The sequence below is a fragment of the Rhodanobacter sp. Root179 genome, from assembly GCF_001428465.1.
In the GTDB taxonomy this organism is placed as follows: Bacteria; Pseudomonadota; Gammaproteobacteria; order Xanthomonadales; family Rhodanobacteraceae; genus Rhodanobacter.
This window is the reverse complement of the sequence record NZ_LMHR01000081.1, coordinates 56,947-109,237: the sequence shown is the minus strand read 5'-3', so window position 1 is coordinate 109,237 and position 52,291 is coordinate 56,947. Positions and strand designations below refer to the sequence as shown.

The following is a 52,291-nucleotide window of genomic DNA, read 5'->3' as shown; positions in this document are numbered from 1 at the left end:
CCTCTCCCGCTCGCGGGAGAGGATTGAGGTGAGGGCCGCCCCGCCTCACCGCCCCGCCCGCCAACGCGGCCACGCCCCCACCCCCCGAAACAACTCCCCCCCGCGCCCGCTAACCCAACAATCCGCCACCGCCACCAGCTCATCGCCCGAAAGGATCAACGGACAACATGCTCTCCGCCATGGCGGCATCCGCGCCTGCTGGAACAGGTCGCGCAATTCCCGGGTATGCGCGTCGCGCTCCGGCTTGATGCGTTCCCCGCCGCGACGCAGCCGCACGCGCAAGGGCTGCACGAAACGGGCGGCAGGATCGTCCATGGCCAGTTCGCCGCCATCGGGAAGCAGCAGCGGTTCGCCTTGCCAGTCGGCCTGCCACTCGTCATCGATGTCGATGGTAGTCGGCAGCGCCCACAGCCGGCCCTTCCAGATATGCAGCTCGGTGTCATCCCAGCGAATGCAGGGCAACCGGCCGGCACGTGCCGCGCATTGACGCTCGATCTGCTGGCGTTGCGCCGCGGTGGGCGCGCTGCGACCACGCGCATGCAGCCAGTGATCGAGCAAGGGTTCGCGCAGCGCCGGCGCCAGCGCCAGCCAGCCAGGGGCGTCCAAACTGCCGCTGGATGCGTCGTGCAGTTCGTCGAACGCGGCCAGCCATTGCGTGCGCAGCGTGTCCGCCGCCGCGCGACTCAATGCCGCGCTGTGCAGGATCGAATCTGGCGCCTGCGGCCAGAAGCGCAGCAGGCGCGGCAGTATCTCGTGGCGCAGGCGATTGCGGGCGAGGTGGATGTCGGCATTGGACGGATCGTCGATGCAGGCCAGCCCCTGCGCCGCCACGTAGTCGTGCAGCTGCTGGCGGGGAAGTTCGAGCAGCGGGCGCCACAACTGGCCACCATCGAACCGGCGCAAGGCACGCATGCCGCCCAGTCCCTCGGGCCCGGCGCCGCGCAGCAGTTTCAGCAAGACCGTTTCGACCTGATCGTCGCGGTGATGGGCGAACAGCAGCAGCTCGCCTTCGCGCAACCGGGCGGCCAGCGCGGCGTGGCGCGCTTCGCGTGCGGCCGCTTCCAGGCCGCTGCCGCTGCCACGCTGCACGTGCACCGGCAACACCTCGCAAGGGATGTCGAGCGCGGCGCAGAACGCCCGACAATGTTCCGCCCAGAGGCGGCTGTCCCCGTGCAGGCCGTGATCGACATGCAATGCCCGCAGCCCGCGAAGGCGCGCCGGCGCCAGCTGCGCCAGCGCATGCAGCAAGGCGCTGGAATCGGGCCCGCCACTGAAGGCCACGCACAGCGGCGCGGGTGGCAAGGTCTCGAGCGCGCGGCGCAGGTGCCGGTGCAGCGTGTCGCTCACTTCGGGCCGCTCATTTTTTCGCGGCGCGCTGGCGCGCGTAGATGTGCTTGCCGTTGCCGATGTGGCGTTCCTCGGTATCGAACAGGCCGATGCCCTTGATCAGTCCACTGAGCTTGGCATAGCCGTAGTTGCGTGAATCGAAGTCGGGCGACTGCTTGTTGATGATGCTGCCGATCGGGCCCAGGCCGGCCCAGCCGGTATCGTCCGAGGCCGCCTCGATGGCGCCGCGCAGCAGGTTCATCAGGTGGGTGTCGCCACGCAGTTCCTTGGCCGAGCGCTGCTTCGGCGCCTCTTCGGCTTCGGCGGTCGCCGTGGTGCCGGCCAGCACTTCGGTGTAGATGAACTTGTCGCAGGCGGTGCGGAACGGTTCGGGTGTCTTGCGCTCGCCGAAGCCGTACACGGTCAGCCCCGATTCGCGGATGCGCGAGGCCAGCCGGGTGAAATCGCTGTCGCTGGAGACGATGCAGAAGCCGTCGAAACGCCCGGCGTAGAGCAGGTCCATCGCATCGATGATCATCGCCGAATCGGTGGCGTTCTTGCCGACGGTGTAGCGGAACTGCTGGATCGGCTGGATCGAGTGGCGCAGCAGCACTTCCTTCCAGCCGTTCAAGTCCGGCTTGGTCCAGTCGCCGTAGATGCGCTTGACGTGGGCGGTGCCGTATTTCGCGATTTCCGCCAGCAAGCCCTCGACGATCGCCGGGCGGGCGTTGTCGGCGTCGATCAGTACGGCGAGCTTGTCGTGGGCCATGGTTCTCTCCCGCAGGGGTTGGGCACGATGATGGTAGCGCGCGCCGAGCACGTCGTGCTTCGCGGGTTCCCTAATGGAGCACGCCGGCCTCGTGCAGGGATTGCTTCAGCGTCTTCATGTCATGCCATCCGCTGAACTTCTTCACCAGGCGGCCGTGGCGGAAAACGTAGAACGTGGGCATTGCCCAACTGTCCAGCATCGACCATTCGCTGTCCTGCCAGGCGAGGTGGATCGGCTGGCCGGGAAACTCCCGGTTCCACTCACTGACTGAACTGAAGTACTCGTTCTGGCTGGCGAGCCAGATGGCATCACGGGTGAAGATGGGGCGCAATTGCGCATCCGCCTCGATGGCACGCGCCGCATCCTTCGAGAAGTGGCACGAGGCAACCACCACGATGCGCAGCGGCGCGGTCAGGTCGAAAGGCTGGCGCGACATCGTGTTGTTCTGCGCGTCCACGGTCAGTGCCGTAGGCTGTCCCGGCGGCAATGAGCCTGGCATGTGGAACGCAGGCACGTTGTCGGCATCCATGTGGGGGTGGCTTCTTGCCAGCCTGCTGGCGGCATCGAAATCGCGGCTGGCGACCAGCGCCCGATGCAGGCCTGCAAAATCCCTGTCGCCCACCATGTTGCGTCGCTGCATCTCGGTCAGATCCATTCGCAACTGGGCGATGTGCGCTGAGCTGGGTACGTAGAACACGGCTTCTTCAGCGGCGCGCCTGAGCAGCCTCAGATCGGCGTAGCTCGTCGAACGCAGGCGTTCCGGCGTCTGATGACTGCCGAATAGTCGGTCGTAGTGGTTGCCGGCGAGGGCGAAGCGCCGGGTGTCGGGCAGGGAAGATTCGGCTTTTTGCAGGACGAGTTCGTCATAGCGTTCTTCCACGTCGCTTTCCGTGCAGGTGTCGACGGTGCATCCCCTGGCGGCGGCATCCTGCTCGCGCTCGCGTTTGCGGGTGGCCTGCTCGGCTGGTGTGAGCCCCTCGCTGGCGTATTGTTCAGCACCGAACAGCGCCAGCAGGCGCACGATCTGCGGATGCGTCAGTTCGTTGGCAAGATCCTCCAGCGGGATGCTGCGCAATCCGTGTTGGCCAAAGTCGAGTTGTCCGAGAAACCGTTTCCGCCCACCGGGCGACAAGTCATCCAGTGGCGAGGTGCCCGGTGGGGTGTCGTGCAGATAGCGGGCAAGTGCCGCTTTCGAGCTGATCGGCGTTTGCGCGACTGGTGCCGAGGCGATGACGAAGGCCGGGAAAAGCCAAATGGCCAGGACGGCAAGCTGCTGACGGCTCATGGACAATCCTTGTGTTGTCGGTCGCACAGACCGACCGAACCTGACACGGGACATCATCCGACACCGGTATCCGATCTGACTCGATCGGTCACGTCGGTGTCGACGCGGGCTTATCCCTGGTACGCGCCGTAGCTGCGCAGGCGCTGGTAGCGCTGTTCGAGCAGGTCGGGCACGGGCATCGCCTGGAGTTCGTCGAGCTGCTTCAGCAGCACGGCTTTCAGGCGGATCGCCATCGAGCGCGGATTGCGATGGGCGCCGCCCAGCGGCTCGCGCACGACCTTGTCGACCAGGCCCAGTTCGAACAGGCGCGGGGCGGTCATGCCGAGGGCCTCGGCGGCGTCCTTCACCTTGTCGGCGCTCTTCCACAGGATCGAGGCGCAGCCTTCGGGCGAGATCACCGAATAGGTCGAGTACTGCAGCATGTTGGTGCGGTCGCCCACGCCGATCGCCAGCGCGCCGCCGGAGCCGCCTTCGCCGATCACGGTGCAGATGATCGGCACCTTGAGCTCGGCCATTTCCAGCAGGTTGCGGGCGATCGCCTCGCTCTGGCCGCGCTCCTCGGCACCGACGCCGGGATAGGCTCCGGGGGTGTCGATCAGGGTCAGCAGCGGCAGGCCGAAACGCTCGGCCATCTTCATCAGGCGCAACGCCTTGCGATAGCCTTCCGGGCGCGGCATGCCGAAATTGCGGCGCACCTTGTCCTTGGTGTTGCGGCCCTTCTGGTGGCCGATGATCACCATCGGCCGACCGTTGACGCGGCCCAGGCCGCCCACGATGGCGGCGTCCTCGGCGTACATGCGGTCGCCGGCCAGTTCGTGGAATTCCTCGCAGATCACGCCGATATAGTCGAGCGTGTACGGACGCGCCGGGTGGCGCGACAGCTGGGTGGTCTGCCACGAGTTGAGGTTGCGGAAGATCTCGGCGGTCTTGATCTTCAGCTTTTCGCGCAGGCGGCCGACCTCGTCCTCGATATTGAACGCCTGGCCGTCGCTGGCGTGGCGAAGCTCTTCGATCTTCGCGTCCAGTTCGGCAATGGGTTGTTCGAAATCGAGGAAGTTTGGGTTCATTCGCTGCAATTCACGGTACTGAAGCGCTGCAGTATAGCGTCCCGCAACAAAACGCGAGAACGCCGCCGTATGGCTGTGACGGGGTCGACACCCGGTCTGCCACGGGCGGCGCGATTGCGCTATCGTCCGCCCCATCACGCCTGTCCCATCACGTCCGCAGTTGGATCATCTGCATGTCAAGCAAGCCCATCGACAACGCGAAACTCGACCGCATCGTGGCCGAGGCCCGGCGCGCCGCCGAGCAGCGCGAGCTGGGTTATCGCGAGCGCGCCCTGAAGATGTACCCGTGGGTGTGCGGCCGCTGCGCCCGCGAGTTCACCCGCACGAACCTGTCCGAGCTGACCGTGCACCACCGCAACCACGATCACGACTTCAACCCGCCCGACGGCAGCAATTGGGAGCTGCTGTGCGTGTATTGCCACGACAACGAGCACTCGCGGCACATCGACCACGTGCGCGGCGGGGTGATGGCGGTGGAGGAAGCGCCGCCGGCGACGGGCAATCCGTTTGCCGACCTCAAGGCGATGATGGAGCGGGGCAGGAAGTAGCGACCCCACCCCAACCCTCCCCTGCGAAGCAGGGGAGGGAGCAAGGCGCGTCAATCCTGCTGCTTGACGATGCGAAGGCGGACGGCTTGCACGCCGGGCAGGGCGCGGACGGCGCGCAGCAGGTCGGGGATGGCGTCGACCCGCCAGGCCTCGCCCAGTTCCAGGTCGGCCTGGGCGTTGCGGTTGCGGTAGCCATGCAGGGTGACGCTGGCGCGACCGCCGCGGTAGCCGGACAGGGTGCGCTGCAACTGGGCGGCAAAGTCGGGGCCGATGCCGTTCAATTTCAGCTGCAGCACGCGTGCGTGCTTGCGACAGGCGTCTTCCAGTGACAACGCGCTGCGTGCGCGCAACTGGAAACCGCCGCCGGAGAAGTCGTCGATGCGCAGGCCGCCATCGACCACCAGCATCTGGTCGCGGGTGAGCAGCGGCGCCATCTGCTGGTACAGCTCGCCGAAGAAGCTCACCTCGATGATGCCGGTGCCGTCTTCCAGCCGCACGAAGGCATCGCTGTCGCCGCGCTTGCGCACGGCGGTGACCATGCCGGCGACGGTCCATGGCGTGTCGGGGCCACGGCGGAAACGGTTGTTGTCGCCGTCGTCGTTCTTGCGCGGCTTGGGCGGCTGGTAGCGATCGACGATCTCGCCCAGCGGGCAGGTCGACAGTTGCGCCAGTTCGTCCTTCCACGGGTCGGTGGGATGGCCGGAGAGGTAATGGCCCAGCGTGTCGCGCTCGCCCTGCAGCTTCTGTTCCAGCGGCCATTCGGGCACGGTCGGCAGTTCGATTTTCACTACCGGCGTGGTGTTGCCCATCGCCGCGCCGAACATGTCGTTCTGGCCGGACTGCTTGTCGCGCAGGTGCTGTTCGGCGGCCTTGATCGCGTCGGGCAGTTGCAGCATCAGGCTGGCGCGATTGGCCGCCAGCGCATCCAGCGCGCCGGCCATGATCAGGGCTTCCAGCACGCGCCGGTTGAGTTTGTTGGGATCGACGCGACGACAGAAATCAGCGAGGTCCGTATAAGCGCCGTGGGCGCGTTCGGCCACGATCGCTTCGCACGCACCCTGGCCGACTCCCTTGATCGCGCCGAGGCCGTACTGGATCACCCTGGGCTCGATCGCCACGAACATGTACTCGGACGCGTTGACGTCCGGTGGCTGCACGGTGATGCCGATCGCGCGCGCTTCGTTGAGGAAGGTTACCGCCTTGTCGGTGTTGTCCATGTCCGCGGAGATCGTCGCGGCCATGAACTCGGCAGGGTAGTGCGCCTTCAGCCACGCGGTCTGGTACGAAACCAGCGCATAGGCGGCGGCATGCGACTTGTTGAAGCCGTAGCCGGCGAATTTCTCCATCAGGTCGAAGATGGAATCGGCCTTCTCTCCGGTGAGGCCGTCCTTCGCCGCACCCTCGCGGAACTTGGCGCGCTCCTTGGCCATTTCCTCCAGTTTCTTCTTGCCCATCGCGCGGCGCAGCAGGTCGGCGCCGCCGAGCGAGTAGCCGCCCACGATCTGCGCCATCTGCATCACCTGCTCCTGGTAGACCATGATGCCGTAGGTCTCTTTCAGGATCGGTTCGACGCGCGGGTCGGGATACTCCACGTCCTCGCGGCCGTGCTTGCGCGCCACGAAGCTCGGGATCAGGTCCATCGGGCCGGGGCGGTACAGCGCCACCAGCGCGATGATGTCCTCGAAGCGGTCGGGCTTGGCGTCCTTCAGCATGCGCTGCATGCCGGAGGATTCGAGCTGGAACACCGCGACCGTCTGCGCCTTCTTCAGCAGCTCGTACGGCGCCGGGTCATCCAGCGGTATTTGGGAAATGTCCAGCGGCCCCTCGCCCATGGAGCCTGCGGCAGCCGCAGGCTGCTCCGGATTGTCTTCCCCTGCCTGCAGGGGAAGATGCCCGGAGGGCAGATGGGGTCTGCTTTTCGCACGGCGCGCGTTGATCGCCTTCACCGCCCAGTCGATGATGGTCAGCGTGCGCAGGCCGAGGAAGTCGAACTTCACCAGGCCGACCGCTTCGACGTCGTCCTTGTCGTACTGGGTCACCACGCCGCCGCCGCCGGCTTCGCAGTACAGCGGCGCGAAGTCGGTCAGCGGGGTCGGCGCGATCACCACGCCGCCAGCGTGCTTGCCGGCGTTGCGGGTGAGGTTTTCCAGGCTCAGCGCCAGGTCGATCAGTGCACGGGCGTCCTCGTCCTGCTCATAGGTTTCGCAGAACTCCTTGACGACGCGGTCGGTCTCCTTCTTCGATTTCTCGGAGCGGCCGAGCGCGTCGGAAAGTGTCAGGTCGAGCGGTCGCGGCGGCACCATCTTGGCCAGCCGGTCGACCTGGCCGTACGGCATGCTGAGCACGCGGCCGGAGTCGCGCAGCACGGCCTTGGCCGCCATCGAGCCGTAGGTGATGATCTGGCTGACGCGGTCGCGACCGTACTTGCGCGCCACGTAGTCGATCACCTCGTCGCGGCGATCCATGCAGAAGTCGATGTCGAAGTCGGGCATCGACACGCGTTCGGGGTTGAGGAAGCGCTCGAACAGCAGGTTGAACTGCAACGGGTCGAGGTCGGTGATCTTCAGCGCCCAGGCCACCAGCGAGCCGGCGCCCGAACCGCGCCCGGGGCCGACCGGGATGCCGTTCTGTTTGCCCCAGTTGATGAAGTCCGCCACGATCAGGAAGTAGCCGGGGAAGCCCATCTTGACGATGACGTCCAGCTCGCGTTCCAGCCGGGCGTTGTAGTCGTCCAGCGTGTGGTCGGCTGCCAGCGGCGCGTTTTCCAGGCGCTCGCGCAGGCCTTGCCGCGACAGCTCGCGGATATGGCTGTCGAGGTCGTGGCCTTCGGGAACCGGGAAGTCGGGCAGGTAGTACGTGCCGAACTTCAGTTCCAGCGTGCAGCGCTTGGCCAGTTCGACGGTGTTTTCCAGCGCCTCGGGAATATCCGCGAACAGCGCGGCCATCTCGGCGGGCGTCTTCAGGTATTGCTGGTCGCTGTATTCGCGGGGGCGTTTGGGGTCGGCCAGCACGCGGCCCTGGTTGATGCATACGCGTGCTTCGTGCGCGGCGAAGTCATCCTGCTTGAGGAAGCGCACGTCGTTGCTGGCCAGCACCGGCAGCGCCAGTTCGCCGGCCAGTGCCAAGGCGGCGGTGTTCCAGTTTTCCTCGCCGTCGCGGCCGCAGCGGGTCAGCTCCAGATACAGCCGGTCGGGAAACAGCCGGGCCAGCGGACGCAACCTGACCTGCGCCGCGTCGATGCCCTGGCCGATGGCGAGGCGAGCGGTTTCGCTGTCGCGTCCGAGCAGGGCGATCAGGCCCTCGGTGGCGCCGGCGGTGAGCCACGACACGTCGACCAGGGCGCGCCCGCCGTGCTGACCTTCCTGCCACGCGCGCGAGACCAGTCGCGACAGGTTGAGATAACCGTCGCGGTTCTGGCACAGCAGGGTGAGTCGCCACGGGCGCGGGTCGTCGCTGGAGGAAATCCACAGGTCGCAACCGCCGATCGGCTTGATGCCGGCGGCGCTGCAGGCCTTGTAGAACTTCACCAGTGCGAACATGTTGCTGTCGTCGGTCAGTGCCACCGCCGGGATGCCGTCGCGCACGCAGGCGGCGACCAGCGCCTTGATGCGGATGGTCGAGTCGACCAGCGAATATTCGCTGTGCAGGTGCAGGTGGGTGTAGCTGACGGTCATGCCGGTTTACGCACTGAATTCATGCAGGCTACCCGGCGGCCGGGGCAGCGGCAAGATTGACTTCCGCGCGGTTTGCGCGAAGCGCGCTGGCGCCCCGATCGGCTCAAGGCCCGATCAACTCAAGGCCTGGTGACGGCCGCCGTCGCGGCAGGCTGTTCGAGCAGCAGGGCGTTGATCTCGCCGACCAGCGTGTCCAGCATGTCGGCACCGTAGCCGACATGGACGTGGGCGATGCTGCCGTCGCGACGCAGCATCACCATCACCGGAATGCCGCTGACGCCGTAGGGCTTGCCGATCGTGCCGTCACGGTCCCAGGTGACCAGCAGTTCGGGCAGGCTCCTGCGCAGTACGCGCGAGGTTCGCACGAAGGTGTCGCGGTCTTCCCGATGATTGACCGCCACCACCTGCAGCGGCAGGCCGCGCCGGGTCGCCAGCAACTGCCGCTTCGCCAGCACGGGAATCTCTTCCATGCAGTAGCCGCACCAGGTGGCCCAGAAACTGATCACCACGACCTTGCCGTGCAGCGAGGAGACGGTCACCTCCTGGCCTCGCTGCGTGGTGCCCAGCGCATCCGGCGGCGTGTCGCCCGGATGGAGTCCCGGCCTGTCGCCGGCAACGGCATGGCAGCAAAGCAGCAGGCCAAGCAACAGGCCAGGCAGCACGATCGCGATTCTGCGCATCTCTTCCATTCCCCCGGGGTACGCGCCAGCGTAGCAACATGCCGCGGAGCGAGGAAGTCGGGCCACGTGGCCTGATCGGAACGGCCTGCCGGCTCAGCGGACGAAGAAGCGCTCGTCCTCGCCGGCGGTGCTCATGTAATGATCGAGCGCCTGTACCCGCAGCGGTTGCAGGTTGTAGTCGGCGTGCGACAGCGGGGTTTCGTCGGTGCGATCGGTCGTGTCGAGAACCGGTTCCCATGCGGACGCCGCGGTCGATGGCGACGGGGTGGTCGGGTGGCTTTGCGGATGCATCATGGCGTGACTCCTGCGTTCCCTGGGAACGCGTGCGAGTTCGCTGGCGAGCGGGCCGGCAGGTCGGTACGGGCCGGTGCAACGGGCGCATCCGTGCTGTGCGGGTTTCCTTGAAGGTAATGATGCGCGCGCGCGGGGGAAAGTTGCATAGACCGATGGCCTATGCGGATCAATCTCATCGGAATGCGCGATCGTGGCTGGAACGGGAACAAGCGCTCCCGGCGGTCAGAACAGCCTTGCCTGATCCAGCAGCAGTCGCACCGGGGCGAAGCTGCGGCGGTGCTGGGCACAGGGGCCGAGCATCTGCAGCGCAGCCAGGTGCGCCGGCGTGGGATAACCCTTGTGCGCGGCGAAGCCGTAGCCGGGATGGAGGTTTTCCATGGCCACCATCAGGCGGTCACGGCTGACCTTGGCCAGGATCGAGGCGGCGCTGATGGCCGGTTCCAGCGCATCGCCGCCGACGATCGCCCGGCCGGGACAGGGCAGGTCCTTCGGCAACTGGTTGCCGTCGACGAGGGCTTCGTGCGCACCCGGTGCGAGGCCGGCAACCGCGCGGCTCATGCCGGTCATGGTGGCCTGGAAGATGTTCAGGCGGTCGATCTCGTCCGGTTCGATCAGCACCACGCACCAGGCCAGCGCGCGCTCGATGATCAGGGGATAAAGCGCCTCGCGTTTCGCCTCGCTGAGCTTCTTCGAATCGTCCAGACCGGGGATCGGGCGGGACGGGTCGAGGATCACCGCGGCGACGGCCAGCGGGCCGGCCAGCGGGCCACGTCCCGCTTCGTCCACGCCGGCCACGAACAGGCTCGCTCCAATCGAGTCCCGCGCGTCTTGCGTTTGCCTCATCCCGCCCGAGGGGGAGGGTTGAGGTGGGGAGCAGGTACTCGCGGAACGCTCAGCCATGGCCGGGATTCCGTGCATCGATCAGCTCGGCGATGGCCGCCGCGGCGCGATCGCCGGCCTGATCGTCCAGCCCGCCGCGCAGCGCCTGGTGCAATTGCTCGAAGGCGGCGACCACCGCGCCACGCCGCTCGCTGTCCTTGAACAGCGCCAGGGTGGCGGCAGCGAGGTTCTCCGCGGTGCAGTCGTCCTGCATCAGTTCCGGCACCAGCAGGCCGCCACCGATATCGATGCCGCTGGCGCGTGCCAGGATGTTCGGCAGCGAATAGATGTCGGTCTTCAGCATCTTCAGCGCGCGGGCGATGCGATAGCTCATCGGTGCCACGCGATAGCCCACCACCATCGGCCGCTTGGCCAGCATCGCCTCCAGCGTGGCGGTGCCCGACGCCAGCAGCACCACGTCGGCCGCCAACATCGCCTCGTGCGCGTGGCCGTCGAGCAGCAGCGGGCGGGATTCGCCCTGGGGGACGTGGGCGAGCAGCGCGTCGAGCTTCGCGCGGACCCGGGCGTTGGCCGCGGGAATGACCACGCGCAGGCCCGGGACGGCCGTGGCGACGCGACTGGCGGCCTCGATGAACGGCTGGCCCAGCCGGCTCAATTCGGAAAGCCGGCTGCCGGGCAGTACGGCGAGCACGGGCGCCTGTTGCGGCAACTGCAGCACGTCGCGCGCGCCCACGCGGTCAGACACCAGGGCGAAACGATCGGCCAGCGGATGACCGACGAAGCGCGCATCGATGCCGTGCTTCGCATAGATCGCCGGTTCCATCGGGAACAGGCAGAGCACCCGATGGGCGCTGCGGCCGATCTTCTCGGCGCGTTTCTCGCGCCACGCCCATACCGACGGGCTGACGTAGTGCACGGTCAGCAGGCCGGCCTGTTTCAGGCGCTGCTCCACACCGAGGTTGAAATCCGGCGCGTCGATGCCGACCACGACGTCGGGTTTCAGCTCGAGCAGGCGCGCGACCAGCGCCTTGCGCAGGCGCAGCAGCCGGGGCAGGTGGAGGATGACTTCACTGAAACCGAACAGCGACAACTCGTGGATGTCGTACCAGGACTCGAAGTCTTCGCGCTGCATGCGCGCGCCACCGATGCCCACGAAACGCGCCTGAGGATAGCGTCGGCGCAAGGCGACGATCAGGTCGGCGCCGAGCTGGTCACCGGAGTCTTCGCCGGCAATGATGGCGATCAGGGGCGTTTGCGTGGAGACGTCGCTGTTTTGCATTTCGTCTCCTTCGTGAGGCGAGAACCAGAGCGCGTGCTTGATTTCCCGATAAGCGCGATGCGCTTATCGGGCGAGCGCGCGCTCGCTGTGGTCGAGGAACTCCAGCATGGCGCGCACGTCGTCGCTTTCGCGCGCCTGTTCGGCCAGCTTTTCGCGGGCTTCGGGCAGCGACAGGCCGGCCATGTACAGGGTGCGGTAGGCGCGCTTGATCGCGGCGATCCGCGGCGCGTCGAAACCACGGCGCTTCAGGCCTTCGCTGTTGATGCCCCGCGGGCGCCCGTGCTGTTCGTTGGCCATCATCACGAACGGCGGCACGTCGTGGCCGACCAGGCAGCCCATGCCGATGAACGCATGCGCGCCGACCTTGCAGAACTGGTGCACGCCGGAGTAGCCGGACAGGATCGTCCAGTCGCCGATGCTGACGTGCCCGGCCAGCGCCGAGTAGTTGGAGAACACCACGTTGTTGCCGATCTGGCAGTCGTGCGCGATGTGCACGTACGCCAGCACCCAGTTGTCGTTGCCGAGCCGGGTGATCGCGCCACCGTCACCGGTGCCGCGGTTGATCGTGGTGAATTCGCGGATCAGGTTGCGGTCGCCGATCACCAGTTCGGTGCGTTCGCCCTGCCACTTCTTGTCTTGCGGATCGCCACCCAGCGAGGCGAACTGGTTGATTCGGTTGTCGCGGCCGATCCGGGTCGGTCCCTCGATCACCACATGCGGCCCGATCACGGTGCCTTCGCCGATCTCCACCTCGGCACCGATCACGCTGTACGCGCCGATGCTGACGTTGGCGCCGATGATGGCGGAGGGGTCGATCAGTGCGGTGGGATGGATCATTTGCCCGACCTCGCGGCGCACATCAATTCGCAACTGGCCACTTCCTTGCCATCGACCAGGGAGCGCGCCTCGAAGATGCCCATGCCGCGCATCAGCCGTTTCAGGCTGACTTCCATGCGCAACTGGTCGCCGGGAACCACCGGGGCGCTGAAGCGCGCGTTGTCGACCTTGACCAGGTAGAACAGCGGGCTGACCTTGTCGCCCTTCATGTGGCGGCTGACCTGGGTCAGCAGGCCGGCGGCCTGCGCCATCGCCTCGATGATCAGTACGCCAGGCATTACCGGGTGTCCGGGGAAATGGCCCTGGAAGAACGGCTCGTTGATGGTCACGTTCTTGATCGCGACCACGCTGACCTCGGGCACGATCTCGATCACGCGGTCCACCAGCAGGAACGGGTAGCGGTGGGGGAGCAATTCCCGGATCTGCTCCACATCGATCGGCAGGGTCATGAAGTCGCTGTTTTCACTCATTGTCGCTGTCCTTCTCCAGCGTCGACAGTCGACGCGCGTACTCGTCCAGATGCTTGAAGCGCGCCGCATTCTTTCGCCACTGGCGGTTGTCCTGCAGGGGCACGCCCGATGAATATTCGCCCGGTTCGCGGATCGAATGCGTGACCAGGCTCTTGGCGGTAATGGTAACCCGGTCGGCCAGTTCCAGATGGCCAAGCACGCCGGCGTTGCCGCCGATCATGCAGTAACGGCCGATCCTCGCGCTGCCGGCTACTGCGGCGCAGCCGGCCATCGCGGTGTGCGCGCCGACGTGCACGTTGTGGGCGATCTGGATCTGGTTGTCCAGCCGCACGTCCTCTTCCAGCACGGTGTCGTCCAGTGCGCCGCGGTCGATCGTGGTGTTGGCCCCGATCTCGCAATCGTCGCCGATGCGCACGCCGCCGAGCTGGGGCAGCTTGATCCAGTGGTCCCGGTCGAAGGCCAGGCCGAAGCCGTCCGAGCCGATCACCGCACCGGGGTGCACCAGCACGCGCTGGCCCAGCGTGACCCGGGTCACCAGGGTGACCCGGGCGATCAGTCGTGAATGCGCGCCGACCGTGCAGTCCTCGCCGACGATGCAGTGTGGGCCGAGCACTACTCCCTCCGCGATCACCGCACGCTCGCCGACAACGCAGCCCGGCCCGACGCTGGCGCCGGGATCGACCTGCGCGCTGTCGGCCACCACGGCGCTGGGGTGGATGCCCGCTGCGGCGGCAGGCATCCGTTCGAACAGGGCGGCAAGTTTCGCGTAGGCCACATAGGGATCGGAGGCGACCAGCGCCGCCGTCGGGCACGCGGCCAGGTCCGCTTCGCGCAACACCACCACGCCGGCGCGGGTGGCTGCCAGCTGGCCGCTGTACTTGCTGTTGGACAGGAAGCTGAGCTGGCTGGGACCGGCGCCCGCCAGAGTGCCGACGCCGTCGATCACCCGCGCGCCATCGCCGCTTGCGACCAGGCCGAACCGCTCGGCCAGCCCGGCCACCGTGTAATGGATTGTGCTCATGCTTGCTCCGGAACCTGCCGGCCATTGTAGAGGGTGGCGGCGCGGCGTGCAGTCGACCCTTCCGGCAAAAGAAAGCGCGGCCGGGCCGCGCTTTCCGATCCACTTCCGTATGGAATCAGAACTGGCTGCCGAAGGTGAACTGGATGCGTTCCTCGTAATGGCGATCGGCGTCCTTGGAGCGGAACGGCACGGCCAGGCTGATGATCAGCGGGCCGATCGGCGCCTGCCACTGCAGCGAGAGACCGGTTGATGCGCGCAGTTCGGAGGCATCGAAGCTCTTGTAGTCCTTGTACACGTTGCCGACGTCCATGAACCAGGACACGCGGGCGGTGTTGACGTCCTTCAGGAACGGCAGCGGCAGGAAGACCTGGGCCGTGCCCAGGACCTTGAACGCGCCGCCGATCGGCTGGGAGTAGTAGGCGCCGTTGTTGCACATGCCCTTGGCATCAGGCGTGCTGCCATCGATGCACACGCGCGGACCCAGGGTGTTGTCCTGGAAGCCGCGCACGTCGCGCACGCCGCCGGCGTAGTAGTTCTGCCAGAACGGCAGGTCCTGGCGCATGTCGGTGATGATGTGGCCCTGGTTGACATTGTCGGCCTTGCTGGCCGCGGCCAATGCATCGTAGGCATCGTCGCTGATGCCGTTCTTGCCATAGGTCTTGCCGTAGCCGACCTGGCCATCCAGATACAGCACGAAGCCCTTGCCGATCGGCCAGTAGTGGTTGAGTTCGGTGTTGAGCTTCCAGTACTGCACGGTCGAGCCGGGCAGGGCGACGTCGGTCGAGGCCGAGATCAGGCCACCGCGGGTCGGCGCCCAGTAGCCATTGCGGGTGTCGTGGTTCCAGCCCAGCGTGCCGGTCCAGGTGTGGATCGTCTTGTTGCCGATCTCGTTCTGGTAGTCGATCAGCACCAGCGGGCTGTAGCCCGGGTACAGGTTGACCTTGTTGCTGCTGATGCCCAGGCCCACGCGCAAGCCGTCGGTTTCGCTGATCGGAATGCCGAGATAGGAGGAGAAACTTGTCGTGCTTGTCGCGTAGTTGGCGAAGTCGGTGTTGCCGTAGTCGGTCTTCGAGTACGAGGCGCTGTAGCCGATGCCGATGCCGCTGTCGGTCAGGTAGGGGTTGTAGTAATTCAATCCCAGGCGCGTGTAGTACGTGCTGCGCTCGCCGCTGATCGAGAAGCTGTCGCCGGTGCCGAACAGGTTGTTCTGCGACACCGAGGCATTCAGGATGATGCCGGAGTACTGCGAGTAGCCGATGCCGAACTGCATGCTGCCGGCCGACTGCTCCTCCACCTTGACGGTGACGTCCACCTTGTCCTGGGTGCCCGGGACGCGCGCCTTGTCGATGTCGACTGTCTTGAAGTAGCCGAGCCGCTGCAGACGAACCTTGGAACGGTCGATGGCGGCCTGCGAATACCAGGAACCCTCCAGCTGGCGCAGCTCGCGGCGCAGCACGCCGTCCTCGGTGCGCGTATTGCCCTGGAAGATCACCCGGCGCACGTAGACGCGCTGGCCGGGCTCGACGTACATGGTCAGGTCGACCGTGCGCTTTTCCTTGTCCAGCTTGGGAATCGGCGTGACCTTGGCATAGGCATAGCCGATGTTGGCCAGTACCGCCTTGATCGCCTTGCTGCTGGCTTCGATCGCGGCACGATTGAAGGTGGCGCCCGCCTTGGTGAAGACGAGTGAGCGCATGGTCTTTTCAGGCAGGATCAGGTCGCCCAGCAGCTTCACGTCGCTGACCGTATAGACCTCGCCTTCCTTGATGCTGGCGTCGATGTACATCGACCGCTTGTCCGGTGCGATCGCTACCTGGGTGGAGTCGATACCGAAGTCGGCGTAGCCGCGGTCCATGTAGTAGGACTGCAGCTTCTCGAGATCCCCGGACAGCTTTTCGCGCGAATACTGGTCATCCTTCGAATACCAGGACATCCAGCTGCTGGTGTCCGATTCGAAACCTTCGCGGATGTCCTTGTCGCTGAACGCGTGGTTGCCGAGGATGTTCAGTTCCTTGATCTTGGCGGCCTTGCCTTCGCGGATCTCGATCTCGATGGCGACGCGGTTGCGATCCAGCCGGGTCACGTGCGGGTCGACCGAAACATTGTACTTGCCGCGGTTGTAGTACTGCCGGATCAGTTCCTGCTGCACGTTGTCCAGCGCCAGCCGGTCGAAGGTCTCGCCCTCGGTGAGGCCGATCTCCTTCAGGCCCTTCTTGAGGTCGTCGGTCTTGATGTCCTTGTTGCCGCGCAGGGTCAGCTTGGCAATCGAGGGGCGCTCGACCACCTTGATCACCAGGATGCTGCCTTCGCGATCCATCTCGACATCGCTGAAGAACTTGGTCTGGTACAGCGCGCGGATGGCGCGCTGCGCCCCGTCGTTGGTTAGCTGGTCGCCCTTGTTGATCGGCAGATAGTTGTAGACGGTACCGGCGGAAATCCGGCTGAGGCCGTCAATGCGGATGTCCGACACCACGAAGGGATCGAACGCGAACGCATTGGCGGAGAGGGAGGCAAGCAGGATCAGCGCGGCGATACGCTTCATCGTCGATTCCGTTGGGTTATTTCGATGAAGCGGCCAGCGCGGCCGCCCCGATCAAGAGCATGGGGCAGGGACGAACCCCTTCCCGAAAAAGAAACGCGCCCTGCCGAGACAGGGAGCGACCTGAAACACCGCTGCAGCTTGCCGCGGCTGGCGCAGTCAGGCCTGTCATCGTGATCCCGTTGTCGCCGTGCGTCGGCATCACGACGGCAGCATGCGATGGATGTCGTTGTAGAAAGCCAGCCCCATCAGGGTGAACAGCAAGGCGATGCCGATGTACTGGCCGACCACCATCGTCTGTTCGCTGACCGGACTGCCCTTGACCAACTCCACAAGATAATACAGCAGGTGCCCGCCATCCAGGACCGGGATCGGCAGCAGGTTGAGGATTGCCAGGCTCAGCGAGATGAGTGCCAGGAAATTCAGGAACCACGGCAGCCCCATGCTGGCGGACTGATTGGCCACCGAGGCGATGCCGATCACGCCGGACAGGTTGTTGGTCGAAGCCTGGCCGCTGATCATCTTGCCGATCAGGTTGAAGGTCTGCGCGGTATTGCGCCAGGTGGCGTCGAGCGAGGCGGAAAACGCCCTGATCGGCCCGTAACGCAAGGTCACCTGTTCGGGACCGGGGCCATTGACGCCGATGATCCAGCTGACCGGCTGGCCTTCGATGGACTCGTGCCGCGCGTCGACCGCCAGCACCAGTGGCTTGCCGCCCCGCTCGATCGCCAGTTTCAGGTGCGGCGATTTTGCGGCCTCGAGTGGCACCAGTTTCTGGAACGCGGCGTAGTCGGTCACCGGCTGGCCGTTGATCGAGACGATCCGGTCGCCGCCCTGCATGCCGCCAAGTGCCGCCGGCATGCCGGGCAGCACGCTGGCGGCGATCGCCGGGGACGAGGCCAGCTTCAGCCCCAGTTGATCCAGATAGCTGGCCACGCCTTCGCCGGCGGGCAGCTCGTCCAGCGGCAATATCAGTTCGCGCTGGCGACCATCGGTGCCCCGAACGGTCAGCGGCAGCGGCGAACGCCCGAGCAGGGCGTTGACCACGCCGTCCATTGCATCGGTATAGGTGCCTACCTCTTCGCCATCGACGCGGAGGATACGGTCACCCGGCTGGATGCCGGCCCTGGCGGCGATGCTCTGCGGCGTGGCGGTGACCAGCGGGGCGGCATCGGGTCGGCCCAGCATGAACATCAGCCAGAACGCGGCGACGGTGAAAATCAGGTTGAAGCCCGGGCCGGCGGCGACGATGGCGATGCGCTTCCATACCGACTTGCCGGTGAATTCCTGTGACTGCAGGGCAGGGTCGACCTCACCCTCGCGGGCATCCAGCATCTTGACGTAACCGCCCAGTGGAATCGCGGCGATCTGGTATTCGGTGCCGTCGCGGCCGATGCGTTTCCAGATCGCGTTGCCGAAGCCGACCGAGAAGCGCAGCACCTTGACCCCACAGCGGCGCGCGACCCAGTAATGGCCAAACTCATGGAAGGTCACCAGCACACCGAGCGTGACCAGCAACCAGAACACCGAGCCGAAGAAGGAAGTCATCAAATACCGGGGCAGAAAGTCATCGGAGCAAGAATATCAGCAAGCATTGCGCAGGACGCGCCGGGCGGCCTCCCGCGCCATGCGGTCGCGTTCACAAAGCGTTCCAACATCGACCACGGCTTGCGCCGGCAGTTCCGCAAGTACCGACTCGACCACGTCGGCGATCGACAGGAAGGGCAGTGCGCCGCCGAGGAAGGCTTCCACGGCGATCTCGTTGGCCGCGTTCAGTACGGCGGGGGCATCGCCGCCGGCACGCAAGGCCTGGAAAGCCAGCGCCAGGCAGCGGAAGGTGACCAGGTCCGGCGGCTCGAACTGCAGCGGAGCGCACCGGGCCAGGTCCAGCGAAGGCACGCCGGACTCGATCCGTTCCGGCCAGGCCAGGGCATGGGCGATCGCGGTGCGCATGTCCGGATTGCCCAGCTGGGCCAGCACCGAGCCGTCGACGTACTCGACCATCGAGTGGATCAGGCTCTGCGGGTGCACCACCACGTCGATGACCTCGGCCGGCGCGGCGAACAGGTGGTGGGCCTCGATGACTTCCAGGCCCTTGTTCATCAGGGTGGCCGAGTCGACCGAGATCTTGCGCCCCATCACCCAGTTCGGGTGCTTGCAGGCCTGGTCCGGCGTGATGCCGGCCAGTTCGGCCCGCGTGCGGCCGCGGAACGGGCCGCCCGAGGCAGTCAGGACCAGCCGGCGCACGCCGCTTCGAGCCAGCTCGGGTCGGCCGCCGGGCAGGCACTGGAAGATCGCGTTGTGTTCGGAATCGACGGGAATCAGCGCGCCCTTGCCGGTGGCGACGGCCTCCAGCAGCAGCGGGCCGGCCATCACGATGGATTCCTTGTTGGCCAGCAGCAGGCGCTTGCCCGTGCGCGCGGCGGCCAGCGTGGACTCCAGCCCCGCGGCGCCCACGATGGCGGCCACCACGGTGTCGCACAGCTGGCCGGAAGCGGCCGTGGTCAGCGCGGCATGGCCGCTGGCCACCTCGCAACGTACCCCCGCGGCGCCCAGGCGACGGGCCAGTTCGCCTTCGAGCGCAGGATCGGCGATCACCGCCAGTTCGGGTCGGTGTTTCACGCACAAGCCGACCAGGGCCTCGACCTGGCGGTGCGCCGTCAGCACTGTGGCACGAAAGCGCCCGGGGTGACGCGCGATCACGTCGAGCGTGCTGCCGCCGATCGAGCCGGTGGCGCCGAGTACGGCAATGTCCTGCATGTCAGATGTCCAGCAACAGCAGGCCGGCGGCGAACACCGGCAGCGCGGCGAATACGCTGTCCAGTCGATCCATCAGGCCGCCGTGGCCGGGAAAGATGCTGCCCGAATCCTTTACCTGGGCGTGCCGCTTCATCAGGCTTTCCAGCAGGTCGCCCACGATCGATATCGCCACCGTGGCAGCGGCCAGCACCGCCAGCGCAAGCAGCGAGCTCCCGCGCACGCCGAGCAGCCAGCCACCCACATCGGCGACCAGCACGCCGGCGACCATCGCGCCGTATGCACCGGCCCAGGTCTTGCCGGGACTGATCTGCGGCGCCAGCTTGCGCTTGCCGAAGGTGCGGCCGCTGAAATACGCGCCGATGTCCGAGGCCCACACGATCACCAGGGCCAGCAGGGTCCACCAGTGACCGTGCGGCAGGCGGCCGTGGATGCTGGTGAGTGCGACCCAGGTGGGGAAGATCACGAAGACGCCGGCGATCAGCTTCAAGGTCAGGTTCTCGCGCGTGGGCGCGGCGCCGAAGGCGAAATGGCGCAGCCACAGGCAGGCCACCACCCACCAGGCCACGCCGACGGCGAGCAGCCACGGTGTCCATGCGCTGCCCCGGGCAAGCCAGAGCAGGATGAAGACGCCGGCAGCCGCGAGCAGCAGCACGATGCGCGCCGAACGGTTCTTCAGTCCGCTCAGCTGGGCCCATTCCCACCAGGCGGCGAGGAAGGCCAGCGCGACGATCGCACCGAAGATGCCGGTGGACGGCAGCAGGATGATCAGGATCGCCAGCGGCGCGAGCACCAGGGCGGTGAGAATGCGCTGAAGCAGCATGGGAATCCTCTAGGAAACTGGGGTGACCTGCTCGCCGGTACGGCCAAAACGGCGCTCCCGGCGGGCATAGTCTTCGATGGCCCGGCGCAGGCAAGCCTGGTCGAAATCGGGCCACAAGGTATCGGTAAAGTACAGCTCGGCGTACGCGACCTGCCACAACAGGAAATTGCTGATGCGGCATTCGCCGCCGGTGCGGATGAACAGGTCCAGCGGCGGCAGTTCGGCCAGGCTCATCCACTGGCCAAGTCGGGCCTCATCGATGTCGTCCGCGCGCAATTCGCCGCGAGCCACCGCGGCGGCGGCCTGGCGGCTGGCCTGCACGATGTCCCAGCGGCCGCCGTAGCTCACCGCGATGTTCACCTGCAGCCGGTCGTTGCCGGCGGTGCGCGCCATCGCCGCCTGCATCCGCTCGCGCAGGTTCGCCTCGAAGGCGTCGAGATTGCCGATGAAGCGCAGCCGCACGCCGTGGCCGTGCAGTTCGTCCACTTCCTTGTCCAGCGCCCGCACGAACAGCCCCATCAGCGCGCCCACTTCTTCCTGTGGGCGTTGCCAGTTTTCGCTGGAGAACGCGAACAGGGTCAACGCCTGCACGCCTTCGCGCAGGCAGGCCTCGATCACTTCGCGCACGGCCTTGCGGCCGGCATTGTGGCCGAAGCTGCGGGGGCGATGCCGTGCTTTCGCCCAGCGCCCGTTGCCATCCATCACGATGGCGATGTGGCGCGGCACCTGGGCGACGTCGGCGCCGGGCATGATGGGGCGATGACGCTCAGAGCGCCATCAGCTCCTCTTCCTTGGCCTTGACCACGACATCGACGTCCTTCACCGCGCGATCGGTGAGCTTCTGGATCTCGTCGTCGACACGGCGGTCTTCGTCCTCGGTGATCAGCTTTTCCTTGAGCAGGTCCTTGACCTGCTGCAGGGCGTCGCGACGGACGTTGCGGATCGCGATCTTGGCGTTCTCGCCCTCGTGGCCGACCAGCTTGGCCAGCTCGCGGCGGCGCTCCTCGGTCAGTGCGGGCATGTTGAGGCGGATCACGGTGCCGGCGGTGGTCGGCGTGATGCCCAGGTCCGAAGCCATCAGGGCCTTCTCGATCGGCGCCACCATGTTCTTTTCCCATGGCGTGATCAGGATGGTGCGCGCATCGGACAGCGAGACCGAGGCGACCTGCGCCAGCGGCATGTCCGAGCCGTAGTAGGACACCTTGATGCCGTCCACCAGCGAGGTGCTGGCGCGGCCGGTGCGGATGCGGGTGAGGTCGTGCCTGAGCGAGTCGATGCTCTTGCCCATGCGGGTCTGCGCATCGTTCTTGATGTCATTGAGCATGTCGTGCTTCCCGGTGAATCGTGCAACGGGTGATTATAGCAGCGGCCGCCGTGGCGGCTTGTTGCGGCGCGGTCAGCCGCCGTCGACCAGGGTGCCGATCGACTCGCCGCGCATGATCCGCATCAGGTTGCCGGCCACGGTCATGTCGTAGATGCGCAGCGGCATCTGCTGGTCGCGACACAGGGCGATCGCGGCGGTGTCCATCACCGCCAGCTTGCGCTCGATCACGTCGTCGTAGCCGAGTCGGTCATAACGGGTCGCGTCGGCATGCTTGGCCGGATCGGCGGTGTACACGCCATCGACCTTGGTCGCCTTCAGCAGCAGGTCCGCGCCGATCTCTACCGCGCGCAGGGCGGCCGCGGAATCGGTGGTGAAGAACGGATTGCCGGTGCCGGCGGCGAACAGCACGATGCGGCCCTTCTCGATGTGGCGAATGGCGCGGCGGCGGATGTAATCCTCGGCCACGTCGTGGATCTGGATCGCGCTGGTGACTCGTGCGTAGCCGCCGCGCTTCTCGATCGCGTCCTGCATCGCCAGCGCGTTCATCACGGTGGCCAGCATGCCCATGTGGTCGCCGGTGACCCGGTCCATGCCGGCGGCGGCGAGGCCGGCGCCGCGGAAGATGTTGCCGCCGCCGATCACGATGCCGATCTGCACGCCGGTCTTCTGCACCTCGATGATTTCATCGGCCAGCCGGCCGATCACCTTGGGATCGATGCCGTAGTCGGCATCGCCCATCAGGGCTTCACCGGAGAGCTTGAGCAGGATGCGGCGGTACTTGGGCTGGTCGCTCATGGGGGCTCCGGATTGTGTGGGGTAAACCGGCTTATTGTAGTGGCAGCGGCCCGTGGTCGGGGCGTTCGCCGTGGCCATCCGCGAAATTTTCCGCGAATCGGGAAGCGGGGCCCTGGTTTCAGGCGCCAGGGAATGAAAAAGGCCGCGATTGCTCGCGGCCTTTCGTTGTGCAACGACTTGCCGGGGGTTCAGCCCTGCATCGCCTTGGCCACTTCGGCCAGGTAGTCTTCCTGCACCTTCTCGATGCCTTCGCCAACCGCCAGGCGAGCCACCGAGATGACGTCGGCGCCTTCCTTCTTCAGCGCGTCGGCCACGGTGACGTTGGTGTCCAGCACGTAAGGCTGGCCCAGCAGGGTCACTTCGGAGACGATCTTCTGCACTTTGCCGGAGATGATCTTCTCGAGGATGTCGGCCGGCTTGGCCTTTTCCTTGTCGGACATCAGGCTCAGCGCGATCTCCTTTTCCTTGGCCAGGAATTCGGCCGGGACGTCCTCGGCGCGGATGTGCGCCGGGTTCATCGCCGCCACGTGCATGGCGATGCCCTTGGCCAGCTCTTCGGAGCCACCCTTGAGCGCCACCAGCACGCCGATGCGGCCGCCGTGGGTGTAGCTGCCGATCACGCCGTCATTCTTGACGACCGCCATGCGACGCACGTCGATCTTTTCGCCGATGGTGGCGATCAGGCTCTTGGCGGCTTCCTCGACATTGCTGGCGCCCGGGTAGGCGGCTGCCTTCAGTGCGTCGATGTCGGCAGCACCGGAGTTCAGCGCGACGTCGGCGACGGTGTCGCTGAACTTCAGGAAGCTCGCGTCCTTGCCCACGAAATCGGTTTCGCAGTTGATCTCGACCAGCACGGCCTTGCCGGCGCTCTGGGCAGCCACGATGCGACCTTCGGCAGCGATGCGGCTGGCCTTCTTGTCAGCCTTGGCCAGGCCGGACTTGCGCAGCCATTCCATCGCGGTTTCGATGTCGGCGTTGTTCTCGACCAGGGCCTTCTTGCATTCCATCATGCCGGCGCCGGACCGCTCGCGCAGCTCCTTGACCAGTTGTGCGGAAATATTGCTCATCGTCAATCCTCTAATGCTTGGATGGCGCGGTGGCGAACGGGCGCCACCGCGCGGTGATCTCGGGCAGGGCCTGACGGCGGCCGTTGACCGCCGTCGGCGCGCTTACCTGGCGTCGTTGCGCGAACCACGACCGCCGTCACGGCCGCCTTCGCGGCGCGGGGCGGACTTGCGCGGGGCAGCCTCGCGGCGCGGACGATCGACCTTGGCGACCGGGTTGCCTTCCTCGTCCAGCTCGACGAAGTCGTTGCCGTCGCCCTGGGCGGCGGCCGGCGCGGCGGCCTTGCCTTCCAGGATCGAGTCGGCAGCGGCGCGGGCGTACAGCTGGATCGCGCGGATCGCGTCGTCGTTGCCCGGGATGGCGTAGTCGACCAGTTCCGGGTTGTAGTTGGTGTCGACCACGGCGATCACCGGGATGCCCAGCTTCTTGGCTTCCTGCACGGCGATGTCTTCGTGGCCGATGTCGATCACGAACAGCGCGTCGGGCAGGCGGTTCATGTCCTTGATGCCGCCCAGCGAGGCCTGCAGCTTGTCGCGCTCACGGCGACGGGCCAGCACTTCGTGCTTGACCAGCTTGTCGAACGAACCGTCGGTCTCGGCCGCTTCCAGTTCCTTCAGGCGCGAAACGGACTGCTTCACGGTGCGGAAGTTGGTCAGCATGCCGCCGAGCCAGCGCGAGGTGACGAACGGCATGCCGGCGCGTGCAGCCTCTTCGGCCAACGGCTCGCGGGCCGAACGCTTGGTGCCGACGAACAGGATGGTGCCGCGCTTCTGCGCCAGGCCCGACAGGAAATTCATCGCGTCGGTGAACAGCGGCAGGGTCTTTTCGAGATTGATGATGTGGATCTTGCCGCGGGCGCCGAAGATGTACGGGGCCATCTTGGGGTTCCAGTAACGGGTCTGGTGACCGAAATGGACGCCGGCTTCCAGCATCTGACGCATGGTGACTTGTGCCATGGGGGTGTCGCTCCGATTGTCGGTTCCCTCGAGAAGGAACCTGGGGGTTGGGACCTCCACGCATCCCCGGCTTCGACCGCGACTTGCCCGATTTTGTGGGTGGGCGAGGCGCGGCACCCCGAAGGCGGTGCCGATGCGTGTGTGGCGTTGGTTTGGGTGTTGTACCGCGGAGGGTTACAATTCCCGTTCGCTTTGCGTTGGCCACTCCAGATATGGAGGTGCAGGCCCTGCAAAACTCCGAAATTGTAGCCGGTACGCCGGCGGTGCGGCAAGTCGCTGGATTTGTTTGGCTTTTGCCGCCATATGAGTGGAACCGATGGCCATTACCCTGAAATCCCCCGAAGACCTCGAAGGCATGCGCGTTGCCGGCCGGCTGGCAGCCGAAGTGCTGGCCATGCTCAAGGATCACGTCAGGCCCGGGGTCACCACCGAGGAGCTCGACCGGCTCGCCTACGAGCACATCGTCAACGTGCAGAAGGCGATCCCCGCCAACGTCGGCTACCACGGATTTCCCAAGACCCTGTGCACCTCGGTCAACCACGTGATCTGCCATGGCATCCCGAACGAGGGCAAGGTGCTCAAGGACGGCGACATCGTCAACCTCGACGTCACCGTGATCAAGGATGGCTGGCACGGCGACACCAGCCGCATGTATGTCGCCGGCACGCCGTCGGTGCTGGCCAAGCGGTTGATGGACACCACCTTCGAGGCGATGATGCGCGGCATCCAGGCCGTGCGCCCCGGCGCGACGCTGGGCGACGTCGGTCATGCGATCCAGCAGCACGCCGAGGCGGCCGGCTTCTCGGTGGTGCGCGAGTATTGCGGTCACGGCATTGGCAAGGTCTATCACGACGAGCCGCAGGTTTTGCACTACGGCAAGCCCGGCACCGGGATCGAGCTGAAGAAGGGCATGACGTTCACCGTCGAGCCGATGGTCAACGCCGGCAAGCCGCAGACGCGGCAATTGCCGGACGGCTGGACCGTGGTGACCCGCGATCACTCGCTGTCGGCGCAGTGGGAACACACCATCGCGGTGACCGACGACGGCTTCGAGATCCTCACCGCCTGGCCGGATGCCTGAGAAGCCGGGATGCGGGATACGGAGCGGGCCGTCGCGGCATGGCAGACTGCCCCTCTCACTCCTTGCCATTTGCTTCCGGCTCCAATGAATCCAACGCTTCCCCCCTTGCCGCGCCTGCCCGTGGCCGTGCCGCGCTCCGGCGTTTCGGCCGAGGCGCGGCGGGCGTTGCGGCAACTGCTGGGCGACGTCGACCGGGCGTTGGCCACGGCGTTTCGCGACGGCGCCGACGCCAGTGCGCTGGCGCGCCGTCGCGGCGAATCGGTGGCGCGGGTCGTGGCGCACGTGTGGATGGCCTGCCTGGGTGAGGTCGGCGGCACCGCGTTGTTCGCGGTCGGCGGCTTCGGCCGCGGCCTGTTGTTTCCTTGCTCCGACGTGGATCTGCTGGCCCTGACCGGGGCGTCGGAGCCGGCGCGCCTGCGTGCCCTCGAACAGTGCTTCGCCACCTTGTGGGACATCGGCCTCAAGGTCGGCCATGCGGTGCGTGATCCGGCCCAGTGCCGCGCACTCGCCGCCCGGGACGCCAGCGTGTTCACCAGCCTGCTGGATGCGCGTCGGCTGGCGGGCGATCCGGAAATGGAAGGTGTGCTGCGCGCGATCGTCGACGATCCGGCGCTGTGGCCGCCACGCGAGTATCTGGCCGCGCGGCTGGCCGAACGCAATGCGCGCCACGCCCGTTACGACGACACCGCCTACAACCTCGAGCCGAATCTGAAGGATGGCCCGGGTGGCCTGCGCACGCTCGACTCGCTGCGCTGGATGGGCCTGCGGCTGGCGCACGCCAACGATCTTGCCGACATGGTCACCGAAGGCCTGCTCGACCCGGCGGAACAGTCGGTGCTGGAGGAGTCCGAGGCGACCCTGCGCCGCTATCGCTATGCGCTGCATCTGGAGGCCGGACGCGCCGAGGAGCGGCTGCTGTTCGACTACCAGCGGGCGCTGGCCGAGCGCTTGGGCTTCGAGGACGAGCACGCCAAGAACCTGGGCGTCGAGCAATTCATGCAGGGTTACTACCGCGCCGCCAGCCAGGTGGAGCGGCTGGGCGTGCAGGTGGCCGAACGGTTCGAGGAAATGCTGGAATCGCCCGGCGAGGCCTTGCCGGTGGGGGAGGCGTTCGTGCGTTACGGATCGCGCCTGGCAGCGATCGACCCGCAGCTGTTCATGCGCCGTCCGGCCGCGCTGGTGGAGATCTTCATCGCCCGGCTGGACCAGCCGGGCGTGGTCGGCTTCACCGCCGACTCCATGCGCCGCATCCACCAGGCCACCGCCGTGCATGGCGATGCACTGGCCGATGATCGCGAGGTGCTGGCCGCCTTCCTGCGACTGCTGCGTCGCGGTGCGCCGGCGGTGGAGGCGTTGTGGCGGATGAACCGGCACGGCCTGCTGGCGGCGATTCTGCCCGCGTTCGGCAAGGTGTTCGGGCGCATGCAGTACGACCTGTTCCATGTCTACACGGTCGACGAACACACCTTGCGCGTGCTGCGCAACCTGGCGCGGTTCGCCGACCCCGCGGCACAACGCGAGTTCGCGCTGGGCTGCGAGATATGGGCCAGCCTGCCCACGCCCGAGGTGCTGCTGCTGGCCGGCCTGTTCCACGACATCGCGAAGGGGCGCGGTGGCGATCACTCGCTGCTGGGCGAGGAGGATGCACGGACCTTCTGCAGCCGTCTCGGGTTGCCGCCCGCCGACGTCGAACGCGTCGCCTGGCTGGTGCGCCACCATCTGCTGATGAGCACCACGGCGCAGCGTCAGGACATCACCGACCCGGACGTGGTGCACCGTTTCGCCGAGGTGGTCGACAACCGCGAGCAACTGGGGCAGCTCTACCTGCTCACCGTGGCGGACATCATCGGCACCAGTCCGCGCCTGTGGAACGGCTGGAAGGATCGCCTGCTGGCCGATCTCTACACCGGCACCCGCTATGCGCTGCGCAGCGATGTCGAGCTGCCGCGCGACATCGGCCAGCGCGTGCGCGACTGTTCCGAATACGCACTGGCGCTGCTGCTGGACCAGGGGTTTGCCGAGGCCGACGTGATCCGCGTATGGGCCGACTTCCCCCAACTCAGTTTCCTGCGTCATCGGCCCGAGCAGATCGCGTGGCAGACCGCGGCCATCCTGCAGGCCGATGGAGCGGTGCCGCTGGTGGCGGTGCATCCGCTGTCGGTGCGCGGCAGTACCGAACTGTTCGTCTGCACGCCCGACCGGGATGGCCTTTTCGCCACGGTGACCGCCGTGCTGGATCGCCTGCGTTTCTCGGTGATGGAGGCGCGCATCCTCAGCTCGTCGACCGGCATGGCGCTGGACACCTTCCTGCTGCTCGATGCGGACAGCCAGCAGCCGGTCAGTGCAGCACGTGCCCAGGAATTGCAGCAGCGGCTGCAACGCGCACTGGCGCAGTCGGCGGGCGTGCAACCGAGCAAGCGCGGCATGTCGCGCCATCAGAAACATTTCCAGATGACCCCGCGGATCAGCTTCCACGCCGCCGGCGACCGGACCCAGCTGGCGCTGGTCGGCACCGATCGGCCAGGCCTGCTGGCCGCGGTGGCCCAGGTGATGTCGAGCACCGGGGTGCGCGTGCACGATGCCCGCATCGCCACGTTCGGCGAACGCGTCGAGGACTTCTTCCAGCTCACCGACCGGCATGACGCACCGCTCGACGCAGGCATCCAGCAACGGCTGCTGCAGGCCCTGCTGGAACGCATGGGTCCCGCATCGGCCTGAGCGGCGCCGCCGCGTTATCATCACCTTCGCTGCATGCCGCAGCGGCCATCCGTTTCCGTCATGACCTATCTGTTGATCAAGTCGCTGCACCTGTTGTTCGTGATCGCCTGGATGGCCACGGTGTTCTATCTGCCGCGGATCCTGGTGAACCTGGCCGAAAGCGCTGGCGAACCCGTGGTGCAGGCGCGATTGCAGCTGATGGGGCGGCGCCTGTACAAATTCGGCCACAACATGTTTGGCCTCGCCTTCGTGTTCGGCCTGACCCTGTGGCAGGGCTGGCGGGTGTTTCCGCAGAACTTGCCGAACGTCACCTCGGGCATGCACTGGATCGATGCCAAGCTGACCCTGGTGGCGCTGCTGCTGGCGTATTTCATCTGGGCTGGCCGCATGCTCAAGAACAACGCGAAGGGCGCGGCGCTGCCGTCATCGAAGGCCCTGCGCTGGCTCAATGAACTGCCGGTGCTGCTGCTGCTGGGCGTGATCTGGCTGGTGCTCGCCAAGCCGTTCTGAGTTTCGGCGGGCCGGATCAGCCGTGGTACTCGCGGTACCACTGCACGAATTTCGCCACGCCATCCTCGATCGAGGTGCTCGGCGCATAGCCCACGTCGCGGCGCAGCGCCGACACGTCGGCCCAGGTGTCGGGCACGTCGCCGGGCTGCATCGGCAGCAGGCGTTTTTCCACGCTGCGCCCCAGGTTCTGTTCCAGCAGCTCGATGAAGCGCAGCAGCTGCACCGGCTGGTCGTTGCCGATGTTGTAGACGCGATAAGGCGCGTTCGACGTGCCCGGATTCGGCAGCTCGGCGTCGTAGGCGGGGTCGGGCGTGGCCGGCTGATCCAGCGTGCGGATCACGCCTTCGACGATGTCGTCGACATAGGTGAAGTCGCGGCTGTGGTGGCCATGGTTGAACACGTCGATCGGCTCGCCGCGGCTGATCCGGTCGGCGAACAGGATCGGCGACATGTCCGGCCGGCCCCACGGGCCATACACGGTGAAGAAGCGCAGGCCGGTGGTCGGGATGCCGTATAGATGGCTATACGTGTGCGCCATCAGCTCGTTCGCCTTCTTGCTGGCGGCATACAGGCTGACCGGGTGGTCGACCGCATCCTCCACCGCAAACGGCAGTTTGCGATTGGCGCCGTAGACCGAACTGGAGGAGGCGTAGACCAGGTGCTCGACGCCACCGTGGCGGCAGCCTTCGAGAATGTTGACGAAGCCGGCCAGGTTGCTCTGCACGTACGCGCGCGGGTTGCGGATCGAGTAGCGCACGCCGGCCTGGGCGGCCAGGTTCACCACGCGCTGCGGCTTGAAGTCGGCAAACGCCTGATCCACCGCCTCGGCATCGGCCAGGTCGGCGCGCTGGTGGCTGTAGTTGGGGTGGTCGATGAAGCGGGCCAGGCGCGCTTCCTTCAACGCCGGGTCGTAGTAACTGTTGTGGTTGTCGAAGCCGCGGACCACGTCGCCGCGTGCCAGCAGGCGCTGGGCCAGGGCGGCGCCAATGAAGCCGGCGGTGCCGGTAACCAGGATGCGCATGGAAAGTCCTCGCAGGATCGGGCTGCATTCTATCGCGCACCTCGTGCATATCGCCCTGAAAGCGGAGGATTGACAGCCGATTTGGGCTAAACTAGCGTTTCTGCAATCCACAAGATCAAGGTGGCCCGCGTCACGCCGGCCGAGTGTGCGACATGGCAACTACCCGCTGCTCCTGCTGACCCCACCACGCCTTGTGCTTTTTGAAGAAGGGCGGATGCCCTTTTTTGCTTTTCAGAGAACGCTTCCCATGATCGAGATCACGCTACCCGACGGCAGCAAGCGGCCGTTCGACCATCCCGTCACCGTGCAGGACGTGGCCGCCTCGATTGGCGCCGGCCTGGCCAAGGCGACCCTGGCCGGCAAGGTCGACGGCAAGCTGGTCGATGCCAGCTTCCCGATCGAGCACGACGCCAGCCTGCAGATCGTCACCGAGAAAAGTCCGGAGGCGCTGGAGATCCTGCGCCACTCCACCGCGCACCTGATGGGGCAGGCGGTGCAGCGGCTGTTCCCGGGCGCGCAGGTCACCATCGGTCCGGTGATCGACAACGGCTTCTATTACGACTTCGCCTACGAGCGCCCGTTCACGCCGGACGACCTGCCGAAGATCGAGGCGGAGATGCACAAGCTCGTCGCCGAGCAGCTGCCGGTCACGCGCAGCGTGAAGTCGCGCGACGAGGCGGTGGCGTTCTTTCGCGGCCTGGGCGAGAACTACAAGGCCGAGATCATCGAAGGCATTCCGGCCGACCAGGACCTGTCGCTGTATTCGCAGGGCGAGTTCACCGACCTGTGCCGCGGTCCGCACGTGCCGAACACCGGCAAGCTGCACTCGTTCAAGCTGATGAAGGTGGCCGGCGCGTACTGGCGTGGCGATTCCAACAACGCGATGCTCAGCCGCATCTACGGCACCGCGTGGCTCAACGACAAGGACCTGAAGGCGTACCTGTTCCAGCTGGAAGAAGCCGAGAAGCGCGACCACCGCAAGATCGGCAAGCAGCTGGACCTGTTCCACCAGCAGGAAGAAAGCCCCGGCATGGTGTTCTGGCACCCGAACGGCTGGGCGATCTGGCAGCAGGTCGAGCAGTACATGCGCGGCGTGTACAAGAAGAGCGGCTACCAGGAAGTGCGTTGCCCGATGGTGCTGGACGTGTCGCTGTGGAAGCGCTCGGGCCACTGGGACAACTACGCCGAGAACATGTTCTTCACCGAGTCGGAGAAGCACACCTTCGCGCTGAAGCCGATGAACTGCCCCGGCCACGTGCAGGTGTTCAACACCGGCCTGCACAGCTATCGCGAACTGCCGATCCGTTACGGCGAGTTCGGCGGTTGCCACCGCAACGAGCCGTCCGGCGCGCTGCACGGCATCATGCGCGTGCGCGCGTTCACCCAGGACGACGGCCACATCTTCTGCACGCCCGAGCAGGTCGAGGCGGAGGTCACCGCGTTCCATCTGCAGGCCATGAAGGTGTATGCCGACTTCGGCTTCACCGACCTGGCGATCAAGCTGGCGCTGCGCCCCGAAAAACGCATCGGCTCGGACGAATTCTGGGATCGCACCGAGGAAATGCTGCGCAATGCGCTGCGTGCCGCCGGCGTGGCGTGGGAGGAACTGCCGGGCGAGGGTGCGTTCTACGCGCCGAAGATCGAGTACCACCTGAAGGACTCGATCGGTCGCGCCTGGCAGGTCGGCACCATGCAGGTCGACTTCATGATGCCCGAACGCCTGGACGCCGAATACGTCGACGAACACTCGCAGAAGCGGCATCCGGTGATGCTGCACCGGGCCATCGTGGGCTCGATGGAGCGTTTCATCGGCATCCTGATCGAGCACCATGCCGGCCTGCTGCCGGCATGGCTGGCCCCGGTGCAGGCGGTGGCGTTCAATATCACCGACGCCCAGGCCGATTATGTCCGCGAAGTGACGCAAACCCTTGTCGACAAAGGTTTCCGGGTACAATCGGATTTGCGCAACGAGAAAGTCGGCTATAAAATCCGCGAACATACGATGCAGAAAGTGCCGTACCTGCTCGTGGTCGGTGACCGCGAGAAAGAGACGGGGACGGTTTCTGTGCGTACCCGTTCCGGTGAAGACCTGGGCAGCATGAAGCTGGCCGATTTCATCGAGCGACTGGAGACCGAAACCCGGCGCTGAGCGAAAACGCTCAGCCTGGCGGTCAGTGACATTACTTCTTCTGGAGGATCGTGGTATCGCAACCACCGACAACAAGGGCAATCGTCGTAACCTGGAAATCCGTGTGCCGCGGGTGCGTGTCATTGGCGCCGATGCGGAACAGCTCGGCATCCTGACCCGTGACGAGGCGCTGGCACTGGCGCAGGAAGCCGGCATGGATCTGGTCGAGATCCAGCCCAACGGCGACCCGCCGGTCTGCCGCATCATGGATTACGGCAAGTTCAAGTTCGAAGCCCAGAAGAAGGCGCAAGCCGCCAAGAAGAAGCAGAAGCAGGTCGAGATCAAGGAAGTGAAGTTCCGTCCGGTCACGGACGTGGGCGACTACCAGATCAAGCTGCGCAACATGCTCCGCTTCCTCGAAGAGGGCGACAAGGTCAAGGTCACCATCCGCTTCCGCGGTCGCGAGATGTCGCACCAGGATCTGGGCCAGAACCTGGCCAAGAAGATCCAGGAAGACATCGGCGAGAACGGCCAGGTCGAGTCCTTCCCGCGTCTGGAAGGCCGCCAGATGGTCATGATGATCGGGCCCAAGAAGAAATAGGCTGCTTGCCTGTGGGAGTTCGCTGGCGGGCGATGCTCTTTTGCCGTATCTCCCGGAGCAGGCGCTTTTGGGGCGGGGCAAGCCCCGAACCCTCACCTCAATCCTCTCCCGGAGGGAGAGGAGGCGAAGGCGAGAAGCGTTCTTAATTGGATTGGAGCGGGGAGAGGAGGCCATGGTCAGCACTTCGTGCTGGTGTTTGGCTTCATGAACCCGTATGATCACGGGTTCGACCCGCCTGGATGGGTCGTGCACCGATCATGGCAGGACGGAAAGTGTGGCTCTCGGGGTCACCGCCAGATCAGTCAGAAACCGGGACGTCCACATCGGAGTCGTCCCACTCAAGGAGCATTCCATGCCCAAGATCAAGACCAACCGGGCGGCTGCGAAGCGTTTTCGCAAGACCGCATCGGGCAAGATCAAGTGCGGTCACGCGTTCAAGTCGCACATCCTGACCAAGAAGTCGACCAAGCAGAAGCGTGGTCTCCGTGCACCGAACCACCTGAAGGCGTGTGATGCGCCCGGCGTGGCTCGCATGCTGCCCTACTTGTAAGGAGATAGACCATGGCTCGTGTAAAGCGTGGCGTCACCGCCCGTCGTCGTCACAAGAAAATCATCGGCCGCGCGAAGGGTTACTACAATGCCCGTCGCAAGGTCTTCCGCGTAGCCAACCAGGCCGTCATCAAGGCTGGTCAGTACGCGTACATCGGCCGCAAGCAGCGCAAGCGCCAGTTCCGTGCCCTGTGGATCGTGCGTATCAACGCCGCCGCTCGCATGTTCGGCCTGTCCTACAGCCGCCTCATCAATGGCCTCTCCAAGGCCGGGATCACGGTGGACCGCAAGGTTCTCGCCGATATCGCCGTGCACGACATCAAGGCTTTTGGTGTGATCGCCGAGAAAGCAAAGGCCAGTCTGGCTGCTTGATCGTCGGGCGCTCCTGCGTCAGCACGATATGATGTAAAGCAAGCGGGGAGGAGGCCACAGCCTTCTCCCCGCTTTCGTTTGGATAAAGGCTTTTTGCGATTGCCTCCTCTCCCTTCTGGCGACCAACGGGAGTCCCCTTGCGGGTGAGAGGATTGAGGTGAGGGTACGGGACTTGCCCGGACTTCAACCGGAGCGCGCTTCGGTCAGGCAACAACGCAAGAGTGGCCCCTCAACCCACCCTCTCCCCGAAAGGGGGAGGGAAGTAGCGAGAAGTGCATCACTATGGACGATCTGGACACCCGCGCGGCACAGGCACTGGCCGATATCGACAAGGCCGACACGCTGGACGCGCTCGAGGCGCTGCGCGTGGGCCTGCTGGGCAAGAGCGGCATCGTCACCGCCGCGCTGAAGACGCTCGGTGCACTGGCGCCGGACGAGCGCAAGGCGCGCGGCGCCGAGGTGAACCGGGTCAAGGAGCAGCTGGCCGATGCGCTGGCCACGCGCAAGCAGGTGCTGGAACAGGCCGAGCTGGAACGTCGCCTCGCCTCCGAGAAGCTCGACATCAGCCTGCCCGGGCGCGACGGCGAACGCGGCGGCATCCATCCGATCACCCGCGCGCTGGAACGCATCAGCGCGATCTTCGCGCGACTGGGCTACCAGCGTGCCGACGGTCCGGAGATCGAGGACGACTGGCACAACTTCGAGGCGCTGAACTTCCCGCCGCACCATCCGGCGCGCGCCATGCACGACACCTTCTATTTCGGCGACGGCCGCCTGCTGCGCACGCACACTTCGCCGGTGCAGATCCGTTCGATGGCCGGTCGCCAGCCGCCGATCCGGATCATCGCGCCGGGCAAGGTCTATCGCAGCGATTCGGACCAGACCCATTCGCCGATGTTCCATCAGATCGAGGGGCTGCTGATCGACGAAACCTCCAGCTTCGCCGACCTGAAGGGCACGCTGGCCGAATTCATCCATGCATTCTTCGAACGCGATTTCGAGATGCGCTTCCGTCCCAGCTACTTCCCGTTCACCGAGCCGTCGGCCGAGGTGGACATCCGCTGGGACGCCGAGGATGGCTCGACGCGCTGGCTGGAAGTGCTGGGCTGCGGCATGGTCCACCCGAACGTGCTGAAGAACTGCGGCATCGATCCGGAGCGTTATACCGGCTTCGCCTTCGGCCTCGGCGTGGAGCGTTTCGCAATGCTGCGCTACGGCGTTTCCGACCTGCGCGCATTCTTCGAGAACGATCTGCGGTTCCTCAGGCAGTTTGCCTGAGAAGTGAATCGGGAATAGGGAATAGGGAATAGTAAAGGCAGCGGCCTGCGATCTTCCGATTCCCCATTCCCTACTCCCCATTCCCGGACTTCAAACATGAAATTCTCCGAAAACTGGCTGCGCGAACTGGTGGATGTGCAGGCCGACCGTGCCGAACTGGCCCATGCACTGACCATGGCCGGTCTGGAAGTGGAAGAGCTCACCCCGCTGGGCGACGACCTGGCGGGCGTGGTGGTGGCCGAAATCATCGCGGCGGAAAAGCATCCCGAAGCGGATCGGCTGCAGGTCTGCAAGGTGGACGCGGGGCTGGGCGAACCGCTGCAGATCGTCTGCGGTGCGCCGAATGCGCGGGTGGGCATCAAGGTGCCGCTGGCGATGGTCGGTGCGAAGCTGCCCGGCGACATTTCCATCAAGGCGGCCAAACTGCGTGGCGTCGAATCGTCCGGCATGCTGTGCTCGGCGAAGGAGCTGGGCATCGATGCCGATGCGTCGGGCTTGCTGGAGCTGCCGCTGGACGCACCGGTTGGCCAGCCATTGGCGGATTACCTGGGACTGCCTGACGCCAGCTTCGAGCTGAAGCTCACCCCGAACCGTCCGGACTGCCTCGGCCTGGTCGGCCTGGCCCATGACGTGGCCGCTCTTTTCGGGAGCGCCGTGAAGGTGCCGGCTCAGCTCAGCGTGCCGGTCACCAGCGAAGCGCGCCGCGGCATCCGCCTGGAAGCCGGCAAGGATGCGCCGCGCTATCTCGGCCGCATCATCGAAGGCATCGACCCGGCCGCGCGCACGCCGCTGTGGCTGGCCGAGCGCCTGCGCCGTGCCGGCCTGCGTCCGATCAGCGCGGTGGTCGACGTCACCAACTACGTGATGCTGGAGCTGGGCCAGCCGATGCACGCGTTCGACAACGACACGCTCGAAGGCGACATCGTGGTGCGCCATGCCCGCGCCGGCGAGACGCTGAAAATCCTCGACGGCAGCGAGGCGAAACTCGATCCGGGTTTCGTGCTGATCGCCGACGAGGCGAAGGGTCTGGCGGTGGCTGGCGTGATGGGCGGCCACGACTCGCGCGTCACCGACGCCACCGGCAACATTTTCCTGGAATCCGCGCACTTCGCGCCGGCCGCCATCATGGGCCGCGCGCGCAAGTTGGGCCTGCACACGGATGCCTCGCACCGCTTCGAGCGCGGCGTCGACCCGGAGTTGCCGCGGCGTGCGCTGGAACGCGCCAGCGAACTGCTGCTGGCGATCGCCGGCGGCAAGGCCGGGCCGGTGCTGGTGGCGGAGAACCTGGCCGACCTGCCGACGCCGGCGGCGGTGACCTTGCGCCGCGCGCGCCTGCAACGCGTGCTCGGTGTCGGGGTGGCCGATGCCGAGGTTGCGCGCATCTTCACCGCCCTGGGCATGCAGGTAGTGGCGGTTGCCGATGGCTGGCAGGTCACCGCACCGAGCAGCCGCTTCGACATCGAGCGCGAGGAGGATCTGATCGAGGAGGTCGCCCGCATCTTCGGCTACGACAACATCCCCACGGCCACGCCGGCCGGCGCGCTGACCCTGGCGGTCGAGCCGGAGGCGCGGATCAACGAGCTGGCCTTGCGCGAGCAACTGGCCGCGCGTGGCTATCACGAAGCGGTCAACCTGTCCTTCGTGGCGGCCGAGCTGTTGGCAAGCTGGGGTTTCCGCGAGAACCTGGTGCCGCTGGCCAACCCGCTGTCCGCCGACCTGGCGGTGATGCGGCCCTCGCTGCTGCCCGGACTGATCGAGGCCTTGCGCCACAACCGCGCACGCCAGCAGGAGCGGGTGCGCCTGTTCGAGGTGGCGCGGGTGTTTGAGTCGTGCGAGTCCCTTCGCAAAGAACCGGCCATCCCTGGCCGGACTCCTGAACAAGGCGATCCCCTGCGGGAAACGCCAAGCCTCGCGATCGTGGCCTGCGGCAGCGCCCGTGCCGAGCAGTGGGGCGAGCCGTCTCGCGTACTGGATTTCCACGACCTCAAGGGCGACCTGGATGCCCTGATCGCCTGGGGCGGCGAGCCGCAGCGCTGGTCGGTGCATGCCGACGGCCTGCCGGGCTGGCTGCATCCCGGGCGGGGCGCCCGGGTGGCCCGCGACGGCGAGACGGTGGGATATCTCGGCGCGTTGCACCCGCAACTGGCCAAGATGCTGGATCTGGGCGCCGACGTGCACGTGCTGGAACTGGCGCTGGAGCCCGTGCTGCAACGCCGCGTGCCGCAGGCGCGTGCGGTGCCACGCTTCCCGCTGGTGCGTCGCGACATCGCGATCGACGTGCCGGAAACGGCGGCCTGGTCACAGATCGGGCAGGTGGTTCGCAGCACGCTGGGCGAGCGGTTGAAGGAACTGCGGCTGTTTGACCGCTACAGCGGCAAGGGGGTCGAAGCAGGCCGAAAAAGTCTCGCTATGGGCTTGATTTTGCAGGACGCTTCACGCACCCTTACTGACGACGACGCGGACCGTTGCGTACGAGAAGCGATAGCTGCGTTGGAGCAAACATGCAAGGCGAAGTTGCGAGGATGAGATGGCGCTGACCAAGGCGGAAATGGCCGAGCGGCTATTCCTCGATGTGGGCCTCAACAAGCGTGAGGCGAAGGAATTCGTGGACGCCTACTTTGAGGTCGTTCGCGGAGCGCTGGAAAACGGCGAGCAGGTGAAGTTGTCCGGTTTCGGCAATTTCGACCTGCGCCTGAAGAACCAGCGGCCAGGGCGCAATCCCAAGACCGGCGAGGAGATTCCGATCTCTGCCCGCCGCGTGGTGACGTTCCGACCGGGACAGAAACTCAAGGTAAGAGTCGAGGGCTATGCTGGATCAAGGGAATAACACCGAACTGCCTGCCATCCCGGCCAAGCGCTACTTCACCATCGGTGAAGTCGGCGAGTTGTGCGGTGTGAAGCCCCACGTCCTGCGCTACTGGGAGCAGGAGTTTCCGGCCCTCAACCCGGTCAAGCGCCGCGGCAATCGTCGCTACTACCAGCGTCACGACGTGCTGATGATCCGCCAGATCCGCTCGCTGCTGTATGACGAGGGTTTCACCATCACCGGCGCGCGCGCGCGGCTGGAAGGCCCGCAGGCCCGGATGGAGGCGAGCATGTCGCACCAGATCGTGCGTCAGGTGCGGATGGAACTGGAAGAAGTTCTGACCCTGCTGCGTCGCTGAAGGCTTCCGGACATGCCGTGCAAGCTGCTAGACTTGCCAGCTTGCCGTTTCGTCGGGGCGTAGCGCAGCCTGGTAGCGCATCTGCCTGGGGGGCAGAGGGTCGTCGGTTCGAATCCGGCCGCCCCGACCAATTCGGCAAGACCAAGCATCGCGGTTCGATGCTAAGTTGTTGATCGGTATATGTAGCGTCGTTGGGGTGGCCATCACTCAACCGGAGCGCTACGTCTCTTTGCTACGTCGCACTGCTACGTCAGGGTTCCATCGACCGACGGAGAGAATATGCGCGTAGAACCAAATCTAATGCTGCGTGGCTCGACTTGGAGCCTGCGGATCAGTGTGCCCAAAGCTCTTCGCGAGCTTCGGGTTCAAGCCGGTAAAGAACCTGGCCAGAAAGAGATCTGGCGATCCTTGGGCACCGCGGACCAGCGAACCGCGCGTCTCAAGGCGGTTGAGGCTAAAGCCACGCTCCTACGTGAATTCGATACCGAAGCCGCTCGACTCACGGAATTCCTCCGACGCCCGCCCCGCGTTGTGCCAAATGTCGCCCAGATTGAGCAGGCGGTGTTCGCCTTCAAGGCCCAAGAGCGAGCTGACCTAACGAGTGGAGACTTGGACCTGCTTCGTAGGTTGACCTATGCGGTGCAGACAGGTCGGCTGAAGCGCAGCGAGATGCTCGGGCAAAACGGCGTCGAGCCTGCTTCGTAGGATAATTTCATCAATATCGTCGCACCGCCGACTAGAGTGCGAGGTCGTTGTGTACACGCCAAAGTCAGACGGCGAGTGGAAGTTCTAGAGCGGCGTTGAACGTGCCATATCCATGGTGCCGAAGCCAGCGTATCGCCAACGTAACCTTCTACTTCAGCTGGGTGTAGAACTCGACATTCGGTTTAGGGACTTTCACTAACTCTGACGCGGGTTGTTGGGACGACGCGCTTTATGTCATTCGAGCTCCCAGGAGGATCGATTCGGCAAAGATAACCGCGAAGGCGATCCTGAAAGCCGTCGGCGAACTGCAGCAATGCGCGCTCCGTCCTAGACAGAAAGCCACGCGTTGCGCGCGCCGATAGAGGCCTTCCCTCATGATGAAGAAATTCGATCAATGCCGGCCGCGCTATCCATTGCGGATAGGCATTGATGGAGACAGCATGCCTACGATCGCCGTCGAAACGAGCCGCCCTCGGCCAGCGCCCGTTGGAGGGTAGTGCACTGTCTCTTGCGAAGTCATAGGTTGAAGGCTCGGCTAACCGTCCACCCAACCATTTGGCAACGGGAACTGAAACTGCATTTCCGACAAGCGACCAGCGCAACGACGCACGACCGACCAGCTCAGCCGGCTTGGTCCAGTTCTCAGGGAAACCTTGGAATCGTTCGGCATCGCGTATATCGGGGGTGATGATATCCCCTGAAGGCAAAAGGATCGCTGGCGGGGAAGCGATGCCAAGGGTCGATCCCTTCTTGAGTGTCGGGATACCCTCGGGTACCCATCCAAGACCTCGAAGGCCCTCAGTCCAGTAGAAGCCATGCGCACGAGTATCGAGATCGGTGGAGGCTAATTGGGGCTCGACTTCGTCTGCCAAGATCACTGATGCGGGGTCAACATCCGTATTCGTCGCAACAAAAATGACGCGTTCGCGGCGTTGTGGCAAGAACGAAAGGGTGTTTACGACGCGGTATGCCCAGCGGTAGCCGCGCGCCTCAAACGCATCGGCCAGCACGCGTATTGCGCGTCCTTTGTCCAGTTGCAGCATGAACGAAACGTTCTCAAGCACGACACATGGCACTCGCCGCTGGTCCAGCAGCCGAAAGACTTCGCCGACCAGACCTGAGCGGGCGCCGTCGATGCCCGCCGTCAACCCAGCCTGACTGAGATCTTGACAAGGAAAACCACCAACCAAAAGCTCGACTTCCGCTGGGAGTGCCTTTAGGTCGCAAATGTCCCGTGCACATGGCACTTCGGGCATCCTTGCGGCAAGAACAGCGCGTGCGGGCTCCCAGATTTCGCATAGCAGACTTGTCTCGTGCCCGGCCGAAGCGAGCCCGCGCTCGAAACCTCCTATGCCCGCGAAGAGCCCCGCAAGCTTCACAGTTCACCCTTAGTGTTCAGATGCACCGACGAGCGGAATGACAAATTAGGGCGGCGAGCCGTTTCAATTTCATTTCGGATCATCAAAGTATCTTGCAAGCAAATAAGGTCCCACTCGGACCGTTTTCGATTTTAAATGGCGCTTGGATGGCACGAACCTGATCACTGATTGTCGCAGTCGGATCAAAAGCTACTAGAACAGCGGTGGTCCACGATCCGACACCCTGGTCGAAAAAGATCGTTCCTTCACCCTTGGACGTCCGGAAATCAAGTCGTCTCCGATGGGGAAGTGCTTGGTGGAGTACAAGTTGGGCGGTGGGCGAGACACTGGTAAGCAGCTGTCGAAGGACCACGTTGCGGTCAGCGACATCCTGCCAGTCGTCCTGCAACTTCTTACCTATGTGTCGGCGACGATTGTCGCGATGTTGTAAAAGCGTGTCGACAACTACGGTCGTATTTGCGTCGCACAAGCCCGCAACGAGTTCTTTGACGAGTCGTGCTACGAGCGGACTGAACAGGTATCGGTCAGAATAGCGAAGTTCTTTGCATGGCTCGGAAAGGATTGCTGCAAGGGTGTCATTGCGGTCGACCATTAGTGCTTTCAGCCGCTGTCCGAAACCAGTCACCGGACCATTGAGTTCGGCATTTACATCAAAGATCGTTTCCGACACTCGTTCGACTAAAAATTTGTTCGGATCGATCGCTGGCGGCGGCTCTCGCGTTCGTTCATATGTGCCGCGAACCACAGGGGCACCCGATGTGCTCGCCCAACTTGAGCCGATGCGGTAGGCGTCACGATCAAGCGAGCGCCAAGCAGTGAGGCGGCTTCCAGCAATAACCAAAGCCAGCAATTCGGCATCCACCGCCGGCAATTTACGAAGCGACGCTCGCGCTCGCTCGATCCAGAGAACGATACGCCGCCGAGTGACGGCATCGGCACTTTCCAACGTGGTCTCGTCAACTTCAATCGTTACGCTGCGACCACGAGCCCCCCATCGCTCGACCACCGATGCCACAGGCCACGCTTCGAAATCCCAATCGGTGGGATCGCCATGGAGTATGACGACCAATTCAGCTATAGGATCTGTGGTCATTCGCTCGTTCAATGCCTCGCCGAGCGCAGCGGATTCGTATGTCGTCGAAGGTCCAAAAAGGCGATGTTCGTTCGGAAGCGTGAATCGTGACAATGCAGAGGTGAGCAATGCGAACGCTGCAGCGCGATCAGTCGTTTCGACGGAATGCTGTGCGTCGGGCGCTAGGACACAGCGAGGGCAGACTCGCTCGGCAGATGGGTCGCCGCATCTGCCTGGGAGGGAGCAGTCAAGGAAGGTTCCTGCTTCGAGCAGTAAGCCGACAGGATCACGCGCGACCGTCGCAGAGAAGCCAGCGCCGCCGCTCGCTCGATCGAATATGACGGCACTCCAATTGTTGCGTCCGCGGGCGTTCGGCGCGGCAGGCGCCGCGAATCCCATTTCGTCGGTATCGATGCCTATGCGTCTTGCCACTGCTTCACGCAGGGCGAGGGCTATCGTCAATGCGACTTCGCGGGACGGGCAATCATAGAGCTGGATCTCGCAGACATCGGTCCGAATCTCATGACCAAGCATCAGATGACGAGTGACGGCATAAGGTGCAAATTCGGGCGCTCCACTACAGGTAGAACCATCAATCGCGGTTGGAGCGCCGCGCAAAGGCTTGTGCCCAGAGAGGCCAGGACCACCCAATGCTTCGACCTCAGATTCTGCGCGTCCACAATGTAAGCACAACGCATAGCCCTGACCGTGATCGCCGGGATTGAACCAAAAGACCGTGCCATCTGGGCTCGCGCGGACTCTTCCAACGGCTGGGTCGGGAAGCGATCGCCACGGGGCTTCACGCGCGGATACCCAGGGATCCACCACCTTGCTGGCTCCAACGTCCGAGGGGTCGTCATGGATCTTGAAACGGACGTCGACCGAGAAGCCCCCCGGACTCAGATAGCGAAGCGGAGTCAGGATGTTCGATCCGCACTCCGCGCATGACATTGTTTCGACGGCGGAAGGTTTGGATGACAAGGCACCACATGTCCTACACGACCACATCGTTCTCAGACTTTGGATTTCGCGCAAACCACCCTCGGACACTGGCCGCTGCCAGTTGAGCGTGACCCCCGCGGACTCCCGGACGACGCCGTCGACGACGATGCCTCTTCCAGGCGCGTATTCGTAAATCCCGACTTCGCGCGAACGCGATGGATAGCCGCGCCCGAAGCTCCTTTCTTGGGACCCACCGCGATCTGTAGACGCTCGCTGGTTTGCTACCCGCTCGCTCGCGGTCTCGGTGACGAATTGAACGACATCCGTGGGAAACCCATAGGATGGAAGAAAGCCTCTGCCCGCCAGCTCGCCGAGCAGGTAGCCACGTTCGAGCCGAATGCGCTGGATTTCACGAGCCTTGTTGATAGCGGCCAGCTCAACATCGCCTACTGTGTTCTCTCCGCTGGCGGACGCCAGCGCTTCCCATTCGGCTTGAATCTCAGCCGCGATTCGCTTCAATCGAGTGCGAAGCAACTCGATCAAATCCCAGTTAGGTGTCACCGGCGTGCCCGCAAGCAATGTCACTAGCGAGTCTTTTATTGCCTGATCCGTCAGTGCCGAGTCTAGCCATGCAAGAAATGCCGTTGCTGGAACAGCATCAAGCACCGTAGGGCTTTCCAATGTAAGTGCGAAGAAGGCGCCGTTGGTTAGTTTGTGGAGTTCCGTTCCAATGTTTGATAAGAAACGAGCAAGAAGGAATGCTGCGGCATGACGTGTCGCGATTGTCGGACTCTCAAGGCTCACCCTTGGTGTCCTCACTTGGCGTTCAAGATAGTCGAGAGGGTTCGCGATGGTCATGCGATCAAGCGGACGATCCTTGCACAGTGTCAGACCGACGGCTATGGGCTGACGTTGGCGACCCGCACGACCAACGCGCTGACGGTAGTTCGCGATCTCCGGCGGCGCGTTAGTATTGAGCACAGCTTCGATGCTGCCGATGTCAACGCCCATCTCCATGGTTGTCGAGCAACCTAAGACATTGATCTTGCCTTCCTTGAATTCTCGCTCATACCGCCGGAGGGTCGTGCTTGCTTGCTGAGCTGAATGCTCGGCCGCGCGAAGCCAAGGCGAGAATTTCGCGGCGCGATCTTGTTGATCGCCCCATTGCCCCGCACCGCGGAGCACAGCGACTGCGGAGTCTGTCGCGAGCCACGAATCCATCGTATCTTCGTCGATCGCGCGACCCTCTTGGTCACGACGCCAGGGAAATGGCAGGCGCGGAAGCGTTATTGGCGAAGCGACGGGATGGACGCCATCGACATCGTATGGACTCCTGCCTCTCAGCGTCGTGTCGAGGACGCGCCGGGTGGTGGGGCACCAGAAGGCGTTCTCGACCTTGGCCACCGCGAGATTGCTAAGCTTGAGGCGGAACCCATTGTCGGTCCGCGTCATGAACCTTTGTAGCGCGAGCCAAGCATCATTTAGGACGTCACCAATTCTGTCTTTATCGACTTGATTTCGGGGGTCGAGCTGCAGCGCCTGAAAGAGCAGCCGAACGACTCGCGTCAAGCGAGCCCCGTAGGGGTTAGGCCAGAGGCGGACGTAGCGGCTCGACCTCTCGCCGGGTGACCAAGGCTTGACCTCGATATGGCTCTGGCGGCGATCAATCCAATTCAGCCACCAGCGCGGGAAATCAAGGGCGACGTTTGTACGCAGGAAATGCGTAATCAGCAATCGGAGCAGATCGCGCCAATCTTCGCCCGTCATGCCGACGGCGCGAGCAGATGCAGGAACGCGCGGTTCCGCGCCGTCAATTCCTGGAAGTTCGAAGCGAAACAGGCCGAGTGTTTCTGCCGAGTTGGCTCGAACAGGTCGCCGCATTGCTTCGCGATAGAGAAGAAACTCCGCAAGCTCTATGGGCTCTTGAAAGCGCTCATCGCGGTTGGTAGTTGTCCAGAGTACACGTAGGAAATGATCGACGGTTGCGTGCCCCGCCAACCTTCGCACGAGGTCGCTCCAAGGTTTAGCGCCACCGCCAACAAGATTTGCGCGCTCCCGCTCTTCTTTGTCGGCCAATGCCGCAAGCATGGTGTCGAGTGGGTCTTCTCTGAGGCGTGCAATCCTTCTGTCGATCGTAGCCAACGCCTCAGCATCGACAACCGCGCCTTCTTGAACAAATTGGTAGATGAAGCCGCGGATGAACATACGTTCCGACGCGATTTGGAGATTGGCTGCATGGCGTGCGGTGCCCTGACGGGCATCAGTGAAGGTAATGAGCCGACGGCCATCGAAAGGGAGCGGCTCGTCCAAATTTGGTTCTGGTGACAGATCGGCGAGAAAGCCCGGCGTAATCTGGGCCATCAAGAATGGTGCCCCAGCAACCACAGGGCGCATGGCTCCGCGTTTCGGATCGACTCGATTGGGCGCCTTGAGACAGTTTGGGCACACGGAAATGTCTCGGCTGGCGGCAAAATCGATCTGCCGTTCGAGATTGCCATCGATGATGCCAGTGCTCATCTCAACGCTCAGGCGGTTAGAGCCTTCCCTTGCTGGCAACGTCAGATATCGGCGCGAAACGATCATCGGCGCATCGTCGCGGACTGGTTCCTCGTCTTCGTCATCGGCAGCATCATTCGGATCCTCGCGTTCAAGCGTTTGCTCGAATCCATCATCGTCATTGCCATCATTCCACGCGGCGACGCGCGCCCCGTATTCGTATTCCTCCGCTCTTAGGGCACCGTCGCCGCAAAGGGTGCAACATACCCATTCAAGTACGATAGATGAGCAGGTCGGGCAATGTTCGCGCTTATCCGAGAAGATCTGCCCGTAGGGCCAGTCCGAATCGCTCTCATGGGACGGACTTGCGGAGCAGAGTGGATTGATGCAAGTCCACAACCCTGCGACGGTCCTGTGAAACAAATGGATCCGGTTGGGGAGAATGGCATCACCCCCGCTTGCGGCCAGGGCCGGATCGGCTAGCGGATCTTTCGCGCGTGCCGCCTCGACCAACATCCTTGTCGCGTCGGCCATCCCACCTGTGATCGTCTTGACTTGTTCGGTCCATGACCTCCAAGAGTAAATCTTTCCTGCTCGTAGCTCCTCGCGCGTAGCGCGCAGCCGGGCGGACCGCGACAGAATTCCACCGCTCTCCAACGGGTCGAGACTAGAAAGTACGTTAGGTTGAACGAGGCTGTTGTCGTAGTGAGTCGGCACAGCCGGCAAAGGTGCTCGCTGCCCTTCGACCACGTGAATCGCATCAGCAGGGGCACCCGAAAGATCCTGCAAAAAACGATGAAGCTCGATTCTTGCCTTCTCACCTCCGATCGTTGCGGAGGTTGCAACGTAGCGAATCTGATCAGGTGTGCGTCCGAATGCGAGGGCTACACGACGAAGAAGTAATGAGATTTCAGCAGCCTGTGCCCCCATATAAGAATGGGCCTCGTCGAGAATAATGAAGTCAAGCTTGCCCTGCGATGAAGCCAAGATTGACGCGTCGTTCTGACGAATGAGCATGTACTCAAGCATCGTCGCGTTGGTGACTAGCACCGGCGGGGGAGAGGCACGAAGAGCCGCACGATTTCCAACGCGCCACGGCTTTTCTTCACGTGTGGCGGCACGCGCCACCTCTGGCGTCTCGCCATTGTAGAGACAGTATCTGAGCGCGCCTCCAAACGGCTGGAACCAACGCTGAAGGCGCTCTTCTTGACTGCTGATAAGCGCGTTCAGGGGATAGAGCATGAGCGCGCGGACACCCTCAAGCGTCCTCGCCCCGGCGTCGGATTGCTTTATCAGCTGATTGAGAATGGGAACAAGAAAACATTCGGTTTTGCCGGAGCCGGTGCCGCTAGAGACGATCACCGAGGATGGGCGATCGCTCGTCAGATGCTTCCAAGTCTCGGCCTGATGCACATAGGGCGGAAACGACACGGACGCGAGTACGTCGACGGTCCGCGAATCAAGGATTCCCGGCTCAAGCGCGTGCCAACCTCCTTCCAACAGCAGCCACGGAAAAGCACCTTCAACAAAAGGCTCTGCGATGAGCGAGCCGGGCATACCCGCAGGCGCACCCCAAGTCGATCGCAGGTGCTTGACGAGCGTGCGGGAAGTCGGACGCATCATGCCAAGAATTGCGTCGGCAGCCTGCTCTGGCAGACGCGACATCATTCGGTCGAAATCAATCATGTCTTTCCTTCTCCACTGGACACAAAACTGCGAAGAATTACGTCGATGCCGATCGGCACGAGAGCTTCAAAGTACTCGGGGTCGTAAAGCCATACGTCACGGCAGCGACGTAACTCTTCGTCGGTAAGTTTTATGCGCCCGCTCGCGTGGTTGGCCAAAGCAAACGGCACTGCGATCACGTCCGCGTAACTCGGATCGTATGCAGCATAAAGTGTCTGCTGAGTTGCTCGGGTTTTGGGGGTCAGCAGCCCATGCGGTGGCGGATCGATGTCGTCGTGGCGCCCAATTAGACGATCGATCTCACGACGTATATGGTCACTTCGTCCAATATCCAAGAAGTGAACTGCGGCACCGTCGACCGAACCATTCTCCGGCACTGCCTCTGCAGCGATGTGCCTCATAAAGACCACCGCTTTTGCATGCCCCGCCAATTCCGGGCGCAAGCTGACAACCTCTCCAAGGTCGGCCAATAGGGCTCGGTAAGCGAGCACCGTATCAACGCCGACTTCCAACAGGCGCGCGCGAACATACTCAATCCGCGCAGAGAATGCGCTCAACCAGTCATCGATTGCTGTTGAGCACCAGAGGAACGGCAGGTCGCGCTGAAGATCGAGCATCGCTGCGCGCTCGTCCAACGATTCGCAGAATGCAAGTAGCAATACTGCAAGCCTCGGTGAACGATCGAGCGCCTTCAGCGCATCAATGAATGAGATGGGCAGTCCTTCGCGTCGCGCGATTGCGAGAAGATCGATGATCGTCCGGCGGTCTCGTGGCGATAGCTGATCGGGTTTCGCGTAAGCTTCTATGAAAGCGGCTGCCCGTGCTGGGGATGAGTCGATACCGAATGCCAATTCGAATGCGGTCTCGTTTCCGGCAGCAGGTTCTAACACTGCAGCCAGGATTCTAGGGCGAATTTTTGTTCCACGTCGGCGCCGACCGTAGATCAGCCAAGGGCCACGCGGAAGCGAACGACTCAGCTCACTACGCATCTCCGATGGGCTTGCGGGTGTCGCTATGGGTATCGAACCAGCAGCTGGGGAGGGGAGCGCTATCCCTCGGAGGTCCAGTCCATGCGTCGTCTCAAGCACGAGAAAGGTATTCGTTCGAGGGGCGACGAAAGGATCGACATCCTCTGCGTACCAGCGCACGTCGGCAAGTTGTTCGGACGCGCCGTGCACGCTCAGACCAACGCGGGCATCAAGGCTCTCCGAGCTGCCGAGCAGTTGTGTGATCGCTTCGGCGAAGGCGGAAAGTGGAGCTTCGCCTGAGATCGGTCGGGTAATCGTCAACCTCGGCGCATCGTTTGCACGCAGTTCCATGCAAAGGTTCACTTCACGCGTAGTTAGGATTCGCAGGCCCTTCAGGCGATCCACGGAGAATGTTGAGCGCGGTGGTATCAGGGTGTCGTCGCCATCGATCATCCGTAAGTCATAACTAGGATCGGCGAATGTGAGGGACAGCTCGGCAGTCCAACGCGGTCGTAGGACGATTGTAGGCGTCCTCGATGGAGGTCCGAGTTGAACGATGACTTCGTCGTCCTCGAACCGAACGACTAGATTTGTCGCTCCGCACGCAGCGCAAACGCGCGTGTCGAGGCCAGTGATCCGAACCTCCCTATTGCTCCGGTCCATGACAAGGTTGATGGTTGGTGGAACGATCGAAGTAGCAATCGTGAAGCACAGCGTTCCATTTTCGATGACCGCAAGATCGACGCGTCCCCAAGGTTTGCTGCCTTCGATTGGTCGCCATGTTCCTCTTCCTCGAGGGCGCCAGTGCAGCTTATGGCGCCTAGTCTCGACTAGGCGTCCTTCGTGTTCGACTAACAAACGTGGCAAGCCGCGGAACACAGACTCGCGTACATTGCGAAGCAAATTGCCGACAAGGACAGGACGCGCATCAGCGTTGCGCTCAGCAGAAGTCGTCCAAGACCAGTTCGCTCCATCTAAAGCGAAAGTGGCTGAACCACTGAAGCGGACCATTCGACGCTCTGATACGACGCAGCGTCCAAGCTCAACAAAGCCATCCGAAAATGAGACGGCAGGAAAATGGTCTTCTTTTATGGCAAGCGCTAGAGTCGTCTTGCTCGTTTGAACCGGTGACGAACCTAAGACTCGAAGCCTCGTTGGGAACTCTTTCTCATCGACCTGCTCGATCTGCATTGCAATGACGGGGCTGTCAAGCTCCTCGCCACCCATCGCTAAGAAGTCTCCAACAATGCTGCCTCCCGACTGCACAATGAGCCGAGCCGGATCCTCCAATCCAAGAGGTGTGTCGAACTTGGCGACGAACGCGCGCAGCTCATGTTCAGTTGTTCCGTCCTTTTCAAAGGTTTCTACGGCGGCCACAGCGATGAGTTCGTCGCCGAATGGCGGGCGCGGGAAAATTCTGACACGGCGACCGCTCCGCACGACCCCTACGATCGACGGCGGCAAACGCTCCAAGTCGATCCGGCCAGACAGGCCAAGGGACGCGCGCGATTGCCATGTGTCGCCGGCAAAAACGAAGTATCGAACGACGTCGAGTGCCGCGGCGCCTCCGTCACGAAGCCGGACGATCTGTTCAATCATCGCCCGAATGTCCTCACACTCGACATCGAACGGGAGCTCGTCCCGCCAATAGGGCCGCATCTTATCGAGAAGGTCGACGGGGTCGCTGTGATTTTCGAGAGGTGGAAGCGACGCACGAAGTTCGACAATCTTGTCGCAGAGTTCTATTGCAGGCTCTAGCAGTGCCTGCGTAAGACGATCTGACACGCGCCAAGCTTCAGCGCCGACGGCATCACGAGTCGTGAACCCTCTCTCGACGCAGAGAACAGAATTCCTTAGCCAAGAGGAAATGCGCGGATCTTCGCGGACCGATGCAACTGGAAAGCCGGCTTCGCGCACGATGGCAAGGAGTCTTTCACCGCCTTGAGGCTTCGGTCGGCGCCAAACGCCCAATCCAAGACTGACCAAAGACTCGATGTCGCGATAGCGTATTCGAGCGTTGGGTCCGTAGTCTAAGCCAATGGTTTGAAGCGGGCGAATCCAATCCCAGTGGCCGCCAGTTCGCTCACGCCTGAACCACTCTGCGACGTGCGAAATTATCAACGCCGCGCCATAACGATCTTGAAGCGCGGCTGGGCCATGCCGCAGCAACATCGCACCTATCCGATCGAATTCGCGGCGGGCAAATCGATACGCATAGAGCGGCCGGCCATCGGGACATGCAAAGCCCCTGGAATCCAACAGCGAATGCAATCCGTCCTTCAGTTCCGTGAGCGCTTCCAAGCTCATCCCCCCGCAACACGGGCCCGCTCCGCCCTTGGGCCAGTCCGGCTCGTTTGGTTGACAATAGCATTCAGAATGCGCTTGGTATACGAGAGGCCGTCATGGTTCGGTTCTAGAGGTTGTCAGCGTGCTGAGCGAGTAAAATGGCGTTTTAAGTGTCCACTCGGATGAACCTGCAGCCACCGTTTTTCAATCCGATAGACGTGCGCGACGCATCTAGATTCGAGTGAGCAATCATTCACGCACGCGAGGTGCCCATAGGGGGACGCCGATCTAAGACGCCTCAGAGCTTGCGCCGGCGGCGCGCTGTGACACTCGTAGACACAGGGTGTCACCGAAAACGAACCGTGCATGCAGGGTTGGTGAGTGTGTGCAGGCGCTTATTACTGCGGTTCATCAGTCCGGATGGTGCTATCAATCGTGTTCATGATCGCCTGATACTTAGTGGCGGATACTGCAACAACCGCGCGTTTTCCATCAAAATCACCGCGTCGTGTGATGATCGTCGGCTCGCAATCGTCGACGACCTGATCGAGAACCTTGCCGAGGTGATCCCTGGCGTGGGTGAGATTGATCGCGCGTATTCTGTCTTCCTTGAAGTGGGTGGGTAGGGGAGACATTCGGCATGGGGATGCAACAGGGAGACAATGTTGGCGGTGAGAGCTCAGCCGTGTTGTATCCAGCCGGTCGAGATCGGGAGTGATCCAACGTAGGAGCTGATCGCTGCCTGGAAGTGTGGAGTTAGCCCTGTCACTTCCCTGTATCAGGCTGGAGCAACTCCCAGGACTGGCCATACTGCGTCCAGTCGCTACGCATCTCGTAGCGTTTACGCCACCGCTGTCCATTCAACTCAACGATCCGCCTGGGCTGCGAGTTTGGGTAGGCTTTATCCAGTGCGAGCTGGACTCCTTCCCTAAAGTTAACAGGTTCGATCGTTCCATTCCTGAGCAGCTCTTCCCTAATCTCCAGGACTTTGCGGGCCGCGGCATTGCGCTGTGATTGCCACTTGTTCGGGTTGTTGCCTGTGTAGTTCTCCCATCGAGCGATCTCACGCGCGTTGACAACTTCTGCAGCCTGGAGGTCTTCGAGTGTGTATCCGGGCATGGGGGCCCCTGTGTGGGGTGGAGTTTGATCTTGAGGGTGGGTGGCCTTGGTGAAGCATGGAGTTATCTCCGGAACATGGCACTGCGGAGGCATCCATAAGGCGCAATTGGCATCGTCTCTAGGACTTTCGATCTCCGTCCCGATCTCATTTTGGTATGCCCACTTCACATGCTGCAACGTGACCGCGCTACTGGCACCAGTCGCGGTGCAACTGACAATGGTCTGACGGACGTGGAGAATCGTTCGTGGCGATGTATCGCCAACCTGTTTTGGAGCCCGACATTCCTTGCACGGCGTGCTACGCTTTTCAGCACGAGCAGTTGCTACGCCTAGCAGTTCTGGTCGAGTGCTAAGTATTTGATCCGTCGTTGCATTTGCTGCTGCTACGTTTGATCAAACATGTGTCTCGGCTAAGCTGTTGATTGTAAAGAGAGGGGTCGTCGGTTCGAATCCGGCCGCCCCGACCAATGGGCAAGAAATTAAAAAAGCGCCCTTGGGCGCTTTTTTGTTGGGAACGGGGAACGGGGAACGGCAGAGCATCGCCGCCTCGCATCTGTTCCCCGTTCCCCGCCTCACTCAATACAGCACCCGGCTGCGCAACGTGCCCGGAATCGCGGCCAATTGCGACTTCAGCTCGTTGGCTTGCGCCTCGTCGGCGCTGACGTCGATCACCACGTAGCCCACTTCGCTGTCGGTCTGCAGGAACTGGGCGTCGATGTTGATGTTGCCGGCCGAGAACAGTTCGTTGATCCGCGACAGCGTGCCCGGCACGTTGCGGTGGATGTGCAGCAGGCGGCGGCTGTGCGGGTGTTCGGGCAGGGTGACTTCGGGGAAGTTCACCGCCGACAGGGTCGAGCCGTTGTCGCTGTAGCGGACCAGTTTGCTGGCCACCTCGATGCCGATGTTGTCCTGTGCCTCCAGCGTGCTGCCGCCGATGTGCGGGGTCAGGATCACGTTGTCCATGCCCAGCAGCGGCGACACGAACGGGTCGTCGTTGCCCTTCGGCTCGGCCGGGAACACGTCTACCGCGGCGCCGGCCAGGTGGCCGTCGCGCAGCGCCGCGGCCAGCGCGTCGATATCCACCACGCTGCCACGCGAGGCGTTGATCAGCATCGCGCCCGCGCGCATCTTCGCCAATTGTTCCTGGCGGATCATCAGCTGCGTGGCCGGGGTTTCCGGCACGTGCAGGGTGACCACGTCGGAACGCTCGAGCAGTTCGTCCAGGCTGGATACCGCGCGGGCGTTGCCCAGCGACAGCTTGGTCTCGATGTCGTGGAAGATCACCCGCATGCCCAAGCTTTCGGCCAGCACGCCGACCTGGGTGCCGATGTGGCCGTAGCCGACGATGCCCAGTACCTTGTCGCGCGTCTCGTAGCTGCCGCTGGCCGACTTGGCCCAGCCGCCGCGATGGCACTGCGCGTTCTTCTGCGGAATGCCGCGCAGCAACATGATGGCTTCGGCGATCACCAGTTCGGCCACGCTGCGGGTATTGGAGTAGGGCGCATTGAACACCGGCACGCCGGCCCTGCGCGCGGCGCCCAGGTCCACCTGGTTGGTGCCGATGCAGAAGCAGCCCACGGCGATCAGTCGCTTGGCGTGGCCCAGCATCTCGTCGGTCAGCTGGGTGCGCGAACGGATGCCGACGATGTGCGCGTCGCTGATGCATCGCCTCAGCTCGTCTTCCGGCAGGGACTTCGCATGCAGTTCGACCTGGCTGTAGCCGGCCCGATGAAACACGTCGACCGCACTGGCGCTGACCCCTTCCAGCAGCAATACCTTGATGTCCTGGCGGGGGTAGGAAGTCTGCATGGGTCGTTCCCTGTGAGTGAGAGGCGGGTCAGGCCAGAGTAGGCGAGGATTTGCGGCG

At 64.0% G+C, this 52,291-nt stretch carries 40 protein-coding genes and 1 tRNA gene; 13 read left to right on the top strand and 28 right to left on the bottom strand.

Features of this window, described 5'->3' with window-relative positions; all coding sequences use genetic code 11:
• Positions 1-45 precede the first annotated feature (45 nt).
• The 4 genes from tilS to ASD82_RS11495 all read right to left on the bottom strand — a co-directional run bounded on the left by tilS (position 46) and on the right by ASD82_RS11495 (position 4,447).
• A complete protein-coding gene (gene tilS / locus ASD82_RS11510) occupies positions 46-1,347 on the bottom strand; it encodes a tRNA lysidine(34) synthetase TilS (RefSeq protein ID WP_056717970.1) in 1,302 nt (433 codons plus the stop codon).
• Positions 1,348-1,357: 10 nt separating this feature from the next.
• Positions 1,358-2,095, bottom strand: coding sequence for an NYN domain-containing protein (locus tag ASD82_RS11505; RefSeq protein WP_056717969.1), 738 nt, complete (start codon positions 2,093-2,095; stop codon positions 1,358-1,360).
• A 70-nt stretch (positions 2,096-2,165) separates the two neighbouring features.
• On the bottom strand, positions 2,166-3,380 hold the full coding sequence (locus tag ASD82_RS11500; RefSeq protein ID WP_056717968.1) for a hypothetical protein: 1,215 nt from the start codon (positions 3,378-3,380) through the stop codon (positions 2,166-2,168).
• A 110-nt stretch (positions 3,381-3,490) separates the two neighbouring features.
• Positions 3,491-4,447, bottom strand: coding sequence for an acetyl-CoA carboxylase carboxyltransferase subunit alpha (locus tag ASD82_RS11495; protein WP_056717967.1), 957 nt, complete (start codon positions 4,445-4,447; stop codon positions 3,491-3,493).
• Positions 4,448-4,620: 173 nt separating this feature from the next.
• Between ASD82_RS11495 and ASD82_RS11490 the strand changes: the two genes are divergently transcribed.
• A complete protein-coding gene (locus ASD82_RS11490; RefSeq protein ID WP_056717966.1) occupies positions 4,621-4,995 on the top strand; it encodes a YajD family HNH nuclease in 375 nt (124 codons plus the stop codon).
• Between the two features lie 50 nt (positions 4,996-5,045).
• On the opposite strand, the gene dnaE is transcribed toward ASD82_RS11490, so the two are convergent.
• From dnaE to rpsB, 17 genes are all read right to left on the bottom strand, one after another.
• Positions 5,046-8,669 carry a DNA polymerase III subunit alpha gene (gene dnaE, locus ASD82_RS11485; protein WP_056717965.1) on the bottom strand — a complete coding sequence of 1,208 codons (3,624 nt, stop codon included), beginning with the start codon at positions 8,667-8,669 and terminating at the stop codon, positions 5,046-5,048.
• Between the two features lie 119 nt (positions 8,670-8,788).
• Positions 8,789-9,349, bottom strand: a complete 561-nt coding sequence (locus ASD82_RS11480; protein WP_056717974.1) for a TlpA disulfide reductase family protein — start codon at positions 9,347-9,349, stop codon at positions 8,789-8,791.
• 93 nt (positions 9,350-9,442) lie between these two features.
• The gene (locus tag ASD82_RS11475; RefSeq protein WP_056717964.1) at positions 9,443-9,643 is read right to left on the bottom strand and encodes a hypothetical protein; all 201 of its coding nucleotides are present in this window, start codon (positions 9,641-9,643) and stop codon (positions 9,443-9,445) included.
• A gap of 222 nt (positions 9,644-9,865) precedes the next feature.
• Positions 9,866-10,486 carry a ribonuclease HII gene (rnhB, locus tag ASD82_RS11470; protein WP_056717963.1) on the bottom strand — a complete coding sequence of 207 codons (621 nt, stop codon included), beginning with the start codon at positions 10,484-10,486 and terminating at the stop codon, positions 9,866-9,868.
• 49 nt (positions 10,487-10,535) lie between these two features.
• Entirely contained in the window at positions 10,536-11,762 is a 1,227-nt protein-coding gene (gene lpxB / locus ASD82_RS11465) for a lipid-A-disaccharide synthase (protein ID WP_056717962.1), read from the bottom strand.
• A 63-nt stretch (positions 11,763-11,825) separates the two neighbouring features.
• The gene (lpxA, locus tag ASD82_RS11460; RefSeq protein ID WP_007804451.1) at positions 11,826-12,599 is read right to left on the bottom strand and encodes an acyl-ACP--UDP-N-acetylglucosamine O-acyltransferase; all 774 of its coding nucleotides are present in this window, start codon (positions 12,597-12,599) and stop codon (positions 11,826-11,828) included.
• The gene (gene fabZ / locus ASD82_RS11455) at positions 12,596-13,069 is read right to left on the bottom strand and encodes a 3-hydroxyacyl-ACP dehydratase FabZ (RefSeq protein WP_056717961.1); all 474 of its coding nucleotides are present in this window, start codon (positions 13,067-13,069) and stop codon (positions 12,596-12,598) included. The genes lpxA and fabZ overlap by 4 nt, the downstream gene beginning before the upstream one ends.
• Positions 13,062-14,090 carry a UDP-3-O-(3-hydroxymyristoyl)glucosamine N-acyltransferase gene (lpxD, locus tag ASD82_RS11450; protein ID WP_056717960.1) on the bottom strand — a complete coding sequence of 343 codons (1,029 nt, stop codon included), beginning with the start codon at positions 14,088-14,090 and terminating at the stop codon, positions 13,062-13,064. Before lpxD ends, fabZ begins: the two co-directional genes overlap by 8 nt.
• A 115-nt stretch (positions 14,091-14,205) precedes the next feature.
• On the bottom strand, positions 14,206-16,632 hold the full coding sequence (gene bamA / locus ASD82_RS11445) for an outer membrane protein assembly factor BamA (protein WP_056717959.1): 2,427 nt from the start codon (positions 16,630-16,632) through the stop codon (positions 14,206-14,208).
• Positions 16,633-16,830: 198 nt separating this feature from the next.
• Entirely contained in the window at positions 16,831-18,177 is a 1,347-nt protein-coding gene (gene rseP, locus ASD82_RS11440; RefSeq protein WP_056717958.1) for an RIP metalloprotease RseP, read from the bottom strand.
• A 36-nt stretch (positions 18,178-18,213) separates the two neighbouring features.
• Positions 18,214-19,389 carry a 1-deoxy-D-xylulose-5-phosphate reductoisomerase gene (locus tag ASD82_RS11435; RefSeq protein WP_056717957.1) on the bottom strand — a complete coding sequence of 392 codons (1,176 nt, stop codon included), beginning with the start codon at positions 19,387-19,389 and terminating at the stop codon, positions 18,214-18,216.
• Position 19,390: 1 nt separating this feature from the next.
• Entirely contained in the window at positions 19,391-20,209 is an 819-nt protein-coding gene (locus ASD82_RS11430; RefSeq protein ID WP_056717956.1) for a phosphatidate cytidylyltransferase, read from the bottom strand.
• Between the two features lie 9 nt (positions 20,210-20,218).
• Positions 20,219-20,959: a polyprenyl diphosphate synthase gene (gene uppS / locus ASD82_RS11425; protein ID WP_056717955.1), complete on the bottom strand. Its 741-nt coding sequence runs from the start codon at positions 20,957-20,959 to the stop codon at positions 20,219-20,221.
• Positions 20,960-20,975: 16 nt separating this feature from the next.
• Positions 20,976-21,533, bottom strand: a complete 558-nt coding sequence (gene frr / locus ASD82_RS11420; protein ID WP_007804466.1) for a ribosome recycling factor — start codon at positions 21,531-21,533, stop codon at positions 20,976-20,978.
• A 72-nt stretch (positions 21,534-21,605) separates the two neighbouring features.
• On the bottom strand, positions 21,606-22,328 hold the full coding sequence (pyrH, locus tag ASD82_RS11415) for a UMP kinase (protein WP_007804467.1): 723 nt from the start codon (positions 22,326-22,328) through the stop codon (positions 21,606-21,608).
• 188 nt (positions 22,329-22,516) lie between these two features.
• A complete protein-coding gene (gene tsf, locus ASD82_RS11410) occupies positions 22,517-23,395 on the bottom strand; it encodes a translation elongation factor Ts (protein ID WP_056717954.1) in 879 nt (292 codons plus the stop codon).
• A gap of 102 nt (positions 23,396-23,497) precedes the next feature.
• Positions 23,498-24,349, bottom strand: a complete 852-nt coding sequence (gene rpsB, locus ASD82_RS11405; protein WP_056717953.1) for a 30S ribosomal protein S2 — start codon at positions 24,347-24,349, stop codon at positions 23,498-23,500.
• A gap of 316 nt (positions 24,350-24,665) precedes the next feature.
• Here rpsB and map point away from each other — a divergent pair, with 316 nt between their 5' ends.
• The 3 genes from map (at position 24,666) to ASD82_RS11390 (ending at position 28,658) form a co-directional block, all read left to right on the top strand.
• Positions 24,666-25,430 (top strand): type I methionyl aminopeptidase, encoded by a 765-nt coding sequence (gene map / locus ASD82_RS11400; RefSeq protein WP_056717952.1) that lies wholly within the window; start codon positions 24,666-24,668, stop codon positions 25,428-25,430.
• 84 nt (positions 25,431-25,514) lie between these two features.
• Complete coding sequence (glnD, locus tag ASD82_RS11395; protein WP_056717951.1) at positions 25,515-28,148, top strand: [protein-PII] uridylyltransferase; 2,634 nt, start codon at positions 25,515-25,517, stop codon at positions 28,146-28,148.
• A gap of 60 nt (positions 28,149-28,208) precedes the next feature.
• Complete coding sequence (locus ASD82_RS11390) at positions 28,209-28,658, top strand: CopD family protein (RefSeq protein ID WP_056717950.1); 450 nt, start codon at positions 28,209-28,211, stop codon at positions 28,656-28,658.
• Positions 28,659-28,674: 16 nt separating this feature from the next.
• On the opposite strand, the gene ASD82_RS11385 is transcribed toward ASD82_RS11390, so the two are convergent.
• Positions 28,675-29,679 carry an NAD-dependent epimerase gene (locus ASD82_RS11385; protein ID WP_056717949.1) on the bottom strand — a complete coding sequence of 335 codons (1,005 nt, stop codon included), beginning with the start codon at positions 29,677-29,679 and terminating at the stop codon, positions 28,675-28,677.
• Positions 29,680-29,926: 247 nt separating this feature from the next.
• Between ASD82_RS11385 and thrS the strand changes: the two genes are divergently transcribed.
• From thrS to ASD82_RS11340, 9 genes are all read left to right on the top strand, one after another.
• Complete coding sequence (gene thrS, locus ASD82_RS11380) at positions 29,927-31,828, top strand: threonine--tRNA ligase (RefSeq protein ID WP_056717948.1); 1,902 nt, start codon at positions 29,927-29,929, stop codon at positions 31,826-31,828.
• Between the two features lie 55 nt (positions 31,829-31,883).
• Positions 31,884-32,408: a translation initiation factor IF-3 gene (gene infC / locus ASD82_RS11375; protein ID WP_304437728.1), complete on the top strand. Its 525-nt coding sequence runs from the start codon at positions 31,884-31,886 to the stop codon at positions 32,406-32,408.
• Positions 32,409-32,760: 352 nt separating this feature from the next.
• On the top strand, positions 32,761-32,958 hold the full coding sequence (gene rpmI / locus ASD82_RS11370; RefSeq protein ID WP_007512063.1) for a 50S ribosomal protein L35: 198 nt from the start codon (positions 32,761-32,763) through the stop codon (positions 32,956-32,958).
• A gap of 11 nt (positions 32,959-32,969) precedes the next feature.
• A complete protein-coding gene (gene rplT, locus ASD82_RS11365; RefSeq protein ID WP_007804486.1) occupies positions 32,970-33,329 on the top strand; it encodes a 50S ribosomal protein L20 in 360 nt (119 codons plus the stop codon).
• A 282-nt stretch (positions 33,330-33,611) separates the two neighbouring features.
• A complete protein-coding gene (gene pheS, locus ASD82_RS11360) occupies positions 33,612-34,607 on the top strand; it encodes a phenylalanine--tRNA ligase subunit alpha (protein ID WP_056717947.1) in 996 nt (331 codons plus the stop codon).
• Between the two features lie 96 nt (positions 34,608-34,703).
• Positions 34,704-37,133 carry a phenylalanine--tRNA ligase subunit beta gene (pheT, locus tag ASD82_RS11355; RefSeq protein WP_056717946.1) on the top strand — a complete coding sequence of 810 codons (2,430 nt, stop codon included), beginning with the start codon at positions 34,704-34,706 and terminating at the stop codon, positions 37,131-37,133.
• Between the two features lies 1 nt (position 37,134).
• Complete coding sequence (gene ihfA, locus ASD82_RS11350; protein ID WP_007804491.1) at positions 37,135-37,434, top strand: integration host factor subunit alpha; 300 nt, start codon at positions 37,135-37,137, stop codon at positions 37,432-37,434.
• Complete coding sequence (locus tag ASD82_RS11345; RefSeq protein ID WP_007804493.1) at positions 37,415-37,771, top strand: MerR family transcriptional regulator; 357 nt, start codon at positions 37,415-37,417, stop codon at positions 37,769-37,771. The genes ihfA and ASD82_RS11345 overlap by 20 nt, the downstream gene beginning before the upstream one ends.
• 53 nt (positions 37,772-37,824) lie before the next feature.
• A tRNA-Pro gene (locus ASD82_RS11340) sits at positions 37,825-37,901 on the top strand.
• 757 nt (positions 37,902-38,658) lie between these two features.
• Here ASD82_RS11340 and dcm read toward each other — a convergent pair.
• From dcm to serA, 6 genes are all read right to left on the bottom strand, one after another.
• The gene (gene dcm, locus ASD82_RS11330) at positions 38,659-39,855 is read right to left on the bottom strand and encodes a DNA (cytosine-5-)-methyltransferase (RefSeq protein WP_056717944.1); all 1,197 of its coding nucleotides are present in this window, start codon (positions 39,853-39,855) and stop codon (positions 38,659-38,661) included.
• 82 nt (positions 39,856-39,937) lie between these two features.
• Entirely contained in the window at positions 39,938-46,051 is a 6,114-nt protein-coding gene (locus ASD82_RS17400) for a DEAD/DEAH box helicase (protein ID WP_082585320.1), read from the bottom strand.
• Positions 46,048-49,320 (bottom strand): STY4851/ECs_5259 family protein, encoded by a 3,273-nt coding sequence (locus tag ASD82_RS17760; protein ID WP_157599249.1) that lies wholly within the window; start codon positions 49,318-49,320, stop codon positions 46,048-46,050. The genes ASD82_RS17400 and ASD82_RS17760 overlap by 4 nt, the downstream gene beginning before the upstream one ends.
• A gap of 383 nt (positions 49,321-49,703) precedes the next feature.
• A complete protein-coding gene (locus ASD82_RS17890) occupies positions 49,704-49,940 on the bottom strand; it encodes a type II toxin-antitoxin system Phd/YefM family antitoxin (protein WP_056717940.1) in 237 nt (78 codons plus the stop codon).
• A gap of 130 nt (positions 49,941-50,070) precedes the next feature.
• Positions 50,071-50,424, bottom strand: a complete 354-nt coding sequence (locus ASD82_RS17885; protein ID WP_056717939.1) for a hypothetical protein — start codon at positions 50,422-50,424, stop codon at positions 50,071-50,073.
• A gap of 576 nt (positions 50,425-51,000) precedes the next feature.
• Positions 51,001-52,233 carry a phosphoglycerate dehydrogenase gene (gene serA, locus ASD82_RS11300; RefSeq protein ID WP_056717938.1) on the bottom strand — a complete coding sequence of 411 codons (1,233 nt, stop codon included), beginning with the start codon at positions 52,231-52,233 and terminating at the stop codon, positions 51,001-51,003.
• Positions 52,234-52,291 lie beyond the last annotated feature (58 nt).

What these genes read in the sequence shown, in the direction of transcription:
- ASD82_RS11505 (WP_056717969.1), bottom strand. Translation starts at nt 2,095, where the DNA reads ATGGCCCACGACAAGCTCGCCGTACTGATCGACGCCGACAACGCCCGC.
- ASD82_RS11500 (WP_056717968.1), bottom strand. Translation starts at nt 3,380, where the DNA reads ATGAGCCGTCAGCAGCTTGCCGTCCTGGCCATTTGGCTTTTCCCGGCC.
- ASD82_RS11495 (WP_056717967.1), bottom strand. Translation starts at nt 4,447, where the DNA reads ATGAACCCAAACTTCCTCGATTTCGAACAACCCATTGCCGAACTGGAC.
- ASD82_RS11490 (WP_056717966.1), top strand. Translation starts at nt 4,621, where the DNA reads ATGTCAAGCAAGCCCATCGACAACGCGAAACTCGACCGCATCGTGGCC.
- dnaE (WP_056717965.1), bottom strand. Translation starts at nt 8,669, where the DNA reads ATGACCGTCAGCTACACCCACCTGCACCTGCACAGCGAATATTCGCTG.
- ASD82_RS11480 (WP_056717974.1), bottom strand. Translation starts at nt 9,349, where the DNA reads ATGCGCAGAATCGCGATCGTGCTGCCTGGCCTGTTGCTTGGCCTGCTG.
- ASD82_RS11475 (WP_056717964.1), bottom strand. Translation starts at nt 9,643, where the DNA reads ATGATGCATCCGCAAAGCCACCCGACCACCCCGTCGCCATCGACCGCG.
- rnhB (WP_056717963.1), bottom strand. Translation starts at nt 10,486, where the DNA reads ATGAGGCAAACGCAAGACGCGCGGGACTCGATTGGAGCGAGCCTGTTC.
- lpxB (WP_056717962.1), bottom strand. Translation starts at nt 11,762, where the DNA reads ATGCAAAACAGCGACGTCTCCACGCAAACGCCCCTGATCGCCATCATT.
- lpxA (WP_007804451.1), bottom strand. Translation starts at nt 12,599, where the DNA reads ATGATCCATCCCACCGCACTGATCGACCCCTCCGCCATCATCGGCGCC.
- fabZ (WP_056717961.1), bottom strand. Translation starts at nt 13,069, where the DNA reads ATGAGTGAAAACAGCGACTTCATGACCCTGCCGATCGATGTGGAGCAG.
- lpxD (WP_056717960.1), bottom strand. Translation starts at nt 14,090, where the DNA reads ATGAGCACAATCCATTACACGGTGGCCGGGCTGGCCGAGCGGTTCGGC.
- bamA (WP_056717959.1), bottom strand. Translation starts at nt 16,632, where the DNA reads ATGAAGCGTATCGCCGCGCTGATCCTGCTTGCCTCCCTCTCCGCCAAT.
- rseP (WP_056717958.1), bottom strand. Translation starts at nt 18,177, where the DNA reads ATGACTTCCTTCTTCGGCTCGGTGTTCTGGTTGCTGGTCACGCTCGGT.
- ASD82_RS11435 (WP_056717957.1), bottom strand. Translation starts at nt 19,389, where the DNA reads ATGCAGGACATTGCCGTACTCGGCGCCACCGGCTCGATCGGCGGCAGC.
- ASD82_RS11430 (WP_056717956.1), bottom strand. Translation starts at nt 20,209, where the DNA reads ATGCTGCTTCAGCGCATTCTCACCGCCCTGGTGCTCGCGCCGCTGGCG.
- uppS (WP_056717955.1), bottom strand. Translation starts at nt 20,959, where the DNA reads ATGCCCGGCGCCGACGTCGCCCAGGTGCCGCGCCACATCGCCATCGTG.
- frr (WP_007804466.1), bottom strand. Translation starts at nt 21,533, where the DNA reads ATGCTCAATGACATCAAGAACGATGCGCAGACCCGCATGGGCAAGAGC.
- pyrH (WP_007804467.1), bottom strand. Translation starts at nt 22,328, where the DNA reads ATGAGCGACCAGCCCAAGTACCGCCGCATCCTGCTCAAGCTCTCCGGT.
- tsf (WP_056717954.1), bottom strand. Translation starts at nt 23,395, where the DNA reads ATGAGCAATATTTCCGCACAACTGGTCAAGGAGCTGCGCGAGCGGTCC.
- rpsB (WP_056717953.1), bottom strand. Translation starts at nt 24,349, where the DNA reads ATGGCACAAGTCACCATGCGTCAGATGCTGGAAGCCGGCGTCCATTTC.
- map (WP_056717952.1), top strand. Translation starts at nt 24,666, where the DNA reads ATGGCCATTACCCTGAAATCCCCCGAAGACCTCGAAGGCATGCGCGTT.
- glnD (WP_056717951.1), top strand. Translation starts at nt 25,515, where the DNA reads ATGAATCCAACGCTTCCCCCCTTGCCGCGCCTGCCCGTGGCCGTGCCG.
- ASD82_RS11390 (WP_056717950.1), top strand. Translation starts at nt 28,209, where the DNA reads ATGACCTATCTGTTGATCAAGTCGCTGCACCTGTTGTTCGTGATCGCC.
- ASD82_RS11385 (WP_056717949.1), bottom strand. Translation starts at nt 29,679, where the DNA reads ATGCGCATCCTGGTTACCGGCACCGCCGGCTTCATTGGCGCCGCCCTG.
- thrS (WP_056717948.1), top strand. Translation starts at nt 29,927, where the DNA reads ATGATCGAGATCACGCTACCCGACGGCAGCAAGCGGCCGTTCGACCAT.
- rpmI (WP_007512063.1), top strand. Translation starts at nt 32,761, where the DNA reads ATGCCCAAGATCAAGACCAACCGGGCGGCTGCGAAGCGTTTTCGCAAG.
- rplT (WP_007804486.1), top strand. Translation starts at nt 32,970, where the DNA reads ATGGCTCGTGTAAAGCGTGGCGTCACCGCCCGTCGTCGTCACAAGAAA.
- pheS (WP_056717947.1), top strand. Translation starts at nt 33,612, where the DNA reads ATGGACGATCTGGACACCCGCGCGGCACAGGCACTGGCCGATATCGAC.
- pheT (WP_056717946.1), top strand. Translation starts at nt 34,704, where the DNA reads ATGAAATTCTCCGAAAACTGGCTGCGCGAACTGGTGGATGTGCAGGCC.
- ihfA (WP_007804491.1), top strand. Translation starts at nt 37,135, where the DNA reads ATGGCGCTGACCAAGGCGGAAATGGCCGAGCGGCTATTCCTCGATGTG.
- ASD82_RS11345 (WP_007804493.1), top strand. Translation starts at nt 37,415, where the DNA reads ATGCTGGATCAAGGGAATAACACCGAACTGCCTGCCATCCCGGCCAAG.
- ASD82_RS17400 (WP_082585320.1), bottom strand. Translation starts at nt 46,051, where the DNA reads ATGATTGATTTCGACCGAATGATGTCGCGTCTGCCAGAGCAGGCTGCC.
- ASD82_RS17890 (WP_056717940.1), bottom strand. Translation starts at nt 49,940, where the DNA reads ATGTCTCCCCTACCCACCCACTTCAAGGAAGACAGAATACGCGCGATC.
- ASD82_RS17885 (WP_056717939.1), bottom strand. Translation starts at nt 50,424, where the DNA reads ATGCCCGGATACACACTCGAAGACCTCCAGGCTGCAGAAGTTGTCAAC.
- serA (WP_056717938.1), bottom strand. Translation starts at nt 52,233, where the DNA reads ATGCAGACTTCCTACCCCCGCCAGGACATCAAGGTATTGCTGCTGGAA.